The 57,671-nt window shown below is 50.6% G+C and carries 50 protein-coding genes, 4 tRNA genes and 1 riboswitch (2 of these 55 only partly in view); of the genes, 22 read left to right on the top strand and 32 right to left on the bottom strand.

Annotation, left to right across the window (positions count from 1 at the left end; translation table 11 throughout):
* The 12 genes from rplL to Undi14_RS02255 form a co-directional block, all read right to left on the bottom strand.
* Nucleotides 1-59: the start of a 50S ribosomal protein L7/L12 gene (gene rplL / locus Undi14_RS02310; RefSeq protein ID WP_186886085.1), read on the bottom strand. The gene continues 316 nt to the left of window position 1, outside the view; 59 of the gene's 375 nt are visible here — the first part of the coding sequence; it begins with the start codon at nucleotides 57-59; its stop codon lies beyond the left edge, outside the window.
* A gap of 57 nt (nucleotides 60-116) precedes the next feature.
* On the bottom strand, nucleotides 117-614 hold the full coding sequence (gene rplJ / locus Undi14_RS02305; protein WP_186886084.1) for a 50S ribosomal protein L10: 498 nt from the start codon (nucleotides 612-614) through the stop codon (nucleotides 117-119).
* 291 nt (nucleotides 615-905) lie between these two features.
* Nucleotides 906-1,598, bottom strand: coding sequence for a 50S ribosomal protein L1 (gene rplA / locus Undi14_RS02300; protein WP_186886083.1), 693 nt, complete (start codon nucleotides 1,596-1,598; stop codon nucleotides 906-908).
* A complete protein-coding gene (gene rplK / locus Undi14_RS02295; protein ID WP_186886082.1) occupies nucleotides 1,598-2,029 on the bottom strand; it encodes a 50S ribosomal protein L11 in 432 nt (143 codons plus the stop codon). The genes rplA and rplK overlap by 1 nt, the downstream gene beginning before the upstream one ends.
* 121 nt (nucleotides 2,030-2,150) lie before the next feature.
* Nucleotides 2,151-2,744, bottom strand: a complete 594-nt coding sequence (gene nusG, locus Undi14_RS02290; protein WP_186886081.1) for a transcription termination/antitermination protein NusG — start codon at nucleotides 2,742-2,744, stop codon at nucleotides 2,151-2,153.
* The gene (gene secE, locus Undi14_RS02285; RefSeq protein ID WP_186886080.1) at nucleotides 2,744-3,127 is read right to left on the bottom strand and encodes a preprotein translocase subunit SecE; all 384 of its coding nucleotides are present in this window, start codon (nucleotides 3,125-3,127) and stop codon (nucleotides 2,744-2,746) included. Before secE ends, nusG begins: the two co-directional genes overlap by 1 nt.
* A 38-nt stretch (nucleotides 3,128-3,165) precedes the next feature.
* Nucleotides 3,166-3,241 (bottom strand) — tRNA-Trp (locus tag Undi14_RS02280).
* Nucleotides 3,242-3,314: 73 nt separating this feature from the next.
* Nucleotides 3,315-4,505 carry an elongation factor Tu gene (gene tuf / locus Undi14_RS02275; RefSeq protein WP_186896239.1) on the bottom strand — a complete coding sequence of 397 codons (1,191 nt, stop codon included), beginning with the start codon at nucleotides 4,503-4,505 and terminating at the stop codon, nucleotides 3,315-3,317.
* 74 nt (nucleotides 4,506-4,579) lie between these two features.
* Nucleotides 4,580-4,654: transfer RNA gene (locus Undi14_RS02270), tRNA-Thr, on the bottom strand.
* Between the two features lie 32 nt (nucleotides 4,655-4,686).
* Nucleotides 4,687-4,760: transfer RNA gene (locus tag Undi14_RS02265), tRNA-Gly, on the bottom strand.
* A gap of 39 nt (nucleotides 4,761-4,799) precedes the next feature.
* Nucleotides 4,800-4,884 (bottom strand) — tRNA-Tyr (locus Undi14_RS02260).
* Nucleotides 4,885-4,956: 72 nt separating this feature from the next.
* Nucleotides 4,957-5,679: an MgtC/SapB family protein gene (locus Undi14_RS02255; protein ID WP_223826793.1), complete on the bottom strand. Its 723-nt coding sequence runs from the start codon at nucleotides 5,677-5,679 to the stop codon at nucleotides 4,957-4,959.
* 180 nt (nucleotides 5,680-5,859) lie between these two features.
* Nucleotides 5,860-5,987, top strand: a riboswitch (yybP-ykoY riboswitch).
* Nucleotides 5,988-6,079: 92 nt separating this feature from the next.
* On the opposite strand from Undi14_RS02255, the gene Undi14_RS02250 reads away from it, so the two are divergent.
* From Undi14_RS02250 to Undi14_RS02240, 3 genes are read left to right on the top strand one after another with little or no spacing between them, the layout of a single operon-like run.
* Nucleotides 6,080-6,652, top strand: coding sequence for a TMEM165/GDT1 family protein (locus Undi14_RS02250; RefSeq protein WP_186884179.1), 573 nt, complete (start codon nucleotides 6,080-6,082; stop codon nucleotides 6,650-6,652).
* Between the two features lie 10 nt (nucleotides 6,653-6,662).
* On the top strand, nucleotides 6,663-7,034 hold the full coding sequence (locus tag Undi14_RS02245) for an arsenate reductase family protein (RefSeq protein ID WP_200177773.1): 372 nt from the start codon (nucleotides 6,663-6,665) through the stop codon (nucleotides 7,032-7,034).
* Nucleotides 7,027-7,830: a hypothetical protein gene (locus tag Undi14_RS02240; RefSeq protein WP_200177772.1), complete on the top strand. Its 804-nt coding sequence runs from the start codon at nucleotides 7,027-7,029 to the stop codon at nucleotides 7,828-7,830. Before Undi14_RS02245 ends, Undi14_RS02240 begins: the two co-directional genes overlap by 8 nt.
* An 18-nt stretch (nucleotides 7,831-7,848) precedes the next feature.
* Here Undi14_RS02240 and Undi14_RS02235 read toward each other — a convergent pair whose 3' ends face one another.
* From Undi14_RS02235 to Undi14_RS02215, 5 genes are all read right to left on the bottom strand, one after another.
* Nucleotides 7,849-8,493 (bottom strand): LysE family transporter, encoded by a 645-nt coding sequence (locus tag Undi14_RS02235; RefSeq protein ID WP_186883806.1) that lies wholly within the window; start codon nucleotides 8,491-8,493, stop codon nucleotides 7,849-7,851.
* Between the two features lie 102 nt (nucleotides 8,494-8,595).
* The gene (locus tag Undi14_RS02230) at nucleotides 8,596-10,149 is read right to left on the bottom strand and encodes an HDOD domain-containing protein (protein WP_200177771.1); all 1,554 of its coding nucleotides are present in this window, start codon (nucleotides 10,147-10,149) and stop codon (nucleotides 8,596-8,598) included.
* A 100-nt stretch (nucleotides 10,150-10,249) separates the two neighbouring features.
* On the bottom strand, nucleotides 10,250-11,884 hold the full coding sequence (locus tag Undi14_RS02225) for a tetratricopeptide repeat-containing response regulator (protein ID WP_200177770.1): 1,635 nt from the start codon (nucleotides 11,882-11,884) through the stop codon (nucleotides 10,250-10,252).
* Between the two features lie 203 nt (nucleotides 11,885-12,087).
* Nucleotides 12,088-12,285, bottom strand: coding sequence for a DUF2905 domain-containing protein (locus Undi14_RS02220; RefSeq protein WP_186883809.1), 198 nt, complete (start codon nucleotides 12,283-12,285; stop codon nucleotides 12,088-12,090).
* Nucleotides 12,286-12,398: 113 nt separating this feature from the next.
* The gene (locus tag Undi14_RS02215; RefSeq protein WP_200177769.1) at nucleotides 12,399-13,574 is read right to left on the bottom strand and encodes a class I SAM-dependent methyltransferase; all 1,176 of its coding nucleotides are present in this window, start codon (nucleotides 13,572-13,574) and stop codon (nucleotides 12,399-12,401) included.
* Between the two features lie 45 nt (nucleotides 13,575-13,619).
* Between Undi14_RS02215 and Undi14_RS02210 the strand changes: the two genes are divergently transcribed.
* The 3 genes from Undi14_RS02210 (at nucleotide 13,620) to ttcA (ending at nucleotide 15,902) form a co-directional block, all read left to right on the top strand.
* Nucleotides 13,620-14,417 (top strand): SDR family oxidoreductase, encoded by a 798-nt coding sequence (locus Undi14_RS02210; RefSeq protein WP_200177768.1) that lies wholly within the window; start codon nucleotides 13,620-13,622, stop codon nucleotides 14,415-14,417.
* Nucleotides 14,418-14,544: 127 nt separating this feature from the next.
* Nucleotides 14,545-14,943: a dihydroneopterin aldolase gene (locus Undi14_RS02205; protein ID WP_186896232.1), complete on the top strand. Its 399-nt coding sequence runs from the start codon at nucleotides 14,545-14,547 to the stop codon at nucleotides 14,941-14,943.
* Nucleotides 14,944-14,951: 8 nt separating this feature from the next.
* A complete protein-coding gene (gene ttcA, locus Undi14_RS02200) occupies nucleotides 14,952-15,902 on the top strand; it encodes a tRNA 2-thiocytidine(32) synthetase TtcA (RefSeq protein WP_200177767.1) in 951 nt (316 codons plus the stop codon).
* 76 nt (nucleotides 15,903-15,978) lie between these two features.
* Here the strand turns inward: ttcA and Undi14_RS02195 are convergent, their stop codons facing one another.
* A complete protein-coding gene (locus Undi14_RS02195; protein ID WP_200177766.1) occupies nucleotides 15,979-16,857 on the bottom strand; it encodes a pirin family protein in 879 nt (292 codons plus the stop codon).
* 37 nt (nucleotides 16,858-16,894) lie between these two features.
* A complete protein-coding gene (locus tag Undi14_RS02190; RefSeq protein WP_200177765.1) occupies nucleotides 16,895-17,497 on the bottom strand; it encodes an FMN-dependent NADH-azoreductase in 603 nt (200 codons plus the stop codon).
* Nucleotides 17,498-17,675: 178 nt separating this feature from the next.
* Here Undi14_RS02190 and Undi14_RS02185 point away from each other — a divergent pair, with 178 nt between their 5' ends.
* Complete coding sequence (locus tag Undi14_RS02185; protein ID WP_186896228.1) at nucleotides 17,676-18,593, top strand: LysR family transcriptional regulator; 918 nt, start codon at nucleotides 17,676-17,678, stop codon at nucleotides 18,591-18,593.
* 156 nt (nucleotides 18,594-18,749) lie between these two features.
* Here Undi14_RS02185 and Undi14_RS02180 read toward each other — a convergent pair whose 3' ends face one another.
* The 4 genes from Undi14_RS02180 to hmgA form a co-directional block, all read right to left on the bottom strand.
* A complete protein-coding gene (locus tag Undi14_RS02180) occupies nucleotides 18,750-19,286 on the bottom strand; it encodes a flavin reductase family protein (protein WP_200177764.1) in 537 nt (178 codons plus the stop codon).
* Between the two features lie 48 nt (nucleotides 19,287-19,334).
* Nucleotides 19,335-19,751, bottom strand: coding sequence for a GFA family protein (locus tag Undi14_RS02175; RefSeq protein WP_200177763.1), 417 nt, complete (start codon nucleotides 19,749-19,751; stop codon nucleotides 19,335-19,337).
* Between the two features lie 145 nt (nucleotides 19,752-19,896).
* The gene (gene fahA / locus Undi14_RS02170; RefSeq protein ID WP_200178186.1) at nucleotides 19,897-21,228 is read right to left on the bottom strand and encodes a fumarylacetoacetase; all 1,332 of its coding nucleotides are present in this window, start codon (nucleotides 21,226-21,228) and stop codon (nucleotides 19,897-19,899) included.
* Nucleotides 21,229-21,266: 38 nt separating this feature from the next.
* Nucleotides 21,267-22,574 (bottom strand): homogentisate 1,2-dioxygenase, encoded by a 1,308-nt coding sequence (gene hmgA, locus Undi14_RS02165; RefSeq protein ID WP_200177762.1) that lies wholly within the window; start codon nucleotides 22,572-22,574, stop codon nucleotides 21,267-21,269.
* Between the two features lie 116 nt (nucleotides 22,575-22,690).
* On the opposite strand from hmgA, the gene Undi14_RS02160 reads away from it, so the two are divergent.
* Both Undi14_RS02160 and Undi14_RS02155 read left to right on the top strand, forming a co-directional pair.
* Complete coding sequence (locus Undi14_RS02160) at nucleotides 22,691-23,611, top strand: LysR family transcriptional regulator (RefSeq protein ID WP_200177761.1); 921 nt, start codon at nucleotides 22,691-22,693, stop codon at nucleotides 23,609-23,611.
* A gap of 94 nt (nucleotides 23,612-23,705) precedes the next feature.
* Nucleotides 23,706-24,842: an alpha-hydroxy acid oxidase gene (locus tag Undi14_RS02155; RefSeq protein ID WP_200177760.1), complete on the top strand. Its 1,137-nt coding sequence runs from the start codon at nucleotides 23,706-23,708 to the stop codon at nucleotides 24,840-24,842.
* 93 nt (nucleotides 24,843-24,935) lie between these two features.
* On the opposite strand, the gene Undi14_RS02150 is transcribed toward Undi14_RS02155, so the two are convergent.
* Entirely contained in the window at nucleotides 24,936-25,388 is a 453-nt protein-coding gene (locus Undi14_RS02150) for an Hsp20 family protein (RefSeq protein WP_186883822.1), read from the bottom strand.
* 225 nt (nucleotides 25,389-25,613) lie between these two features.
* Here Undi14_RS02150 and Undi14_RS02145 point away from each other — a divergent pair, with 225 nt between their 5' ends.
* Both Undi14_RS02145 and Undi14_RS02140 read left to right on the top strand, forming a co-directional pair.
* The gene (locus Undi14_RS02145) at nucleotides 25,614-26,165 is read left to right on the top strand and encodes a thymidine kinase (RefSeq protein WP_200177759.1); all 552 of its coding nucleotides are present in this window, start codon (nucleotides 25,614-25,616) and stop codon (nucleotides 26,163-26,165) included.
* 368 nt (nucleotides 26,166-26,533) lie between these two features.
* Entirely contained in the window at nucleotides 26,534-29,074 is a 2,541-nt protein-coding gene (locus tag Undi14_RS02140; RefSeq protein ID WP_234030365.1) for an alkaline phosphatase, read from the top strand.
* A 120-nt stretch (nucleotides 29,075-29,194) separates the two neighbouring features.
* On the opposite strand, the gene Undi14_RS02135 is transcribed toward Undi14_RS02140, so the two are convergent.
* Entirely contained in the window at nucleotides 29,195-29,998 is an 804-nt protein-coding gene (locus Undi14_RS02135) for a prohibitin family protein (RefSeq protein WP_200177757.1), read from the bottom strand.
* A 151-nt stretch (nucleotides 29,999-30,149) separates the two neighbouring features.
* Between Undi14_RS02135 and rlmF the strand changes: the two genes are divergently transcribed.
* From rlmF to Undi14_RS02110, 5 genes are all read left to right on the top strand, one after another.
* On the top strand, nucleotides 30,150-31,124 hold the full coding sequence (rlmF, locus tag Undi14_RS02130; RefSeq protein ID WP_200177756.1) for a 23S rRNA (adenine(1618)-N(6))-methyltransferase RlmF: 975 nt from the start codon (nucleotides 30,150-30,152) through the stop codon (nucleotides 31,122-31,124).
* 206 nt (nucleotides 31,125-31,330) lie between these two features.
* Complete coding sequence (locus Undi14_RS02125; protein WP_186883827.1) at nucleotides 31,331-31,570, top strand: hypothetical protein; 240 nt, start codon at nucleotides 31,331-31,333, stop codon at nucleotides 31,568-31,570.
* Between the two features lie 309 nt (nucleotides 31,571-31,879).
* The gene (locus Undi14_RS02120; RefSeq protein ID WP_186883828.1) at nucleotides 31,880-33,136 is read left to right on the top strand and encodes a nitronate monooxygenase; all 1,257 of its coding nucleotides are present in this window, start codon (nucleotides 31,880-31,882) and stop codon (nucleotides 33,134-33,136) included.
* Nucleotides 33,137-33,445: 309 nt separating this feature from the next.
* The gene (locus Undi14_RS02115) at nucleotides 33,446-34,876 is read left to right on the top strand and encodes an ammonium transporter (RefSeq protein ID WP_200177755.1); all 1,431 of its coding nucleotides are present in this window, start codon (nucleotides 33,446-33,448) and stop codon (nucleotides 34,874-34,876) included.
* A gap of 8 nt (nucleotides 34,877-34,884) precedes the next feature.
* On the top strand, nucleotides 34,885-35,289 hold the full coding sequence (locus Undi14_RS02110) for a hypothetical protein (protein WP_186883830.1): 405 nt from the start codon (nucleotides 34,885-34,887) through the stop codon (nucleotides 35,287-35,289).
* Nucleotides 35,290-35,402: 113 nt separating this feature from the next.
* On the opposite strand, the gene Undi14_RS02105 is transcribed toward Undi14_RS02110, so the two are convergent.
* A complete protein-coding gene (locus Undi14_RS02105; protein ID WP_200177753.1) occupies nucleotides 35,403-36,542 on the bottom strand; it encodes a cupin domain-containing protein in 1,140 nt (379 codons plus the stop codon).
* 170 nt (nucleotides 36,543-36,712) lie between these two features.
* Nucleotides 36,713-37,735, bottom strand: coding sequence for a DUF2804 domain-containing protein (locus Undi14_RS02100; protein WP_200177752.1), 1,023 nt, complete (start codon nucleotides 37,733-37,735; stop codon nucleotides 36,713-36,715).
* A 221-nt stretch (nucleotides 37,736-37,956) separates the two neighbouring features.
* On the opposite strand from Undi14_RS02100, the gene Undi14_RS02095 reads away from it, so the two are divergent.
* Nucleotides 37,957-39,360, top strand: a complete 1,404-nt coding sequence (locus Undi14_RS02095; protein WP_234030364.1) for a 3'-5' exonuclease family protein — start codon at nucleotides 37,957-37,959, stop codon at nucleotides 39,358-39,360.
* A gap of 70 nt (nucleotides 39,361-39,430) precedes the next feature.
* On the opposite strand, the gene Undi14_RS02090 is transcribed toward Undi14_RS02095, so the two are convergent.
* From Undi14_RS02090 to Undi14_RS02075, 4 genes are read right to left on the bottom strand one after another with little or no spacing between them, the layout of a single operon-like run.
* Entirely contained in the window at nucleotides 39,431-40,693 is a 1,263-nt protein-coding gene (locus tag Undi14_RS02090) for an ectonucleotide pyrophosphatase/phosphodiesterase (protein WP_370589863.1), read from the bottom strand.
* A 39-nt stretch (nucleotides 40,694-40,732) separates the two neighbouring features.
* Nucleotides 40,733-41,788 (bottom strand): bifunctional nicotinamide-nucleotide adenylyltransferase/Nudix hydroxylase, encoded by a 1,056-nt coding sequence (locus Undi14_RS02085; RefSeq protein ID WP_370589862.1) that lies wholly within the window; start codon nucleotides 41,786-41,788, stop codon nucleotides 40,733-40,735.
* 15 nt (nucleotides 41,789-41,803) lie between these two features.
* Nucleotides 41,804-42,994 (bottom strand): nicotinate phosphoribosyltransferase, encoded by a 1,191-nt coding sequence (pncB, locus tag Undi14_RS02080; RefSeq protein ID WP_200177751.1) that lies wholly within the window; start codon nucleotides 42,992-42,994, stop codon nucleotides 41,804-41,806.
* Nucleotides 42,995-43,049: 55 nt separating this feature from the next.
* Nucleotides 43,050-43,919: a cysteine hydrolase gene (locus Undi14_RS02075; RefSeq protein WP_200177750.1), complete on the bottom strand. Its 870-nt coding sequence runs from the start codon at nucleotides 43,917-43,919 to the stop codon at nucleotides 43,050-43,052.
* Nucleotides 43,920-44,379: 460 nt separating this feature from the next.
* Here Undi14_RS02075 and Undi14_RS02070 point away from each other — a divergent pair, with 460 nt between their 5' ends.
* The 4 genes from Undi14_RS02070 to ybaL all read left to right on the top strand — a co-directional run bounded on the left by Undi14_RS02070 (nucleotide 44,380) and on the right by ybaL (nucleotide 52,129).
* On the top strand, nucleotides 44,380-47,025 hold the full coding sequence (locus Undi14_RS02070) for a hypothetical protein (RefSeq protein ID WP_200177749.1): 2,646 nt from the start codon (nucleotides 44,380-44,382) through the stop codon (nucleotides 47,023-47,025).
* A gap of 255 nt (nucleotides 47,026-47,280) precedes the next feature.
* Entirely contained in the window at nucleotides 47,281-48,879 is a 1,599-nt protein-coding gene (locus Undi14_RS02065; RefSeq protein WP_200177748.1) for an HD domain-containing phosphohydrolase, read from the top strand.
* Nucleotides 48,880-49,039: 160 nt separating this feature from the next.
* Nucleotides 49,040-50,005: a cation diffusion facilitator family transporter gene (locus Undi14_RS02060; protein WP_200178181.1), complete on the top strand. Its 966-nt coding sequence runs from the start codon at nucleotides 49,040-49,042 to the stop codon at nucleotides 50,003-50,005.
* A 405-nt stretch (nucleotides 50,006-50,410) separates the two neighbouring features.
* On the top strand, nucleotides 50,411-52,129 hold the full coding sequence (ybaL, locus tag Undi14_RS02055) for a YbaL family putative K(+) efflux transporter (RefSeq protein ID WP_200177747.1): 1,719 nt from the start codon (nucleotides 50,411-50,413) through the stop codon (nucleotides 52,127-52,129).
* A 120-nt stretch (nucleotides 52,130-52,249) separates the two neighbouring features.
* On the opposite strand, the gene Undi14_RS02050 is transcribed toward ybaL, so the two are convergent.
* Nucleotides 52,250-53,794, bottom strand: coding sequence for a DUF5666 domain-containing protein (locus Undi14_RS02050; RefSeq protein WP_200177746.1), 1,545 nt, complete (start codon nucleotides 53,792-53,794; stop codon nucleotides 52,250-52,252).
* A gap of 322 nt (nucleotides 53,795-54,116) precedes the next feature.
* Here Undi14_RS02050 and Undi14_RS02045 point away from each other — a divergent pair, with 322 nt between their 5' ends.
* Nucleotides 54,117-57,671, top strand: partial view of a glycoside hydrolase family 94 protein gene (locus tag Undi14_RS02045; protein ID WP_234030362.1) — the 5' end (the start) only. The gene runs 5,229 nt beyond the window's last position; the window shows 3,555 of its 8,784 coding nt (coding positions 1-3,555); the start codon lies at nucleotides 54,117-54,119; the stop codon falls past the right edge of the window.

The following is a 57,671-nucleotide window of genomic DNA, read 5'->3' as shown; positions in this document are numbered from 1 at the left end:
AGGTCCATTACGGACATCGCGCCTACGGCTTCCAGGATATCGTCTTTGCTAATTGCCATTTGAAACTCCAATTAATTAATTACATTGATACGGTATTTGACGGAAACGTCACTGCATTACGCAGCTTCTGTTTCTTTCTTTGCTGCCACGGCGGCCAGAGCACGTGCGAAAGCAGATACAGGAGCCTGCATCATACCTACGACTTGCGCCAACAATACTTCGCGGCTTGGGATGCTTGCCAATGCAACAACGCCAGCTTTATCCAGCGATTTGCCTGCATAGTTACCCGCTTTGATAACCAGTTTGTCATTGCTTTTTGCAAAGTCTTGAACGACTTTTGCAGCAGCAACAGCATCTTCCGAGATCGCATAGATCAACGGACCGGTCATTTCAGAAGCGAGGCTGGCAAATGCAGTTCCCTCAACAGCGCGACGTGCGAGTGTATTTTTCAACACGCGCATGTATACGCCTTGAGCACGTGCATTAGCACGTAATTGCGTCAAATGACCGACCTGGATGCCACGATATTCAGCCACGACGATAGTCTGAGCAGTTGCTACTTTTGCAGAGACTTCAGCGACGACGGCTTTTTTGTCATTCAGATTGAGACTCACGGTCAACCTCCATTAATGATATTCAGTCTGCACATCAGGATGATGCACTTCCCTCACATCGTTTCGAACACGGCGTCCGAAGTTAGGAGTTTCACTGGGGGACCAGTAATCACTACAAAACTTGTTCGGGTACACCATCTGCGTTGGGTTCTGCAAATTGCTCCGCAGATGTTTAACTTGAAACAAAGTAACAAGCCCAACGGTCTTTGACACTCTGAATATCCTGATTGCTCAAGATATCCAGCCCAAAGATACGCCTCATGCAATACAGCATGAGGACTTAATTTTTACTTAACCGAGATTAGCGTGATCAACGCGTACGCCCGCACCCATCGTAGATGAGATAGAAATCTTACGCAGGTAAACACCTTTGCTTGTCGCTGGTTTAGCTTTGTTCAGTGCATCGATCAATGCAACCAGATTCGACTTCAGATCACCATCGGCAAAAGACTTACGACCGATAGTAGTGTGAATGATACCTGCTTTGTCTGTACGGTATTGTACTTGACCTGCTTTTGCATTTTTAACTGCAGTAGCAACGTCAGGAGTCACAGTACCAACTTTCGGATTTGGCATCAGGCCACGTGGGCCCAGAACCTGACCTAAAGTACCAACGATACGCATAGTATCTGGAGATGCGATCACAACGTCAAATGGCATATCGCCAGCTTTAACGCGTTCTGCCAAATCTTCCATACCAACGATATCTGCACCGGCTGCTTTAGCTTCTTCAGCTTTTGCGCCTTGAGCGAATACCGCTACACGTACTGTTTTACCTGTACCAGCTGGTAATACAACTGCGCCACGAACAACTTGGTCAGATTTCTTAGGATCAACACCGAGTTGAACAGAAACGTCGATAGATTCGTTGAATTTCGCTGTAGCACATTCTTTGATCAACGCGATAGCATTGTCAAATGGATACACTTTCAGACGATCTACTTTAGTTGCGAGCAACTTTGCTTTTTTAGATAACTTAGCCATTACAGACCCTCCACCGTGATGCCCATAGAGCGAGCGGAACCAGCGATAGTACGCACTGCTGCGTCCATATCAGCTGCTGTCAGATCTGCGCGCTTAGTAGTCGCGATCTCTTCAGCTTGCTTACGTGTGATGCTACCAACTTTATCAGTGTGAGGTTTAGCTGAACCTTTAGTGATACCTGCAGCTTTTTTGATCATGTAAGTTGCTGGTGGAGTCTTCATCACGAAAGTGAAAGACTTATCCGCAAATGCAGTAATCACGACAGGAATCGGCATACCTGGTTCAACACCTTGAGTCTGTGCATTAAATGCCTTACAGAATTCCATGATGTTCAAACCACGTTGACCCAGAGCTGGACCGATTGGTGGGGATGGATTTGCTTTACCAGCTGGCACTTGCAGCTTGATAAAACCAATAATTTTCTTTGCCATGTTGGCTCCTTCATTAATTGAGTGTTAGCGCCTGACAAGGTTATTAACTAAGTCAGGCTCCTCTGCTTACTTCTCAGTTTCAAAAATTGCTTTTTTTCGTACTGATCAACGATTGATACTCTCAGACTTTTTCAACCTGAGCAAATTCCAACTCAACTGGTGTAGCGCGACCAAAAATCGTCACTGTTACACGCACTTTGGATTTCTCGTAATTAACTTCTTCAACATTTCCGTTGAAATCAGTGAACGGGCCTTCCTTAATACGTACAACCTCACCAACCTCATACAATACTTTTGGCCTTGGCTTCTCAACGCCATCCTGCATTTGCTGCAGAATTTTATCTACTTCATGCTGAGGAATCGGCGCAGGCTTATTCGACTTACCACCAATAAAGCCAGTCACTTTGCTGGTATTTTTTACCAGATGCCATGTATCGTCCGTCATATCCATTTCAACGAATACATAGCTTGGAAATAAACGGCGCTCAGTCACTACTTTACGACCATTGCGAACTTCAATCACTTCCTCTGTTGGCACAAGAATGCGACCGAACAGATCTTGCATTTCAGCGCGCTCAATACGCTCCACCAGAGCACGGTGCACACTTTTTTCCATGCCTGAGTAGGCGTGAACGGCATACCATCTTTTAGCGCTTTTAGGCACAGACACCTCAGGCGCTGTACCTTGCTCGTTTTCCTGAATGTTATCGCTCATTATTTTTTCCATCCAAGAATTACGTCATACAACAAAAACTCGAGAAACTTATCCGTCCCCCAGAGAAAGATCGCCATGACCAATACAAAACCAAACACCACTGCCGTAATCTGACCGGCTTCTTTGCGCGTAGGCCAGACAACCTTTTTTGTTTCACGAACAGATTCTTTAGCGAAATCAAAAAAATTACGACCAACTTCGGAGATTGCAAGCAGTCCGACAGCAACAACCAAGCCCGCCAGAAGAGCAACAACCCGAACCCAAGTCGACTGACCAGCGAGAATGTAAAAAGCAGCAATTCCAGAAACGACTGCAGCACCTGCCAGAATGACTTTATATTTGTCATTGGAGGTACTTACTGTTTGTACGGAATGATTAGACATACTTTTGATTTACTTTCGGTGCCCTGCGGCCTTGACGGTGGCAGGGGCGGTAGGAATCGAACCTACAACCTTCGGTTTTGGAGACCGACGCTCTGCCAATTGAGCTACACCCCTACATCTTAGAACCACTTGATAAGTACTGCGACCTTGGCAAGCCGCAATACTTATTTCGAATGAACTTTAAAAATTACTCGATAATTTTAGCAACAACACCCGCACCAACAGTACGACCACCTTCACGGATAGCGAAGCGGAGACCTTCTTCCATCGCGATCGGGTTGATCAGTTTGACTGTGATAGAGACGTTATCACCTGGCATCACCATTTCTTTGTCTGCTGGCAACTCGATCGAACCAGTTACGTCCGTTGTACGGAAGTAGAACTGTGGACGGTAGTTGTTGAAGAATGGCGTATGACGACCGCCTTCATCTTTCGACAAAACGTAGATCTCGCCTGTGAAGTGGCTGTGTGGCTTGATTGAACCTGGTTTTGCCAACACTTGACCACGTTGGATGTCTTCGCGTTTTGTACCGCGCAGCAGAACACCGACGTTGTCACCAGCTTGACCTTGATCCAGCAATTTGCGGAACATTTCAACGCCAGTACATGTTGTTTTAACTGTGTCTTTGATACCGACGATTTCGATCTCTTCACCAACTTTGATGATACCGCGTTCGATACGACCGGTCACCACTGTACCGCGACCAGAGATGGAGAATACGTCTTCTACTGGCAACAGGAAGGCGCCGTCAACAGCACGTTCTGGTGTTGGGATGTAGGTGTCGAGTGCATCAGCCAGTTTCAGGATTGCTTCTTCGCCCAATGGACCTTTGTCGCCTTCGAGCGCCAGTTTTGCGGAACCTTGGATGATAGGCAGATCGTCGCCTGGGAATTCATATTTGGACAGTAATTCACGCACTTCCATTTCAACGAGTTCCAGCAATTCAGCGTCATCAACCATGTCGCATTTGTTCAGGAAAACGATGATGTATGGAACACCAACCTGGCGAGCCAACAGGATGTGCTCACGTGTTTGTGGCATTGGGCCGTCTGCTGCGGAGCAAACCAGGATCGCGCCGTCCATCTGAGCCGCACCAGTGATCATGTTTTTAACATAGTCAGCATGGCCTGGGCAGTCAACGTGAGCGTAGTGGCGTGTTGCTGTTTCGTATTCAACGTGGGCAGTATTAATTGTAATACCGCGTGCTTTTTCTTCTGGTGCTGCGTCGATTTCGTCGTATTTCTTCGCTTCGCCACCGAATTTTGCAGACAATACTGTTGCAATCGCTGCTGTCAATGTTGTTTTACCGTGATCAACGTGACCAATTGTACCTACGTTGACGTGCGGCTTGGTGCGTTCGAACTTACCTTTTGCCATTTTGGACTCCTAACGATTTTATGAGATACTCAGGCACGCGCCCGACGACTTCAGACTTGAAACACCAGCTTACATGGTGCCCTTGACGTGGATTGAACACGTGGCCTCTCCCTTACCAAGGGAGTGCTCTACCACTGAGCTACAAGGGCAGCTTAGTCTGCACAAAGCCATGCAAAATAACTGGAGCGGGTGAAGGGAATCGAACCCTCGTCATAAGCTTGGAAGGCTTCAGCTCTACCATTGAGCTACACCCGCAGGGGCTACCACTTCAGCCGCAATACAAATTCTTTCCTATGGTGGAGGGGGCTGGATTCGAACCAGCGTACTCAGAGAGAACAGATTTACAGTCTGTCGCCTTTAACCACTCGGCCACCCCTCCATAGGGAACTCAGAACTATAGAGATCCGAAGCACTGATGTCAAGAGCTATTTAAAAAAATTGTCGAAAAGAGTCAATTTCGTGCATGCGACAGCTGAAAGGAATCAACGCCATCAAATTTTTCGAAGTCCTGAGATAAAACACTGATTGGCAGCGCAAGCTTTTTATCCATTGCAACGGCAACAAAACGCCACTCCAGAGCACCATTACTCTGTGCAATCGCCAACGTACCACTGGCCATTTCATAACCGCGTCTCAAAGCCATTTCACCCATCGTTTTCTCATCCGGTAAAAATCCCTTTTTAAAACGTATCGTGATCACAATTGCCGCTTGTGAAGGTAACCAGGACTCAAGGCGATGCACCCATACCATGCAGGCGGCCGACAAAAGTGCCAACAGAATTGCCGCGGCATAAAAGCCTACTCCGACTAAAACACCGATCGCAGATGACGCCCACACCGAAGCCGCCGTAGTCAAACCGCTGATAGTGAATCCTTCCTTCATAATCACGCCGGCACCGAGAAAGCCAATACCGGTAACGATTCCCTGAATAATCCTGGTCGGATCAAGCGCCACCGGCGCTATCGCCCGACCGCCGTACCAGAAGTCAGGGTAGCCGGCAATCACGACCAACGCTGCAGAAGCCATACATACCAGCCCGTAGGTCCGCATGCCTGCGGCACGTCCGTGATAAGAGCGCTCGTAGCCGACGACAAAGCCCAGCAACATTGCGCCAGCCAGATTCAAGAATATGATGATGTTGGCGTTCAGCTCGGCGGCCGACCAGAAACTCATGAAATGACTCAGGTAACTTCCCATAACGCCCCATAAATGATGTAAATCGTTTTTTAGTTTATCAACTATCAGTCTGTGGCGGAAAGCAATTTACGCTACCTGCGTAAGATATCCGGGTAAAAATCAGTTCCCGTTTTTTTAAACCTATCATCCGCAAGCGACTATGCAGTATAATCCGCGCTCACATTCATTGGGGAGTAGCCTGCTTCAGCCTTGCTGAAGAAATCGCATCAACATACTTGACTCAACAGTCATGGTGCGGTTGATCCTGTAATCAGCAATGGATCTGCGATGATCTGCGCGGGATTTGGCAAGACCTTTGATAGTTGCACTTCTGTTACCGGAGATCGGGCGGAGTGTTGCTGTCATTGGTTATCAGCGCCCGATCTCAATAAAAATCATGGAAGCTTTCCTCGTCTCTGCTCTGGCCGTCACCGTTGGCGAAATTGGTGACAAAACACAATTGCTCGCCTTATTACTGGCAGCACGCTATAAAAAACCAATCCCTATCATTCTCGGCATATTGATTGCCACCCTAGCCAATCATGCTCTGGCCGGATTACTCGGCCAATGGGTTGCCACTAATATTCCATCCACGTTGTTGCGCTGGGCGCTAGGATTATCTTTTCTGGCAATTGCAGCCTGGACACTGAAACCTGATGAAATGGAAGATGAAGGCCTGAGTGAAGGAAAATACGGCGTCTTCGCGCTGACCTGCATCACTTTCTTTATTGCCGAAATCGGCGATAAAACACAGCTGGCAACGGTCGCACTGGCAGCCAAATACTCGAATCTCTATCTGGTCATCGCCGGCACAACGCTGGGTATGTTAATTGCTGATATTCCTGCAGTCTTTTTAGGAAAAATCGCAGCGCCGAATTTTCCATTCAAAATAGTCCGCTGGATTGCTGCTGGCGTATTCGCTATTCTTGGTGTCTTGGTGCTGATGGGTATCGGCGATCGTTTTTTATAAAGAGAAAGAAATGCTGACGATTTATCATAATCCGCGTTGCTCCAAATCCCGTGAAGCACTGGCGATACTCGAATCTGCCTGCGCTGAACACGCGCAGGAGTTAAAGGTCATCGACTACCAGAAAACACCGCTGTTGGTCGGACAATTAACGACGCTGCTGGAACAACTGGGCGGCGATGTACAACAAATGTTGCGCAATAACGAAGCGGAATATGCCGAGAAAAATTTAGCGAAAGCCGACGAATCCCGCGCGCTTCAGGCCATCGCTGATTACCCTAAGTTATTGCAACGTCCTATCGCTACATTCAATGGAAGAGCGGTCATAGGACGTCCGCCAGAGCAAGTGCTGCATCTATTTAAGAAAGTGTCATCACATGAGTGAATTTAAACTTGCCGCTGGTAGTATCGTCAAATTCGGCTGCACAACAACCCAGCTTTATCCGATTTTAAGAAATGGTATCGCGATGAGTAGTGTGCGCCAGGGTTTGCAAGATGCCGCTGGCGCATCAATACCAGGAATCATGATAGGCGAGTTGATGGCCTACTTCGCTGCGTGTGCAGATTTCTGCAATAACACCGGCGCGGTCCATCACGCACATCAGGACATCATGGCAGCTTTCGTGCAGGCGCTGCAGGATCATCGCGGCGAAAAACCGCAAATGCCGGAGCTGGAAAGCATTGCCAGTGAAACCGGCTTACCGGTCGTGCTGGAAATCGTGCTCGGGGAAGACTGTGTCGTTCAGGCAGACACGCATTTCGTCAGTGAAGGTGAGGCCGAGAAAAGCTGGAAACTCTGGCGCAGTGGTTCTTTGCAAAGAGAAGGCGGGATTCCGGCGAGTTGGATCAAACAATTCTATTTCCCGCGCCTGCTCGATTACCGCGACATCAGCGTTGCCAGAAATCCACGCAGTCTGGAACAAACCACCGATACAGCGTTGATGGTCGGTGGCCTGATGCAATCGTGGCACAAAGACACGCCTGCAGATTTACTGAATGCCTTCAATAAGCAATACGGTCGCATCAATTTTTCTCAGCGCAGTCAATTTGACGAAACATCGCTGGAGCGCTTCTTCAATCTGAATGCCATGCTGGACCCGGCAACCCGCTTGTTAAATCAAATGACCATCTGGCAAGACATTGATTCTCTCGCCAAGAAACAAGGTATTGAGCTGAACTAAAGCAAATCAGTTGGATGTTCAGTTGGACGGGCTGCGTTTGACGAAAAACAGCGCAGCCCCAATCGCCATCAGTATCCCGCCAAAGAAGCGATTCTGGCTTTTTAACCAGCGTGGGTCACTAAAATATCTCTGCATGGTCGAGGCGGCATACGCATAGCTATGCATCACGATCAGATCGACGCCGCACATAGTCGCCCCGAGTATGCAAAGCTGCGGCAACAACGGCGCATCGTGCGAAATAAATTGTGGCAACACCGCCACCATAAAAATAATGCCTTTGGGATTCGTCGTATTTGTAAAAAATCCGATCAGGAAACGTCTGCGTGCAGTGGGCAACTGTGTCAGCGTGACGTTTTTTTCTTCTTCCTTCACCACTTCTACCCGTGCACGCCATTGATTAAATCCAAGATAAATCAAATACAGCGCACCAACGATTTTAACAATATTAAACGCGAATTCTGACGCTAACAGAATCGAACCCACCCCTGCCCCGGCAATCGCCAGAATCAACAACAAGCCAGCCTGCAAGCCCAGTATCGTTGTACTGGCTTTTTTGACGCCGTAATTCAGCCCATGCGACATTGATAACACTGCACCAGAACCGGGGGAAATAGCGATTACACAAGCGGCAATCAGAAAGGCAAACCAGGTAGAAAAAGTCATAATAATCAATAGCGACAAGCGCTGAAATTAAACTGCAAAAAAAACACAAAAACTATTGTAGCCGCTACGCCGCAATCAACTGGCAATGGTTTGAATAAAAAATCAGCCTCGCATCATCGCGGCGAGTAACTGACTTTTCAAGGTCTTGATCAAAGCGGTTTCATCCGGCGGCACGCCTTCATCCGCGGTGGTCGCGCGATCCGCATAAAACAAGCCCAGGGGCTTCTTTTGTATGACCAGCGGCAAAATAATAAAACTACGGGCGTCCGGTAATAATTCCTGATGCCAGGCTGGCAATAAACTGCGGATTTTTGGCACCATCGCATCCGAAATCATCACGTCGGCATTATTGCTTAAGGCCAGCGCAAATAAATCAGACTCGGATTTGCCGCCGAAGAAAAAGCTCTTTTGCCGTTCGGCATAATGTTCACCAACCGCCAGGCGCGCGACATAACGCCCGCTGCTGATATCGCGCAGGCAGACTGTGGCAAAACGAAATCCCATGCTGGTGTACAAGGTTTCGAGCACCAGCAAGATCAGATCATTCAGCTTGTAGTCATCGGAGGTCAGCATCTGCGTCACATCCTGCACGCCGGTCAGCAACAGATCACGCGCGTTGTGCGGTTTTCCGCTGGGGTAACGAATCGCTTCCTGCGCGGGAGTGACTTCGGCGGTCTTCAGCAAAAATTCACTGGGAACGCCCAGCGTTTTCAATAATTCCGGCGCTTCTGCATTCGCCTCTGGCAAGGCAATATCCATGCTCTTTGCCATCTGGCGGGTCTCAGCTTCGACTTTGAGCAACAAATCGTCCAGCATCGCCTGATCCAGCTCCAGCACTTTACCGAAGCGCTTCAGCAATTTTTCATAACGGGCTGATTTATCGCCGACACCTGAAATCAGAATACCGGCCAGCGCATCGCTGAAGCTTGCCACTTGTTTCAGCCATTCATTACGTTGCATGCTCTTGCGCAGCTCACCAGAAGGCAATGGCGCCATCGCCTGAATAATTGCGTCCGGGATTTTCCAGCCTTGCAACGCCAGCTCGCCAAAACGCTCGAAGCTACAGCCGAGCAACAAGACCGATGCCGCATCCTCACTGGTTTCTCCGGTGGAGGCAACATTCTGAATACGAGAAAATAATCCATGGTCAAACGAGGCAATCAGAACCTTGCCGACATTCTTGAACAAGGAAGCAACCGCCGCTTCTTCGCCATCCTGAAAACGCCCACGCTGTGCAATTTCGCGACCGATAATACTGGCGCACAAAGAATGAATCAGCTCTTTACGTACACTAATCGCCTGCGCCTGATCTTTGAAAAAATCGACCAGCAGCATCGCCAGCGCGCTGGTTTTAACGGTATTGAATCCGAGCAGAAATATCGAGCGTGAAATGGTCGTCACCGCAGCGCCAGCCGCAGTCCGGTATTGCACCGTATTTGCCAACCGCAAGATTTTTTGCGTCAGGCCGACATCCGACAAGACAAAATGCGCGAGACGTGACACCGAATCTTCGCCGGACGAAGTAATTTCAACGACTTTAGCGATCGCGACACCCAGTGTCGGTAAATCGTTTTCGTCTCGGATTTTTTTTAATAAGCGTTCGCGATGCGACTCGAGGGGAATCTGAGAAAAACCTGCTGTTGGATAAGTTGCCATAGTTCCTGCGTGTGCAGCCAATGAATTCGACAAGATACTGTGCGACTCCTGCCTGCCGTTCGATCAATCGCCGATACGGCTGGCAGATATGGCAATCGATCTAATTTTTTGTAAAACGACTGATACTCAAACCATACTTTTTCTGCAGCTCATCATATAAACCCCGAATCGCCTTCAGACGCGGATTCATAGGATCAAGATGACGCGCAGATTCGATCAGCGCCTTCGCCTGCTCGCCGATAGTATTGTCCCAGCCAAGATTTTCCAGACATTTCAATGCCGCCAACGCGGCATTCATCACCACTTGTGAATTGTCCGGCGATTTACGGGCAGCGGCCGTCATCAGCTCAACCGAGCCGCGGAAATCGCCCTGCTTCGCTTTTTGCACACCCAGCGCCACCAGATCCATAACTTCCTTCTTGCTGCGCTGTGCCAGCTCTTTCGCCAGATGCCCTTTGCCGGCGCTTTCAAACACGCCCATCGCCTTGTTCATGACCTGCTGGTTACTCGCCGCATTTTTCATCACGTCGAGAATAATTTCGGAAGCCGCGTCTTCATTGTCGTTATCAAGGCAACTCTTCGCCAGACCGATCTTGGCACCGGTCGATAAACCGATGTCTTCGCGCGAGGCTTCGACGGCGGCACCGAGTTCTTCGGTCAACCTCGCGTCACCGGTTTTGGCATGCACCATCGCATTTGAAATCGCGCGGCAGGCCGCTGTCTTTTTCAGACCGACCATACTTCTGTCCATGTCGCGAATCACCGATTTAGCCTGATCGGTATCGCCTTTTTTGACCAGCGCATCGACCAGATTCATGTGATCTTCAGGATCACGGAATTCAGAAAATTTTGCCTTGCTGACGACTTTTTTAAACACATTTTCTGCGGTTTCGATGTCACCGGTTTCCATCGCAATCCGCCCCAGATTACGTAAGCGGCGTACACCGTGCGGCGAAACGGCGACCGCCGTATCCAGCACTTCTTTCGCTTCGGGGAGCTGGCCAACCATTTCATGTGTTTTGGCAAGCCAGTCATACGCATCCATGTACTTGTTGTTTTCCGCGACCAGATTTTTCAGGATGCTTTCCGCTTCCTGATATTTTCCCTGCATGTACAGCGTTTTCGCCAGACCCAGGCGAGCCCAGGCGACGGCTTTCATTTCAAACAGTTGGGTGTACAGCGCTTCAGCTTCTGCGGCTTCGCCCAGCACCACATGCAGTTCGGCGCGCAGGCGCATGAAATCAATCACGTAGCGCGGAAATTCACGTTCGCCGTGATAGGTGGCGGTAATCGCCTCGCTCACTTGCCCCTGTTCCATCAGGTTATAGACATCGACAAAGGCTTTGCGTTTTTCCAGCGCGCGAACCACACGTTCCAGCAGCATGTCGGCAGTAAATGGCTTGAGCAGGTAATCAGACGGGGCAAGTTCAGCAGCGCTGACAACTTTGGCGTAAGAACGCTCGGCGGTCACCATGATAAAGATGGTCGATAAAGGCGCAAGCTTGTGATGGCGCATGTCTTCCAGCAATTGCTGGCCGTCCTGACCGACGCCGAGATCGTATTCACACAGAATCAGATCGAATACTTTTGCCTGTATGGTCCGCACTGCGGTACCGGCAGTCAGCGAGTGCTCGATTTTTGTAATGCCACACAGATTGAGCATATTGTGCAAACTGACCCGCATTCCCTGATGCGGTTCAATGAGCAATGCCCTGATTTCGCTGAGTTCGCTCATTTCTACCTTTAGCGTAATTTTTTGTTTGTAATCGCTAGTAAGACATATCAGATAGCAATGCTGATGTAAGTTCAGCAACCTCCTGATTGCTGCCACGCCTGACGATTCATTATATTAAAGTGACGGCGAAATAGCGTAAAAACTTTAATCGACCAACGCTGCAAAATCGGTTCAAAACAGGCATTTTTTCTGCGCTATTGCGTTCACTTGAAGACGCGCGCCAGCAATAACACGACCAGCGAAATCAGTATCGTCGAGGCAAACGGAAAAGAAAAATCACGGCCAAATAAGCGAAAACGAAGGTCGCCGGGCAAGCGCCCTATGCCCAGTTTTTCCAGCCAGGGCAGCAGGCTGGAAAACACCACGACGGCCAGAAATATCGTCAATACCCAACGAAACATCAGATACTCCCCCCTGTTTTCATAAAAAATGCCTTCATGTCCTTATAAACACTGGGCCTCAAAATATACTCCCCCCCAGTATATTGGACGCCTATTTTTACGTCAGCACGCGATCAAAGACGGTGACTGCGGTCGTGCCGTAGTAAATTGTCAGGAAGATCAATCCCGCTGCCGATCACCAGGACTTTAAATAACTCGCCCATTTCCGCCGGAGAGATCAGTTTTTGCAGTGCATTGGCCTGCGGCAGATAAACCATCACCTCTTCCGGCGAGGTACGGCTGAGCAGGTCTGCAATGCCCGATTCGAGTAAAAAACCGGCCTGGCTGGTGTAGCTCAATACAGACAAATTGTCTTCCAGTGCTGCGCGTGCCATGGCAGTAAAGTCAACATGGGCGGTGATGTCTTGCAAGCCTGGCAAATAAAACGGATCGGGATGCGCATGATGGCGGTAGTGGCACATCAGGCTACCCTGCGAGCGTTGAGGGTGGTAATACTCGTGCGCCGGAAAACCGTAATCGATCAGGATCGCCGCGCCGCCTTTGCCCGTGGCGGCACAGCCAGCATTCAGCATCTGCGCCAGACTGTGCATGAAACCGCTTGCCACCGCATGCACTTCCGTCAGGTAGCCAACCGGCAGTTCGTCGGCATCAGGAATCTGCATGCATTTGTACGCGTCGCAAGCGCGTTCGCGGTATTGCAGAGGCGCTGCGTCACCGTCGTCCGCCAGCGCCACGCCGATCTCGCACCAGCCAGCGGCAGTCTTGCGCACCAGATCCACCGGCATCGCATCGAGCACTTCGTTGCCCAGCACGATGCCGGAAAAAGACGCGGGCATTTCTTGCAACCAGACCACCTGCGGAAAGTCTTTCAGCAAATCTTCCTGACGCGCGCGCAATTCGCCGGACAATTCCACGATAAAATAGCGCTCTATCGCTATTCCAGAAAATTGACATTCCGTTAAAAAATCTCTGGCGAGCTTACCTGTACCGGCACCGAATTCCATGACTTGCGCGGTGGTTTGGGCGAATAATTTGCCCGCCAGCGTGGCCAGCGTCGCACCGAATAAAGCAGACATTTCCGGGGCTGTTGTAAAATCGCCGTCTTTGCCTAATTTTGTGGCACCGCCGCTGTAATAACCCAGATCCGGCGCATACAAGGCCAGTTCCATGTAGCGCGAAAAAGGGATCCAGCCCTGATGTTGCCTGATGTCGTCAATGATGAGCTGTTGCAGTGCTTGTGAAGCTGCGAGCGCCTCCGGCGCAGGAATAGGAAGAGATAATTTTTGCATACCGGCATTGTAGTAAAAACCCCGTAGTCACGTTAAAGAATTTCCATGACCCAGACCAAGCTCAGCAACACCGAGGCGCGTGTTGCCCTCGTTACCGGCGGCGCGAAACGCATAGGGCGGCATATCGCCCTGACGATGGCGCAACAAGGCTGGGATATTGTCGTGCATTTCGGCACCTCGGCCACCGATGCCGCCAGCGTGGTGCAGGAAATTCAGTCGCTGGGCCGACGCGCAATCGCTTTGCAATGCGACCTGGCTGATGAAACCGCGACGCACGCTTTGTTACCGCAAGCCATATCCGCGATGGGCGCAGTGCATTGCGTGGTGAATAATGCGTCGCTGTTTGCCGAAGACAGCGCCAGCAGCTTTACCTATGCGGCACTCGACCGCCACATGCACGCCAATCTGGGCGCACCGCTGATCCTCGCGCAGGCGTTGCATGCCGCCACCGCTGCGGGCCAGCAAGCCTGCGTGATTAATTTGCTCGATCAGAAATTATTTAATCTGAATCCCGATTTTTTATCGTATACCTTGTCCAAAGCTGCACTACAATGCGCGACCACGACGCTGGCACAGGCGCTGGCGCCACGAGTGCGGGTGGTCGGTATCGCGCCCGGAATCACGATGGTATCCGGCCATCAGAGCGAGGCCGATTTTCAGCAGGCGCATCAGGTCACGCCGCTGGGTCGTTCCAGCACGCCGGAAGATATTGCGCGCACAGTCTGCTTTGTTGCCGACAGCCCGGCCATGACAGGCACGACCTTATTGGTCGATGGCGGGCAGCATTTAATTCCTTTGCAGCGCGATGTGATGTTTGTTGCCACTGCAAATCAATACTCATGAATCACAGCAAATGAATTACTGCGGATGAATCACAGAAAATGATACGCAGGCCTGACGACGCGCTTGCCGCAGGCTACCCGAATCAGAAAACGTTTTTACTTTATCAGGCTCTTTTATCAGGCTCTTTATGCTATCCATTTTGCACCACCCACAACTCGCCGACTGCCGCCGCTTGTTTTTGCGGAATTACGAAGTGTCGATCAATATCGGCGTTCACGAGTTTGAGAAAAAAGGCGAACAGCGCGTCATGATCAATGTCGATCTGTATATTCCGCTGGCACTGTCGACACCGAAAGACGATCAGCTTGATGAAGTGGTCGATTACGATTTCATGCGCGGCACGATCGCCGCTCGCGTTGCGCAGGGGCACGTGCATTTGCAGGAAACGCTGTGCGACGACGTTGCCCGCATCATGCTGGCACATCCGCGGGTGCGCGCAGTGCGTGTTTCCACCATGAAGCCGGATGTGTATCCCGATTGTGAAGGCGTCGGCGTTGAAGTATTTCAGATTAAAACAGAAATTTAAGTCAGACCATGCAAGCAATCAATGAATCTTTAGCAGCACAGGCTGATGCGCCTGCAGCCGTTGCCAAATCGCAGGAAAAAATCACCTACGAAAACAATAAGCTGCATAAACGTCTGTGCCGTCAGGTCGGGCAGGCCATTGGCGATTTCAATATGATAGAAGACGGTGACAAAGTCATGGTCTGTCTGTCGGGCGGCAAAGACAGTTATGCTTTGCTCGATATTCTGATGACGCTACGCGAACGCGCACCGATCCATTTCGATATCGTCGCGGTGAATCTCGATCAGAAACAACCCAACTTTCCCGCCGATGTGCTGCCTGCTTATCTGGAAAAAATCGGCATTCCATATCACATCGAAAATCAGGATACCTACAGCATCGTCAAGCGCCTGATCCCGGAAGGCAAAACCACCTGCTCGCTGTGTTCGCGCCTGCGCCGTGGCATTCTGTACCGGGTTGCCGATGAATTGGGTGCGAATAAAATTGCACTCGGCCATCACCGTGACGACATACTCGAAACCTTTTTCCTGAATATGTTTTTCGGCGGAAAAATCAAAGGCATGCCAGCAAAATTGCAATCCGATGATGGCAAGCACATCGTCATCCGCCCGATGGCGTATGTCAAAGAAGCCGATACCGAGCGTTATGCGCAGGTCAAAAACTTCCCTATCATTCCTTGCGATCTGTGCGGCTCGCAGGAAAACCTGCAACGCAAACAAATCAAAAATCTGATGCGTGAATGGGATAAAAAATATCCTGGTCGCGTCGATAATATTTTCTCGTCTTTATCCACCGTTGTGCCTTCCCATCTGATGGATAAAAACCTGTTCAACTTCACCGATCTGCAAATCAGTGGCGAAGCAAATCCGGATGGCGATATCGCATTTGACGAAGAGCCATGCGCCACGCCAGCCAGCGGCGTGATTCAACTGCATCTGGGCCAGGATCAGGACGATTAAGGCTTTTCCCCTGACAAAAAAAGCGGGCATGAAATACATTCATGCCCGCTTTTTTATTTTCTATGCTGCGTCCGTTTCAGGCAAATTTACCTTCACGGAAATCGCTGATCGCTTTGAAGATTTCTTGCTGACTGTTCATCACAAACGGCCCGTACTGGACTATCGTTTCACCCAGCGGCTCACCGGCAATTAACAAAGCGCGGGTAGTCGTGGCGGCGCTGATGATGACACCATCGGTATCCGCTGCTTTTTTCAAAATCGCCATTCTTTGCTGCGGCACTGCTTTGCCAGCGACTTCCAGCTCGCCTTCGTACACATATAAAAACGCATTGGCGGTCGCACTCAGATGCTGGCGGAATTGTGTACCGGCAGGCAAATGAATATCGAGATACAAAGGCTGCGTTACTTCACGCTGCATCGCACCGGCAACGCCATGACTATGCCCGGCGATCACACGCGCTTTCACGCCATCGGCAGTAAGAAGCTCAGGTATTTCCTCGCTCTGAATATCGCGATACCACGGCTCTATCATTTTGTCTTTGGCAGGCAGATTCAGCCACAACTGGAAGCCAGCCATGCGGCCTTCTTCCTGCTCCGGCAATTCGGAGTGAATCACGCCGCGCCCTGCGGTCATCCATTGCACGCCGCCGTTTTGCAGCAAACCTTCGTGCCCGGCACTATCGCGATGACGCATGCGACCGGTCAGCATGTAAGTGATGGTTTCAAAGCCGCGATGCGGATGGTCGGGAAAACCACCGATGTAATCGTCCGCCTCGTCGCTGCCAAACGCATCCAGCATCAGGTAAGGATCAAGACGATACTGGAACGGCTGAGTCAGCACCCGCGTCAGTTTGACGCCAGCGCCATCGGAGGTCGCCTGACCGGCGACCAGTTGTTCCACCACCCGCGACTGGCTGACGTTTTCTGTCTGCAGATCTGTATGTACGGTGCTCATCCTGATTCTCCTTGTAACTGATTGCGCCAGATGGCAATCAGGATTTCAGTGCATCTTCAATTTGTTGTGTCGCTGAAGCGATCGCTGCCGCTTCGGCGTCCGGCCCCATCGCCAGACCTTCGGCATAGATGAATTCCACATCGGTCATGCCGAGGAAGCCGAAGAAAGCTTTCAGGTAAGGCATTTGTGTGTCATTCCCTGTGTTGCGATATAAGCCACCGCGGGTCAGCACAACATACACTTTTTTACCAGTCAGCAAACCTTCAGGGCCATTCGCGGTATAACGGAAAGTGACCTGAGCACGGGAAATCGCGTCGATCCAGTTTTTCAGCTGGGAAGAAATACCGAAGTTATACATCGGTGCGCCGAGCACGACCACGTCTGCTGCCTGAATTTCTGCGATCAGCGCATCATCTTGTGCCACACGCGCCTGCTGCGTCGCATTGCGCTGATCGGCTGGTGTGAACAAGGCTTGCAAGGCCGCTTCGTCGAGTGCCGGATGTGGCGTGTGTCCCAGATCACGCACCGTCAGCGCTGCGCCCGGATTTGCTGTCAGCAAACGCTCGACCAGCACTTTAGACAAACGGTTGGAATGGGAACCTTCGGAACGGACGCTGGAATTGATTTGTAAGAGTTTCATTTTCTTGCCTTCGATAAAGTGGTTAAGGATCAGATGACCATGAACGTACTTTATATGTTCCAATCATATTCCAGAAGACCATAAATTGGATATCATTATCCCAAATATGGAACAATGACTTGTTTATCAGTCAGTTTCCCCAAACTCCCACAAAAAATCAGGCGAAAAGAGAACGACGATGCAACTGGAAGCGAATGATCTTTTACTGTTTGCCCGCATTGTGGCTGAAGGCAGTTTCAGCAAGGCGGCGGCCCGTTTAGCGGTACCGAAATCGACGTTGTCGCGCCGCATCACGGCACTCGAATCGCAACTCGGTGAACGGCTGCTGCTGCGCACGACCCGCAAACTCAGCGTCACCGAATTCGGGCAGCATGTCTTGCAGCACGCGCAGCATGTACAGGAAGAAGTGGATGCCACTCTGGCGCTGACCCAGCATCGCCAGGCCGAACCATCGGGACGCCTGCGGGTCTCAATGCCCGCCGATTTTGCGAATCAGGAAATGAGCCAGTTCTTATCTGCGCTGATCGCCGCACATCCGGCGATTGCGTTTGAAATTGATTTATCACCACGTCGTGTTGATCTGATCGGTGAGAATTTCGATGTCGCGATCCGCACCGGCGATCTGCCGGACGATGCCTCGCTCGCAGCGCGCCGGCTGGCGGTGTTCACGGTGGGTTTGTACGCGTCGCCCGCCTACATCGCGCGGCACGGCTTACCCAGTGAGCCGGAAGCGCTGATGGAGCATGATGCTTTGCTGCTGTTGGCGCGCAATGGCGAAGCAACGCCGTGGAAACTGAGTCGCAATGAAGAAAAATGGGAAGGCATTCCACCCGGACGCGCCAGCGCCAATTCGCCGGAACTCCTGACGCGCCTCGCGCGCAACGGCGATGGCATCATCATGCTGCCGGATAATTTTGCCGAATGTTATGTGAAATCGGGCGAACTGATACGCATCCTCGGCGACTGGCAATCGCCGGATATCAAACTGTGGGCAGTGTTCCCCGGCCGCCGTCTGATGCCGGCGCGCACCAGAGTATTTCTCGATGCCTTGCAGCAGCAATTTGAATCGACCTGCGCGTCGAAACAATCAGCCTGAAAAGCCAGAAAAAACCTCAGAAATTGAGGTTTTCATGGGAGTATATGGCGATTTCGCCTTTATCTCCTTATAAACAAAGGGCTTTAAAATATACTCCCCCCAGTATATTTTCAGCTTCCGGGGCCGGAAATAGCTGAAAAATGGCGGCTGCAGCCATTAACGCATGGTTGATTTCAACTGAATGATGTCGCCAGCGACCATGAATTTGCCGTAACCCAGATGATGCAAGGTGCGCGGCGCCGCCACAGCCGGATCACGCCACGCCTTGACGACTTCCAGCACAAACTGACCGTATTTTTTGACCCTGCTGATGTCCACCACCCGGCATTCCAGACTCGCATAACATTCAGCGATCAGCGGCGCACCCACCATTTTTGCGGCGACCGGCGTCAGCCCGCATTGCAGAAATTTATCGACCGTCGCACCGCTGACATTACCGCATTGCACGACTTGCTCCGCAATCTCTGCCGTCGGAATATTAATCACACATTCCCGCGTCGCCATCAGCAAATCGAAAGAGTAATTACGGTTGCTGACAACACAGCTCAGCAGCGGCGGCTCGAATTCCAGCATCGCATGCCACGACATCGTCATCACATTCATGCGCCCGCCATCCGCCGTCGTCAGCAACACCACCGGCCCCGGTTCCAGCAAGCCATAGACTTTGCCTAAGGGATAAGATTTTTTTGGCATGTGGATGGGTTCCGGTGAGTACAACTCATTTCATTCGCATACAAGGAATCATTTTTCCGTTGCAGCCCGTTGTCGATCTGCCGGATGATTGACGCCGTCATTGGTCGCCACATCACGAAGATCAAATGGATTCACGCCTTCCAGGCAAGCGACGTTATAACCGTATTGCTCAGGATTTGAGCGGCGTTGATGGTGCGTGTAAATCCCACAGTTTGCGCAAAAATAGTGTTTAGCGGTGAAGGTATTGAATTGATATAACTTCAGAAATTCCATCCCTTTGACTATCCTGATTCCAGATAAGGGAACAGAAGCAACGATAGCGCCACGTCGCCGGCACATAGAACAATCACAGCGACGTGCATCGACTATGCCATTGGGTAGATCCAGCTCTAATTCCACGGCACCGCAATGGCAAGTCGCTTTATGTTTTTCCTGAATGATGGTGTTACCGACAATTTTCAGCATAGCTCCTATTTCCTGAAGGAAGAATGAATCACAAGGTTAAACAAACAAGACTCAATTCGCGCTGAATATCATACGGCATAAAAAAAAGGAAGCCGCGAGCTTCCTTTTTTTACCGCGTCATCATGCGCATTTCAAACGCCAGACCTCAGCTTCTGGCAGGCAACAAAGTACCGGCGACTTCGCCGAAACCTATGCGCGGCAGGCCTTGTTTTTGCGTCCAGCCGCGCAGGATGACGGTATCGCCATCCTCCAGAAACAGCCTTTGTTCACCATTGCTCAGTGCAATCGGCTTTTTGCCGCCTTCGGTCAGTTCCAGTAAGGAACCGGCTTCTTCCGGCGCCGGGCCGGATTGGGTGCCGGAACCGAGCAGATCGCCGGGATTGAGGTTGCAACCATTGACCGTGTGATGCGTGACGAGTTGCGCGACCGTCCAATAAGAATCACGGAAATTCGATGTGGACAAGCGTTGTGGCGCGATGCTGTCAGCCCGCATTTTTTCGGTTTGCAGCAAGACTTCGAGCTGAATATCAAACGCTCCGCTGTCGCGTAGATCCGGCGCATCCAGATATGGCAATGGTTGCGGGTCAGCCGCATCGCGCTGCCACGCCTGACGATACGGCGCCAGCGCTTCCAGCGTGACGATCCAGGGTGAAATTGTCGAGGCAAAATTCTTTGCGAGGAAAGGGCCGAGCGGCTGGTATTCCCAGGCCTGCACATCGCGTGCCGACCAGTCGTTCAGCAGGCACAAGCCAAACACATGTGATTCGGCCTGATCCATGCTAATCACATCGCCCAGTGCATTGCCCTGACCGATGAAAATGCCGATTTCGAGTTCGTAATCCATGCGCTTGGCCGGGCCGAATACCGGTGTCTCTGCTGTCGGCGGTTTGGTTTGTGCCACCGGGCGGCGAAATTGCTGGCCGGACACACCTATCGACGAAGCGCGGCCGTGATAGCCGATCGGCACCCATTTGTAATTCGGCAGCAGCGGATTATCGGGACGGAATAATTTGCCGACCGCCGTCGCATGGTGCAGCGAGGTGTAGAAATCGGTGTAATCGCCGATCTGCGCAGGTAAGGCATATTCAGCCGCGCTCTGCGGCAGCAGGCAGTTTTGCAATGCGGCCAGATGTTTCGCATCGGCCCGCAATACGCGCGATAAAGCCAGACGCAATGCCGACCAGACTGGCGCGCCGAGTGCCATCAGCGCATTCAGATGTTGTGCATTGACCGCTGCCGTAAAGTGCCCGCCCTGCAATTCGGTATAGCCTGCAAATGCGTGTATCGCATGGGCTGCAGCCAGATCAAGAATCTGATCGCCGATCGCCACACCGATGCGGAAAGCCTGATGGCTGCCGTGGCGACGAAATACGCCGAAAGGCAGATTTTGTATAGGGAAATCGCTGTCAGGCTGATTCGCCGATACAACCCAACTGCGCAGCTCGGGATTGTGGGTTTCGTTCAATTGTATCGTCATGGTGATGCTGTCTTTCACACTTGTTTTCACGCTTATTTTCACACTTGCTGAGGATTGAAATTTTTTCTGATGCCTTGCCAGCATTGATAATAATCGGCCTGCAATTGCGGCGACGTCATGGCGGCGCGGGTCGGTTTGATGATGTTACGCGTCTCTATCATGAACGCCATCGTGTCTGCGACTTTGTGCGGTGTGCTGGTGTCAATATTGCTGGCTTTTTCAAATGTCGCCGCATCCGGCCCGTGACCACTCATGCAATTGTGCAGACTTGCCCCTCCAGGTCTGAAACCGGTCGATTTCGCATCGTATTGTCCATGAATCAGCCCCATAAATTCACTCGCGATATTGCGATGGAACCAGGGCGGGCGGAAAGTGTTTTCCGCCGCCAGCCAGCGTGGCGGGAATATCACGAAATCAATGGTATCGACACCCGGCGTATCGCTGGGCGATTGCAATACCAGAAAAATTGACGGATCAGGATGATCGTAACTGATAGAGCCTATGGTGTTGAAATGACGCAAATCGTATTTGTATGGCGCGAAATTGCCATGCCAGGCGACCACATCGAGTGGTGAATGGCCGATTTTTGCCGACCACAGATTGCCACTGAATTTGGCCAGCAATTCAAAATCGCCTTCCTTATCTTCATACCAGGCGATGGGCGTCTGAAAGTCACGCGGATTGGCAAGACCATTCGAGCCGATCACGCCAAGATCAGGCAAGCGGAACATGCTGCCAAAATTTTCACAAATATAGCCACGCGCTTCGCCATCCGGCAATTGCACCTGAAAACGGATGCCGCGCGGAATCACCGCGATCTCTTGCGGCTCAATATTCATGCGGCCCAGCTCAGTAAGTATATGCAGGCGTCCTTGCTGCGGAATGATCAGCAATTCGGCATCGGCGTTGTAATAGAAACGCGTGCTCATGTCGCGGTTTGCCGCATACAAATGAATCGCGCAACCGCTTTGTGCATCGGCAGAACCATTGCCCGCCATCGTCAGCCAGCCATCGATAAAATCGGTCGGCGTCTGCGGCATAGGTTGCGGGTCCCAGCGTAGTTGATTCGGTGTCGATGGCATCTGACTGAAATCATTCGTCATATTGCCATTGCTGACTTGCTGAAACGGCTGATGCATTGCCGCCGGACGTATGCGGTACAACCATGAACGCCGGTTCGCATGGCGTGGTGCAGTAAACGCCGTACCGGACACCTGTTCGGCATACAAACCATATGCACATTGTTGCGGAGAATTCTGGTGTTCCGGCAACGCACCAGCCAATGTTTCACTGGCAAATTCGTTTACAAAACCGGTCTGATAACGAAGGATATCTTGCATGTTCATAGCGCCATCCTGTCAGGAAATAGGAGAATTTCTGGAACTCTACTGCAGCCAGGTGTTTTTTACGATATAAATACATAAATACAGATCATTCATCAAATCAATAATCAGAGACACGCATGATAGAAGCCAAAGATATCGACCTGAATCTGCTGGTGGTGTTTCAGCATATTTTTGAAAGCAGACAAATTTCGCTGGTGGCGCGTCAGCTTGGTCTGTCGCAACCGGCAGTCAGCAATGCGCTGGCGCGACTGCGGCGCAGCTTTGATGATGAACTGTTTGTACGCACCGCTAACGGCATGCAACCAACCCCACGCGCCGAACAACTGGCGGATTCCGTTGCACTCGCACTCAGTCATATCACGCAGGCCTTGAACAGCGAAGACAGCTTTGATGCGGCAAGCTCGAAACGCCACTTCACCATCGCCATGACGGATGTCGGGGAAGTCTATTTCATGCCTTTGCTGGTGGAGGAATTGCTGCGGCAAGCACCGCAGATAAAAATATCGACGGTACGCGCTGGCAGCATCGATCTGAAAACAGAAATGGAATCTGGCCGTGTCGATCTGGCGATTGGTGCGTTTGATGATTTATCCGATGCCTGGTATCAACGTCGTTTATTCCGGCAAAATTATGTCTGCATGTTGCGGCAGACACATCCGTTGGCGGGCAAGCCGCTGGAACTGAAGGAATTTGTTGCCGCACGCCATCTGATAGTCGCTTCGCAAGAGGAACCGTATATCAGTATCAATCAACGTCTGGAAAAAGCGGGCATCCATCCCCACGCCCACTTTAAAGTGCCGCATTTCGTTGCTGTTCCGTATATCGTCAGCAGTAATGATTTACTGGTCACCGTGCCGCGTAAGCTGGCGGAGCGGGCGGCAGCGCCTTTTGGTTTGACGTATGTCAAGCCACCGCTGCGTTTGCCAGCGCTGCAAACGAATTTGTTCTGGCACCGCCGCTATCACCAGGATGCCGGTAATCAATGGCTACGGCAGTTTATTTGCGAACGTTTTGTCGAAACAGAAACGCTCAGTTGAAAATACTTCACCGCAAAACTGAAACGTTTTCCCCCATCAAATCACCGTTATCCCCTACACTTTTGCCTATTCATTAGTCCACCGGAGAATCAGCATGCCCGTTATTACCTGTGTAGAAGATTTACGCTTACTCGCCAAAAAGCGTGTACCGAAAGCATTCTATGACTACGCGGACAGCGGTTCGTACACGGAAAGCACGTATAAAGCAAATAGCAGCGATCTGGCCGCAATCAAGTTGCGCCAACGTGTCGCTATTAATGTGGATCAGCGCAATACCCGCACCACGATGATAGGTCAGGATGTCACGATGCCGGTCGCCATTGCACCGACCGGCCTGACCGGTATGCAGTGGGCGAACGGCGAAATGTTGGGCGCGATTGCCGCAGAAAAATTCGGCATTCCGTTCACGCTGTCCACCATGAGTATCTGCTCGATTGAAGATGTTGCCAGCGTGACTACCAAGCCGTTCTGGTTTCAGCTGTATGTGATGCGCGACCGTGGCTTCGTCAAAGAAATGATACAGCGCGCCAAAGCCTGCAAATGCTCAGCACTGGTATTGACGCTGGATCTGCAAATTCTCGGGCAACGTCACAAGGATTTAAAAAACGGCATGTCGGTACCGCCGAAACTGACGCTCGCGAATATTCTTGATCTGGCGACTAAACCATCATGGGCGCTGCGCGCACTGGCTGGACGTAAAACCTTCGGCAATCTGGTCGGCCACGTCAAAGGTGGCGACGGCATACTGACCCTGAGCCAATGGACTGCCAGCCAGTTCGATCCTACGCTGAACTGGGACGATGTGGCCTGGATCAAAAAAGAATGGGGCGGCAAGCTGATCCTGAAAGGCATACTGGATGTCGAAGATGCCAAACTCGCCGTCGTCGCCGGTGCCGATGCGATTGTGGTCAGCAATCATGGAGGTCGCCAGCTTGACGGCGCGATGTCGTCGATTGAAGCCTTACCGGCGATTGTGGATGCCGTCGGTCATCAGACCGAAGTCTGGTTCGATGGCGGTGTCCGCACTGGTCAGGATATTCTGAAAGCGACAGCACTCGGCGCTAAAGGCAGCATGATAGGCCGCGCGTTTCTGTATGGTCTGGGGGCGATGGGTGAAAAAGGCGTCACCACGATGCTGGAAATTTTACAAAAAGAACTGGACGTCAGCATGGCACTGACTGGCACAAAAGATATCCGCGAAGTGAATCTGAGCAATATCATCCGCAAATAAAAATAATCAAGCGACATAAAAAAAGCATGGAAAAATTCCATGCTTTTTTTGTTTGCGTATCAGAACAAACGTGGTGCTTGGGTGCTTGGGTGCTTATGCTGCTTGTGACTGCACCAGTTGCAGGTTGTCGCCATCAATCAGGATGCGTCGTGGTTTATAGGCTTCCGGCACTTCACGCACCAGCTCTATGCTCAGCAAACCATTGTCCAGACGCGCGCTGACCACTTTCACGTGATCGGCAAGGCGGAAACGGTGTTCAAAATCGCGTGAGGCGATGCCGCGATGCAGATAGTTTTTCTGTGTTTCGTCTTTTTGCTTGCGACCGACGATTTTCAATGTATCGCGTTCGCTTTCAATATCCAGTTCGCTGCGATCAAATCCGGCAACGGCCATCGTGATCGCATATTTATCTTCCGCAATCAGTTCGATGTTGTATGGCGGGTAGCTTGGTGTTGCATCATTACGCTGCGCGTCATCAAACAATTGTGCAAGACGGTCAAAGCCAATTGCAGAACGATACAACGGAGCAAAGTCAAAATTACGCATGGTGATATCCTTTTAAATTGAAGCGATATAAATAATTTCCGCAGACCTCAGGTGAGCATCTGCTGAGTCAAAGATAGGGTGTGCCAAAAGCTTTTCAAGAGAAAAATTTGCATTCATTTTTTTCGTGACCGGGGGTGTGATGATTCTCTACAATAGCGGTTTCGACGCTCTTGAAATCACCCCAGACCGTCACTATTTACCTCGACCTCATTTTTAAGGAACACCGTGGCAAAGCTTTATTTCAGATATTCCGCCATGAATGCAGGAAAATCGACCGCCCTTTTGCAAGTCGCGCACAATTACGAAGAACAGGGTCAGCAAGTCTGTCTGTACACGGCCGCGATCGACCATCGCTACGGGCAGGGCAAAGTTACTTCGCGCCTCGGCCCGCAACGTGAAGCCGCCGTGTTTGATGCCGGTTTCGATTTTTTTAAAGAAGCGCCGCAAGTCAGTTGCGTCTTGGTCGATGAGGCACAGTTTTTATCTGCCGATCAGGTAAAGCAATTGCATCAGCTCGCGCATGTGCGCGGTGTGCCTGTTATTTGTTACGGCTTGCGCAGCGATTTTCTGGGTGAACCATTTACCGGCTCCACGTATTTACTGGCGCTCTCTGACACGATAGAAGAACTCAAAAACATCTGCAGCTGCGGTAAGAAAGCGACAATGAATATCCGCGTGGACGAACAAGGCAAGCGCACCCGCAGCGGCGAACAAATTGATATCGGCGGTAACGAACGTTATCACCATGTCTGCGGCCGCTGTTTTTACAGTAACTGAGTTCACAGTAACGAAACTGACTGTCTAGCAATCTGCTTCAGCGCAAAATTCTAAGAGATGGCAGCGGTTCTACAAACGCAACAAATACCGCCGACCATCTCTTTTTTCTTTTCCCGGAGCATCGGAAGCACAGATATTTCGGCTGACGAATAGAGTAAACACCCTAGTATCAATGTCATCACGATGACATATCCACCCCCTAGTCTTTCTGGTTTTTAGCTTGTTGTTGCGTACTGCTTTTTGCGTACGCCAGCAATATGGTCTGATGCAGAATCGTCTGTCGCATCAACGCATGACATCCGGCTCCTGTATGCCCATGCGATACGTCAACAGCAGTCTGCTCAACCGCCAACTCCAGGGAGATGAAATTGGATAGACGACAGTTTTTGAAATACAGCGGCTTTTTATCAGTATCAGTAGCCACTGGCAGTCTGAGTGCCTGCGGCGGTAGCAGCAGCGTCGCCAGCGACCAATCTGAATTACCGCTGGCCACGGGCGCAAGCTGGAAATTCCCGCAAAGTGTCGCTTCCGGTGACCCTCGTCCTGACAGCGTTATCCTGTGGACACGTGTGACTCCGGCATCGCTGGGAGTCGCAGCGGTAGCGCCAACTGGCAACGATGTCGCAATACGCCTGATCGTAACCGCAACAGATAACACGGCTCTGCTCGGCAGCAATGCCGCACTGACTGGCACGACCGTCGTCGATACACGTTTGTCTGTACTCGCCAGCTTCGATAACACAGTTCGCAATAAAGTGACTGGCTTGCAGGCTGGTCAGACTTATTTCTATCAGTTCGTCGCCGGTGATGTGCGCTCGAATGTCGGACGTTTCAAAACAGCGCCAGCAAGCAACGCAGATGTCGCACAATTACAGTTCGCCTATCTGACTTGCCAGGACTGGAGTGTCAATCACTGGGGTGCGATGGACTACATCGCTAAAAATGAAAATCTCGATTTCATCATTCACCTCGGCGACTATATTTACGAAACCGTTGGTGCAGCATTCCAGACAGGTAATGCTGAAGCGCGCCACACCGCATTGCAATTGCCTGATGGCACTGCATTGCTGAATGCCGACGGCACTACCGGTAAAGCTAAATATGCGACCACGCTTGCCGATTACCGTTACCTCTACAAAATGTATCGCAGCGACCCGCGTCAGCAAGCAATACACGAACGTTTCGCGTATATCGCGATCTGGGACGATCATGAATTTTCTGATGACGCCTGGAAAGACGCCGTCACCTATGAAAACAACAGCCTCGATTCAAGCGGCAATAATATTCACCAGACCAGCCGCCGCCGCACAGCGAATCAGGCATGGTTTGAATTTATGCCTGCGGACGTCAGCCTGGATGCAGCAAATACCGGCTTCCAGAATATCCAGATTTATCGTGACTTCCAGTTCGGTAAGCTGATGCAACTGGTCATGACCGATGAACGCTTGTATCGTTCAGATCACGTCGTGCCGGAAAGCCTGTTCAACCCTGCAACAGGTAAAGCGCTGAACAGCAGCATGGGAACGCGTTATGTGGTGCCGCAAGATGTATTCAATCTGGTGGAAGCACAAAAAATCACTGCAGCCACTGCCATGACCGGCGATCCATTGTCGGATGTCAGTATGCTGGGTAAAACCCAGCGCGACTGGTGGAAAAATAAAATGCAGACATCGACCAATACCTGGAAAATCTGGGGTAACGAAGTCTGCCTGATGCGCATGGGTCTTAATGGTACGGATGCGATTGCGACATTACTTGCGCTCAATTCCATCTCCACACTGGCAACAAATATCACCACCGCACTGAGTAATCCTGCACTCGGCGGCAATGTGCTGGTCGCAGCAACGCTGGTGGCAGCAATGACTGCCGGTGCCTCGCAAGCTATTGCCAGTGCTGGCGCAGCAGCCATCGCCACGGCTGCTGCGACTGGCGGCAATCTTGCCACTGCCGCAACAAGCGCTGGCTTAACCGCAGCACAGGCAGGTATCGCCGTAGCAACGTTCAACGCCGCGAAAGCTGCCGCAGCAGCGGGAACAGCGACGCAGATAGGTGCCGCTGCGCAAACCATCGCCTTTGGTTACATCAAACCGGATGTACAGACCAACAAGCAAAATTCCAGCTTCGTGATCGCCTCAGGTCAGCAAGCGGCGCTGTCATCATTCTTCACTAAGTTCTTGCTGAACTGCGATCAGTGGGATGGTTATAACAGCGAACGTAAAGCACTGATGCAACATTTGCTGACGAATAAAATCAGTAACGTCGTCTCGGTGACCGGTGATATACACGGCTTCTTTGCCGGTACCGTCAACGATGATTTCGATGCGGCTGGTGGTGGCACACCTGCGATGGTGGATCTGGTCAGCGCCGGTATCAGTTCCGACTCGTTTTTCACTTATATGAAAGATGGTGCAGGTTCTACCGGTCTGGCAACGATCATCTTTTACCCGCTGAGTATTCCTGTGCCGAATATCGGCACGATCACCATCAACGTCAATATGCTCGATTACACCATGGGCAAAGCAGCACCGACGGTCGATGGTCTGCTGGAACAAATCCGCGTACAACTGACAGGCGCGCTGACAGCCAAAGGCGTACCTGAAGGCGCAACGCTGACGGGCACAGTACAAGCCATTCTGGCGGGGTTGAAAACGAATAGCGACTTCAATACCAGCCTGCTGGGTCTGGCACAGCAACTGGCAGCGCTCGGAAATAATCAGTGGATGAAGTACATCAATTCCGATGCACAGGGATATACGGTGGTGACATTGACGCCGGGCAAACTGGTCGCTCAGTTCAAGCAAGTGAATAAGCTGGTCAATAACGGTACGATGACAGCGCCAACAGATGTGATCGCCCGCATTACCACTGCCACCGTCAACAGCGGCACCAGTGCGGTCAGCATCTCGTAACAACTCGCAATAATATTTACCAGAAAATCAGGTGCCGGTTCTGCGGCACCTGTATTCACGACAGTATGATGCATGAACGCCGTTGTCTGACACGTTTGCCAGACAACGGCTTTTTTTTGCTTACTTATTGTTGCCGTTACTGTTGATATTCAAAAACGGAATCGCGCCGCCAGTTGTCGTCGGCAGACGACCATCCCATTTCTCTATCGCTTTCGCCTGATTTTCGGTCTCACGCAGACGTAGCAACTCCGGTGTCACTTGCTGGCGTTGTAAAGCCAGCGCTTCCGCTTCAGCACGCGCACGCGACACTTTTTGTTTCGCTTCGACTTCGATACGTTGCAAATCACGTTCTGCTTTCATCTTTAACTGATCTGCGGTCGTTTTCGCTTCAATCGCTTCATTGAATGTGCGGCTGAAATTGAAGTTGACGATGGAAAATTCATCCACCACCAGACCGTGTCTGGCCATGCGTTCTTTGAGTGCCACGATAATTTCATCGCGGACTTGCGAGCGCCGGGAAATCAGCTCTTCAGCAGTGAATCGTGCAGTCACTGCCTTCACTGCCTCCTGCACACTAGGAATAATGATGCGCTCGCCTGGCTCATTGCCGAGATCACGGAACACAGAGACGACGGCATCTGGCCTGACGTGGTAATTGATCGCAATTTTTGTATGTACGGTTTGCAGATCTTTCGAGGCGGCGTCACCATCGCCCTCACCTTTTTGTATCGCGACTGACACTTTATGCAAGCGCTGCGCAATCGGCCAGATAAAATGAATACCTTCGCTGTACACCTCATCAGACGGCTTACCAAACGTCGTTAACACGCCGCGATGTCCGGCTTGTATCGTGGCAAAGGGATTCAAAACCAGTAACAGCAGAAGCACAATAATGATGGATGCAATAGCAGGAATATTTTTCATGATGTCTTTATCTCGTTATTGAAAAAACATGCGAAGTATAGATTCAAGAATTGCAAATGACCGTGGTAATTTTTTCAAAAAAATACCACTGTCGTAATTTCGCCGCAGTTTATGCAACAATGCCTTCTCTACCAGACCGGTTCATCAACGCATGCCACGCCCGCATCCCAGCTCCGCTATACAAAAGCCCAGCAAACTCCATCCGCGCAATCACCATCAAGGGCGCTATGATTTCGCCAGACTAGTGGCGGTGGACAGTGCATTGGCGGTGTTTGTGATGCGCAATGAGTACGGTGAATCCAGTATCGATTTTGCTGACCCGGCAGCGGTGAAAGCGCTGAACCGTGCTTTACTGAAAAGTGAATACGGGATACTTGAGTGGGATATTCCGGAACAGCAGCTTTGTCCGCCGGTTCCGGGACGGGCTGATTACCTGCACCATCTGGCGGACTTACTGACATCGACAAATAAAGGTATTCGCCCGAAAAAAAATTTGCTGAGCGTGCTCGATATCGGCACGGGAGCCAATGGCATTTACCCCTTGATCGGCACCAGTGAATACGGCTGGCAATTTACCGCGACTGATATTAATGCAAAATCGCTGGCCAATGTACAACGTATACTCGACGCGAACCCCGCGCTTGCTGACAAGATTAGTCTCCGTCTACAACCTTCGGCGAACGCCATTTTTAACAGCATCGTCGGCGATGATGACTGGTTTGATCTCAGTATGTGTAATCCGCCCTTTCACACTTCGATTGCGGAAGCGCAGGCTGGCTCGCAACGTAAATGGAATAAGCTCGGTAAAGACAAGCTGGCAGGTGCAGCTGAACCCATGCTGAATTTCGGTGGTCGCGATGCTGAACTGTGGTGCCCTGGCGGTGAGCTTGCTTTTATCGAACGCATGATCACTGAAAGCGCCAGCATACCGGGACGATGCTTCTGGTTCAGCACGCTGGTATCAAAATCAGATAATTTGCCCGCACTCAAAGCAGCACTGAAACGCGTCAAAGCGCTGGAAATCAAAGAAATTGCCATGAGCCAGGGCAATAAACAAAGCCGTTTTCTCGCATGGACTTTTTTGACACCATCTCAACAAGCAGCCTGGAAAAAATTGCGCTGGTGAACGCCAGGCGAGAGTCTGCAACGCGGTACTCATTACCATCAGCACGGCAACAGAGACTGACGGAGGCGATCAGAAATAAAGCTCAGGAAGACATTGTTTTTTTCTGAGAGAGCCTTATGTAAAGCAGATATCAAGCGCATCGTACGAATGATGAGCAATTTAAAAGAAGACGTCATTCAATTCCGACACTTGTTTACGGCAACACTATGCTTGCCAGCGTTGCCTGTGCTCAGCAAAAAGTGCCAGCTAATGCGACAATTACGCACCCGAGCTGTCCTTGTCATGTCCCTGAAACAGTCATCAGGCAAATTGAGACGTCAATAAAACCACTTCACGCCAGTACGAATTTGAGGGATATCAACAAGCTGCAAAAAAATAGCGCTGATTGCAATTATTTTCCGGGAGCAGAAAAGAGAAAAATGATGTTTTTACCAATATCTGTGTAAAAGAAAAAATAGCTTAATTAGGATTATTTCCCTCCCTTTGTCGTCTAGCTGTCTGCAAAATCATAAAAATGATGCTAATGACAATTTTTTTACACTTAAATTTGCTGTTTTTTTAGGCATAAATGTGAATACTTGCGAGACGAAATTATTCACAGCGCATAGCTAGCCTGGCTTACAATCTGGGGCGCTGTTATTTTATAAAATAACTTTGTGAAAATATTTGACAAACTTATGTTGAATAACGGCCTCACTCAGTAACGAGATTTCGCCATCGGGTGCGACTTACAGCTCAATGTGTCAAGGATTGCAATGAAACGAGTAGATGATTTCCGCCTGAAGTTAGGCAAAGATGAACTGGTTCCCATCATGATAGGCGGGATGGGTGTCGATATTTCCACTGCGGAACTGGCATTGGTTGCAGCCCGTCTGGGTGGTATCGGCCATATTTCTGACGCACTGGTTCATGATGTGTCGGATCGCCGCTTTGGTACCAGCTACATCAAGGAAAAAACCAAATTCTACAAATACAACATCAACAATTCCGACAAGACGGACATCAAATTCAATCTTGAGGATCTGGCCGCAGCGACACGTCTGCACATTGGTCGCACCATGGAAGCCAAGCAAGGCTCGGGCATGATCTTTGTGAACTGCATGGAAAAACTGACCATGAACGGCCCGCGTGAAACGCTGAAAGTGCGTCTGGAAGCAGCACTGGATGGCGGCATTGATGGCATCACGCTGAGCGCTGGTCTGCATCTGAGTTCCTTCGGTCTGATGGCGGATCACCCGCGTTTCCGTGAAGCCAAGCTTGGCATCATCGTCTCGTCAGTCCGCGCGCTGCAATTATTTCTGCGTAAGAATGCAAAATTAAACCGTCTGCCTGACTACGTGATCGTCGAAGGCCCGTTGGCGGGTGGTCATCTGGGTTTCGGTGATGACTGGGCCACATTCGATTTACAGACGATTGTGACCGAGGTGTCTGAGTATCTGAAAGCAGAACAACTGGATATTCCTATCATTGCGGCGGGCGGCATTTTCACTGGCAGCGATGCGGTTTCTTTCCTCGAAAACGGTGCCTCCGGCGTACAGGTGGCAACCCGTTTCACAGTGACGAAAGAATGCGGTTTGCCGGATAGTGTCAAACAGGAATACTTCAAAGCCAGCGAAGATGATATTGAAGTCAATCATATTTCGCCGACCGGCTACCCTATGCGCATGCTGAAAAATACGCCAGCGATTGGCGATGGCATTCGTCCAGGTTGTGAGTCCTACGGCTATCTGCTGGATGCGAACGGAAATTGTGCTTACATCACTTCGTACAACCGCGAAGTGGCGCTACACCCTGATGCAAAAAAAATCTCGGTTATGGACAAGACCTGCCTGTGCACCCACATGCGTAACTTCAATTGCTGGACTTGCGGTCAGACCACGTATCGCCTCAAAGACACCACGCGCAAATTGCCGGATGGTACTTACCAGATCCTCAGTGCCGAACATGTGTTCCGTGATTACCAGTTCAGTACCGATAACAAGATCACCTTACCTGACGCACAGCCTGAATAAGTAAGCCTGATTCAACGCTAAACGCCAGTGCTCTCCTGACGTCATAGTCAGAAGAGCACTGGCGTTTTTTATAAGTACTATCCAGCCAATATGAAGATGCGCCGTTTTATTCCCAACTTGTCTTGATTTGGTGCAAAAACACGCCAACAAAAATCCGTATCGACTAGCTAAGCCCAATCACCGCCCCTTCTCACACCGATCCAAGTCTATCCTCCTGCGCAGCCGCAACAATAGCTATATGGCATGAATTATGCTGCACTGCACACACGGTAATGGCAATTCACGATGATTTTAGACTAAGGATCTCTGATGAAAATACGTTCTCTGTCAACACCTTTCATACTGTTCGGGTTGCTGTTTTGTCTGGGCTCAGCACCAGCCTCCGGACAGACCGACGATCCGGCCCCTGCATCTGGCAGCAGCACTGAAATCACCATCCCCTCAGTACCATTGGTAAAGCCAACGACGGCAGTAACAGCATCCTTACCACCGGCACCGATGACAATGCCGACGCTCGTCAATGCAACGACCATCAGCGCAGGGGATACCGCCTGGATGCTGACGTCAACGGCGCTGGTACTGCTGATGACCATTCCAGGTCTGGCTTTGTTTTATGCCGGCATGGTCCGCAAAAAAAATGCGCTGGCAACCGTCGCTCATAGCGTCACCACCACCTGTATCGTCACGATTATCTGGGTCGTTCTCGGTTACAGCCTGGTATTCACGCCAGCCACGCCGTATCTGGGTAGCCTTGACCGGCTGCTGTTGCACGGCATGGTATTTCTGAAAGATGCTGGTCAGCTGACAGTGCACCATATCGCCACGACGATACCGGAAAGTGTGTTCATGATGTTTCAGATGACCTTTGCGATCATCACGCCAGCCCTGATTACCGGTGCCTTTGCTGAAAGAATGAAATTTTCTGCTTTTCTGTTGTTCATCACGCTCTGGTCACTGATCGTCTATGTTCCTGTAGCTCACTGGGTGTGGGAACCGACGGGCTGGCTGGCAGCGCGTGGCGTGCTCGATTTTGCCGGTGGTACGGTTGTCCATATTAATGCCGGTGTATCAGGACTGGTCGCAGCGCTGATCATCGGCCCGCGCAGTGGTTTCGGTAAAGAACCGATGCCACCTCATAATCTGGTACTGACAGTCATCGGCGCAGCGTTGTTATGGGTAGGCTGGTTCGGCTTTAATGCCGGCTCTGCTGGCGCAGCAGATGGACGTGCAGGTTACGCGATGCTGGTGACGCAATTGGCAGCCGCAGTGTCTGCCATGGCCTGGATGTGCGTAGAGTGGCTGCGCCGTGGTAAGCCATCTGTCCTTGGCATTGTTTCCGGCGCTGTTGCTGGCCTGGTCGCGATTACTCCTGCCTCAGGTTTTGTCGATGTGACCGGGGCATTCGTGATCGGCGCGGTGGCCGGTGTTGCTTGCTATTGGGGTGCAACGTCGCTCAAAGCAATGGGTCGCTACGATGACTCTCTGGATGTGTTCGGCGTGCATGCGATAGGCGGCATTGTTGGTGCGCTGCTCACGGGCGTGTTTGCACTCAAAAGTATTGGCGGTGTCGAAGGCAGTCTGAGCAATCAGGCATTTGGGGTAGCAGTCACGATCATTTATTCGGGTGCCATGACAACGGTGATTCTTGGTATTGTGCGTCTGCTCACTGGCTTGCGTGTGACACCGGAACAGGAAAGAGAAGGTCTCGATCTGGAACTACATGGGGAGCATGTATTATGAGCGCAGTTATGTCTGACAACCTCGCATTCTCTCTGATGGCGCGTATGCATGTCATTTTGCGGCGCCAGAATGAGAGGGTGATCGATATCGAATACATGCGCATCGACCCTGTTTATTGCCGCTATATTCTCGATCTGGCTTTGGAATTACCAAACACCGACCTGCATGACATCTGCCTCAAGCTGGAAGAAATTTATTTTGGCGAACATGGTCTGTTTGTCGCTACCGAACCGACACCGCTGATCAAGAAACTCGAAGGTTTAAAAATACGCCCCAAAACGCCAGTGGCAGCAACACCTGCCGTATCGGCAAATCTGGTCGCCGCCGCAGTCACATCTGCTGACCCGACAAAATTACCGGCACTCGACCAGAACTCCATCGTCGATCAGACCTACATCGGCAGACTACGCTGATTGTCTCAGTATTGATGCCGCTTACAGGCCCGAATATGGCTGATGTCCGCATCAATACTGAGATTTAATTTTGAAAATCAAGCTATTTCCTGATTTGTGGATCAACGCGCCATTCAGAAATACCAATAACCGTCATTCACCCATTGCGTCAGCGCTTTGACGAAAGCAGCGTGCTGCAAACCTTGTTCCAATGCCGCCAGACTGAGATTGTCTTCATCGCACAGCGCCAGCACAGTCGCACTGCAGTCTGCACCGAATTCATACCGTTCGCCGTTGACATAGCAAATACCCTGACTAATGCTGTCGTCAAGATAGAAGCAACGCAAGCCACCGGTGCGAATCAGATCGGTTTGCTGCAAATTCTTGCGTAACTCGGTTTCATTGATAGGAAAATCCAGCGCCTGTAAATCGAGTTCACATTTGGTTTTTGATAAATGGCAGCCGACAAAATTCATCATGATTTCGTCATCATTCAGTATCGTCTGCATTTGCTGTTTGATCAGCGCAAAATCACCGGCATTAATATGCCCCTGATGCTGATGCATACGACGTTGCGGATCACTGATCAGGGTGCCACCGAGTTCATTATCTATCAGGTAGTCCGCCAATCCACTCAGCATATCGCTGGCTGATTTGCTGCGAAAGCCCACTGAAAAACTCATGGAACTCTCAAGTGATACGCCATCATGCGGAAAGCCGGGTGGGATATAAAGAATGTCACCCGCAGTCAGCACAGCGTCGATAATGGGCTCGAAAGGATCGGTATGCAATAAGGCGGCGTGAGCAGCGAATTGACGATGGTTACCCCGATCACCAACGCGCCAGCGACGGCTGCCTGAGCCCTGACAGATAAACACGTCATACAAATCGATGTGCGGCCCGACACCGCCGCTCGGCGCGGCAAAGCTGATCATCACATCATCGAGCCGCCATTTCGGAATGAAAGAAAATGCCCGTACCAGACTGGCGACTTCCGGCGACCAGTGATCAACGGCCTGTACCACCAGCGTCCAATCGCGTTCACCAAGATGTTCGTAGCTTTCAAACGGGCCATTTTCGGCTTGCCATTTTCCTGATTGTTTATAAATCAGACGAGAATCTATCTGCGATTCACATGCCAGCCCCGCCAGCTCATTCGGTGAAATCAGATCACTGAATGCCGGAAAGCCCTGACGTATCAGTACCGGTTTTTGCTGCCAGTAATTAGCTAAAAAATCGTCGAGAGTAAATTCACTGAGCGTGAGGGTTAACATGGCAAAAATGAAGATAAGTAAGTAAAACTGTCTTGTAGCATGAAGAATGTCAGCGTCATACCGGACAGATCAAACTTTTGGCAGAAAACCCGTTTACCTCAGCATCAACCCGCGTGAATGGCACAAATCAGGGCAGACGCCAGCTCTGTATTGACTGTAATCAAGACAACTTACCAACGCGCAAAATGATCCTCCGTCACCCCGGCCAGCTTGCTGACAGGCCGTGGGCTGGCATCTGCATGCGCCTTTACCCAGCCGCTGAAGCTGCCCACCGGTTGTTGATAACGACTCGCAGCGATCAACAAATTCTTGTTTTCACTGCGCACGCCTTCCGGTTGGAAATACAAATCCAGTAAGCCATCACTGGTGTGGATATGCCACGGTACCAGTACGTTCGCCGGGTCGTATTCAAAGTGCGCGCTGCTCAGAGAAATCAGTTGTCCGTCCAGCCACAAAGCATTTTCCTGATCGCCGAAATAACCGGATTGCAGATTAAATCCCATATCCAGACTATGTGCCGACGCCCACAGCCAGCGCGTTTCCCGCGCCAGAAAACCATTGCTGTGATCGACACTGCCGCATCCATCGCTAAGGCTAAAACAACGTTGCCCGACTTTCACGTCTCCGCTCAAGCGCATCCCGCCAGATTTCACAGTTGCATGCACGCTGCCACCATTGACGTTGCCGACGGCCAGCAATTCCGGCGCTGCATCGGCCAAGTGTAATTCAGCATCAATCTGGCAATCGCGAAACGACACCTGAATACGGTAAGTATTGTTGGCAGGCTGATGATGAAAATGTAGCCGCTGTCCGGGAAAGCGAAACCAGCTTTCAGCGCCGGTGGCAGGGTGGGCATTCAGATGCGCCGTCAGCCCGGGTATGCCATCCTGCGAAAATTCTGCCAGCAGCTTTTTTTGCTGACGGTCAAACACGTAGGCAAATGCAGTATTGGACCAGCCAACATCCACAATCGCGATGCCGCAAAATATCTGATCCGTCGCCAGTGCAGCATACTGCCAGTGCTTGTGATGAAAGCGCTGCCATACGACACCGCGCCGGAAAGGAGCCGCAAGCGCAGACCAGTCAATCACCGAGACGGCACCGGCAAATTTTCCGGTGCGAACCTGACCAAACGCATCGACCAGCGCATCTGGCGCCGTCGGCAAATCAGCTGACTGAGAAGTAGTTGGCATGATGTTTTTATGAAAAGATATTCCACCCATTGTCCGATAATCCAGCGCTGCGGAACATCAAAATCAGACGATCTGTTGCATAAGGTTCAATTAAGCCAACACTTACCTGCGTGAGAAGTGACGAGGATGCGAAAGACGCGTGCAACAAAGATGAGGACACATCAGAAAGCGCTGATCCCCTATACAATGACGGGCTATATACGCACCAACTGAGTCAGATTTTGAGCCTACTTGCAAGCCCTCTTGCCTTCGTCGACCTGGAAACCACAGGCACCATCGCAACCCGCGACCGCATCACTGAAATAGCTATCGTGACTTTTGATGGCGAACGTACAGAACGCTGGTCACAACTATTAAACCCCGAAGCAGCTATCCCGCCCTTTGTTGAGCAACTGACTGGCATCAGCAATGCAATGGTCGCTGATCAGCCTGTGTTTGCTGATATTGCAAAGGAAGTCCTGCAACGCCTGCAAGGACATATCTTTGTTGCGCATAATGCACGCTTTGATTATGGATTTTTGAAAAATGAATTCAAGCGCCTCGGCCTCACTTTCAGAGCAACGGTGCTGTGCACGCTGAAGCTGTCGCGTCAGTTGTTCCCTCAGTTTGCCAAACACAATCTGGACTGTCTGATCGAGCGCCATCAGATCAGCGTAGGCGATCGGCACCGCGCCTTGACCGATGCCGATGCGATTTACCAGTTCTGGTGCGATCTGCAGGCGACTTTGCCCGCGGAAACCTTACAGGTAGCGGTACAAGAACAAACAGCGCGCCCCAGTCTGCCGCCGCATCTGGACGCGGATATTGTGGAGCAACTGCCAAAAGGCTATGGCGTCTATCTGTTTTTTGCAGAAAACAGATTACCGATTTACGTCGGCAAAAGTAATACGCTGCGCCAACGGGTGTTATCGCATTTTTCTTCTGATCATGCGATTGCCAAAGAAATGAGCATCTCACAACAGGTGCGCGATATCGAGTGGATAGAGTGCGAGGGTGAAATTGATGCACTGATTACCGAAGCCAGACTGATCAAAGAAATGCAGCCGACGCTGAATCGTCTATTACGCCGTAACACAGAATTCTGCTCGTGGCGTCTGAAGGATATGGGCAGTGGCTTGTTGCAACCACAACTCGTGTATGCCCGCGATCTGGATCTCGGCAGACAAGAGCAGTTATACGGTCTGTTTAAAAGCGGCGCTAGCGCACGCGAGTTTTTATTGCAGGCAGTGAAGCAATTTCAACTATGTGCTGCCACGCTGGGGTTGGAAAAAGGTGGTGCGGGTAAGCCTTGTTTTGCGCGCCAACTGAAGCAATGCAAGGGAGCATGCGTCGGCGCGGAATCACCGTTGCAGCATAACCTGCGGCTGGCAGAGGCACTCGGTGCAATGAAATTAAAGGCATGGCCATTCTCTGGCCCCGCTGTACTCAAAGAAGGCAATGTCCATCACGTGATTGAGGCATGGTGCTATCTGGGCAAGGCGAAGAGTGAAGCGGATATTCAGGATTTGCTGACACGCGGCAAACCGCGTTTTGATCGTGATACTTACAGAATTTTGCTCAAGTATCTGAGCAGGATGAAAGCCATCAGCGTCGCAGGCATCAAAGTTCAGACAGAAGTTAGCTAAAAAGGCGGGGAAAGCGGGAAACGGAGCACAGCCAGGCTGGCTGTGCTCCGGAAAGCTGTTGGCGGAAATATTAATTCAGCGCTGCAGCCGTTGGTTTTTCACTGCCATCCGAAGGCAAGGCGGGAACGCCTATCAGCTTCATCAGCAAAGGATACACGTCAACGTTGTCAAACGCGGGGATCACCGTATTCTTTTTGAATGCTGGCCCATTGGCAATAAAGGTCGCAGCCATTTCCGGTGCTGTATTGTCGTAACCATGGGCACCGCCGTTAGTACGGTTTTTGATATTTTCCTCACCAAAAATCAGCCAACCTACGTCCGCCAGACAAACGACGGATGGCACGCGGACATTGCTGCCGAAGTGGTAGCGCGGGGGAATATCGGCTTTCTTCCAGCATTCCATGTGCTCATGTTTTTTCAATAACTGCTGATTCACAACGGCATCTTGCCCGGGAGCTACTTCGATACCAGCGTAGGTTCCCGCAGTCACCACCTTAAAACTGTCTGGCGGCAGGATTTTATTCAGATACACAACCCGTTCCGCGCTGGTGGCTGCCATCCCGTGATCCGACACCACCACAATGTTGGCGTTGACCTGACGCGAGCGTAGGCCGGCAATCAGACGGCCAATCGCCGCATCAACGCTGGCAACAGCATCTGTTGTGTGCTGATCGTCCGGCCCGAATTCATGACCCGCATGATCCACGTCATCAAAATACAAAGTCAGAAAGCCTGCTCTTTTCTCCACAGGCTGATCGATCCAGCCCAGCAAGGTATCAACGCGTTTTTCTGGCGGCAATTTACCATCGAATACGCGCCACTCTGTCGGACGTACACCATGAATATCCGCTTCTGAACCTGGCCAGAACATAGTGGCTGCACGCACACCATTTTTTTCTGCGGTCACCCAGACCGGCTCGGCCTGATCCCACCAGCGACGGTCGATGACGGCATCACGGTTACCCAGACTGAAACGGACACCGGGAATCGCAGGATCTATCATCGTATTTCCCACAATACCGTGATGATCAGGCCGTAAACCGGTCACCAGCGTGTAGTGGTTAGGGAAGGTGATTGAAGGGAATGAGGGCAGCATCTTTTCTGCACGCACACCATCAGCAATCAGGGCATTCAGATTCGGCGTCACGCCACGTTGCAGGTAGTCTGGCTTGAAGCCATCGATCGATACCAGAATGACTGGTGGCCGTGCAGACTGCACAGTCGCAGCAGAAACCATCGTTTGCTTGACTGGTTGCGCGCAGCCTGCAACACCAATGACCAATGCTGCACAAACCGCTTGGATAAAGCGTTTTTGAGAAAAAATCTTAATCACATTTCACCTTAAAAAAAGAGGCAAGCTGCCCCGCATCAATTAATTTCCTGCCGCGATCAGTTGCAAAAACTGATCGAGAATATGGAAATGATCGTCAAAAAACTGCTCATCCATCGCACACAATTCGGTTACGGGAAACCATGCCGCCCGCACTGCATCATCGGCAGCAACAATCTCAGGCAGCGTTGCCAATGGCAGATCAAAGAAGTGGGCATGCGTAATCGTGCGTCCACGCTGACTGCGAGCCGGGTGATCAAATACGCGAACATCAACCAGCGCCTCTTCGAGTTCTGACTTGCGCACAGCAAGATTCGTCTCTTCGATTAATTCTCGGATTGCGCCTTGCAGTAAAAGTTCCTGCTGATCAAGGAAACCACCCGGTAAGGCCCACAAACCTTTGCCCGGGTATCCTCCGCGTTGCACCAACAAAACATGCCCAGCCACTTTCACCACAGCATCCACGGTACAAAATACCGGCGAATAAGGTGCTGCTTTCCAGGCGTCTTTGTATTTCTGCAGTTGCAGATGCTCTTGCACTAGTCCGGCATAATCAGGCAGTAAAACCCACTCACTGATAAAACGCAGCACAGACAATGGCAGAAACGCTGCGACCATATCCAATGTTGCCTGCATATCGTTTGCTGCAAAAAGCTGTTGCCGTATCTGTGTTGCATCTGTTGCGACAACTCGCTCTGCCTCTATCCATTGCCATTGCGGGAAGTTCTGCAAATAATAGCTGGATGCATCTTTTACATAGCCGATCAGCGCGATATGCAAAGCCTCATCACCCTGCCCGCCAATGGCTTGCGTGACCTTGTTCTGCACGGTATTTGCCCAGCGCAGATCATCGTAATAATCGCGCACAGGAATAAAACTGACACGCGCCTGATCGGCCTCAGACAAACTTGCACTGATCATTGCCGCCCGCTCTTGCCAGGTGAACGGATTCCTGACACTTCTGGCGCAAAACGCAGAACCTAGCACAACGATCACCGTGTCCGCGTTCGACAGCGCAAGAGCCAATAAACTGGCATGCCCTTGATGAAACGGCTGAAAACGTCCAATCAGGACTGCAACATCGAAATTATTCATCATGGGATAGTGGCATAGTCAGATGGCAGGATGATGAAATACCTGACGCAGGTACGCCAGAAAGGTTTCATCTGTGCAGAGCGTTTTGCCGGCGGAATCCGATAACTTAGCGACGGGCTGACCATTGCATGACATGAGCTTCATGACGATATTCAACGGTGGGATTCCAGTGTCATTAGTCAGGTTGGTACCGATGCCAAATGCCGGCATTGTACGATCCGCAAAGTGACGGTAAATTCTGAAAGCAGTGTCAAAATCGAGTGCGTCGGAAAACACAAGACGCTTGGTTTTACCATCTATTCTGAGTTTCGCATAATGCGCCAGCGCCTTTTCGCCCCAGACGATAGGGTCGCCGGAATCGTGCCGCAAACCATCAAACAACTTGGCAAAATACAGATCAAAGTCAGCGAGGAAAGCATCCATACCAACGACATCGGTTAAAGCAATGCCGAGATCACCGCGATATTCCTGCACCCAGTCTTCCAGCGCCGCCTTCTGAAAATCGCGCAAACGCACGCCAAAAGACTGATAGGACTGCAAGTATTCATGCGCCATCGTTCCCATCGGTACGAGGTGATGTTTCTTAGCAAGATAGACGTTCGATGTACCTTTGAAAAATTCCGGTACTTCGCGCGCCAGCGTAGTGATGACTTCGTCATGCCAGGCTCCGGAAAAACGGCGACGCACGCCAAAATCAGAAAACTCAAAAGGATGAAATTTTTTTGGTTCCTGCGCAAATGCCTGCAATTGTGAAAGCTTTGCAGCCAGTCGCCGGCGCGCTTCCGGTAAGGTGGCATCGGTCTGCAAACGGCGGAAATACAATTCATTGACGATATGCAGCACAAATATCTCGAACGCCGAAACATGTACCTGCGGACCTGTAGCAACAATCTCCAGTTGCTCGCCGTTGGTACTGACTTTGATGAACTTGCGCTGGAAATGAAATAGCGCCAGAAAATCGGTGAAGTCACTTTTGATGAAGCGTAAGGAACGCAAATAATCGAGTTCATCTTCAGTAAACTTTAATGAACACAAATGATCGAGCTCGCGTTCAACATCGTCTTTTAATTCGGCCAGAGGATAGGCCGGTGTATTCCTGCACACAAACGCATATTCCGTCTGCGTATTCGGATGGCTGTGCAGCAAGGCCTGCCACATCGTGAATTTATATAAATCGGTTTCCAGCAAGCTTTGTACAACTGGCTTCATTTGAAATTCTTTACGGTAATTGATAGACACCAGCATGATGGCTGGCGTATGAAATTCAGCGCGCCTGATTCGCTACTAAGTCGGGCAACACATCGGCTGCGGTGGCGATCTGCACACCGCGTTGCTGCATATCGTGAAGGAAACTGGCATATTGCGCCTCAAACCCTGCTACCGGGCTGATGCAGTCACTCAGCAATACCAGCTTTGACAACTGCGCCGGATCAAAGTGTTCAACGATGTGTTCTGTTGTCGCTTTGACGCAGTGGCTACCAGCCTCGCCCGCAACGTAGATCTGATCGGCTCCGGCCAAGCTGTCGATAAAGCTGCGGTTCAGCTGCGTTGCAGGGTCTTGCGGGTCCGGTACTTCTGCCATCACTGCAGAATAATGTTCAGTCCAGGGATTGCTGCCTTTGATCAGTTTCATCGCGACGCTGCTGCCTGCCTCCTCCCAGCGACCGTAAGCCGCCCGCACATCCGCATGAACATTATGTCCCCAGCTACCAATTTCGCAATGCACCGGCCACACCATCAGTTGATACCGTCCATTCGTTTCCAGACTATCCAGATACGCGAGTGTGCGGGCGAGCGATTGCGACTGACGTGGCAGATAGCGCCCTTCCCTGACATCCCGCGCGGAAATCACGGTGAACGGTGCGATAGCCTTTCCGCTGGCATCCATCCAGAAAGGCGGATGGGCGATGTCATACCGGTGATGAGAATCCAGCGTAATACTAATGTCGGACAACCCAGCGCCAGCACGTTCTATGAGTTCTGCGATACGTAGCATGTCGGCATGCGCCCCCGCCACAGGTAAAGCGGGAGTAACGATTTGTCGGCTGACAGGGTCGGTCATCAGATAATCGGCGGGAACATCACAAAAATCATTTTGCGGGTCAATGAGGAGGAGATGCAGATTACGTTTCATAAACTTTCCTGTGCTGAAGGCATGATTTTATGCTATGACGCAAGATCGTTCATGAAATGCCGGAGTTGAGTGCCAGATCGCCGTTGAATTTGTATGCTCTTTCGTTTCGACTATCAGGCAGGGAATGCCATATTTGTGTATAAAAAAACACAATAATGTTCTAGGCTTCTGAAAAATCTGTAGCGATTATCAATATGCAACTTTTCTACTCTTAACAATGTAGAATATGTAAAAATTCCTTCATCTGAGTCAAGGTCATGCAAAGATTCATACTTCTGTAAGATTCTTACCTTGCATCAACTGAATTCGGGATTGAATAAAGACAGATGTTGAACAATACTTCCTCTGTTTCTGCCCGTAACACCTCTTTTGTAAAAACTAAGCTTCGAACGTGGATCAGAGTGTGCAATCACATTATCTGCCGGAACTTAGCTTATTCTTAAATCAAACCAGACAAATTATGCTCAGTCATTTACTTAAGTCTTTCGTCTGCAGCGTGCTGATCGCCACGCTGGCTGCTTGTGGCGGCAGTACGCCGGACACAAGTTCAACCAACAGCAACAACGCCGCCGGAAATTCCGTGCAAGCGATGGCTGCAAACTATGTTCAACCGAGAACCGGATGGTTCTGGAATCCGGCGGAAGGTGGCCGGGGTTTTGCGATTGAACGTCAGGGCAGCCAGTTGTTCGTTGCCGGTTTCATGTATGAAACAACGGGTGAATCAACCTGGTATGTCAGCACCATGAATCAACAGCCTGATGGCAGTTACCGTGGCGATTTCCTGCGCTATACCGGCGGTCAGTCCTTGCTGGGCACCTATAAACAAGCGCAACCAACGACCTACGCAACGGCAACCGCATCTTTCGACAGCAGCACAACCGGCCAGTTAAGCGTCACTAGCTCAGGCAGCAATGCGACAACGGTGATCGCGCTTCAGGCTTTTCCGATTTCAACACCAACCGCGTTCCAGCCTTCTACTGACCAGTTCCAAAGTGGCTGGTGGTGGAATCCTGATGAAAGCGGACGTGGTTTCTTTATCGAAGCACAAGGAGCGCAAGCATTCATCGGCAGCTTCATGTATCAGGACAATGGTTTGCCGACATGGTATGTCAGCAGCGCGAAGTTGTTGGCACCGAATCTGATCAGTGGCAACCTGGAATCCTACTCTAACGGTCAATCCATGTTTGGAGGCTATAAAGGGGCTTCCCTCTCATCAACCAATCCGGGCGTGGTCAGCTTCGAGATGACCAGCAATACCACCGGCGTTATGACGCTCACGAACGGCAATAAAATCAATGTGCAGCGTTTCGTCTTTAATACAGAGCCTGTCGTAGCGGAAAATGCAAAAAATCTGCTGATTTCTGAAGTCTCTTCTGACTATTACAGTAACGGGTCCACATGGTTCGAAGTCTATAACCCGAATGCAACTACCAGCATCAATCTGGCCGACTATACATTGCGTAGCACTTATCTGGATCAGGGGTCGATTTATTCAACGCCAACGACTTTCCCAATGCCGTCAGTTACTATTCCACCAAAATCGTATCTGGTAGTCTCAAGCAGAACCGTGGATAACCCTGTCGATAGCAAACAGATTGTCTATGTTGGCAACAGCGCACAAAAACCTTTCTGGACATCTTCTGGCTTCCTGGAGCTGATCAAAGGTGGTCAGACCGCTGATGTCGTTCGTTTTGGTAACAACAATGCTAGTCCGACAACTGCCAGCGCGTGGACCGGAGCCAATGCACCGGCGCTTCCTTTTGATAAGAACCAGTATGGCTACTCTATCGTCCGCCTTGCTGCATCAGGAATGACGGATACCAATACAGGCTCGGACTGGTCTTCAGTGAATTTTGCTACGCCAGCAGGCCCGAATGATGTCGGTGTCGGCGTGGTTGACTCTGATGGCGACGGCATCCCTGACAGCGCAAAAATCAATGGTAAAACTTTTGCCGGGCTGGATCTCTATGCCATGGGTGCCCGCCCTGGTCAACGTGATGTGTTCATGCAAATTGACAGTATGAACAGCAATGATCCCGGCATCATTTTGCGTCCGGAAGCCGCACAAAAATTGGTCGATACTTTTGCCAATAAAGTCTACAGTGCCGGCAAGAAAAAAATCGCATTACATATTGATGCAGGTAATTTATTCTCGCCGACAATCAATCCGGGAGCGTTCAACCTTGGTGGCGGTAAATCCGTCCCTTACACACCGTGTCTGGTAATGGAATATGACAAGGTCACGACGTCCGGCTGTACCAATCTGTACGATGTAAAGCGGATTAACCTCGATGTACGCCGTAAGCTGATTTTCCATTACGTCATTATGGGGCAGTCTCAGCAAGTGGATGGCAGTTGTGGTTCCAGCGGCCTCGGTGAGGTCAATGGCAATGATTTTATTATCACATTAGGGAATTGCGGCTTCAAAACTACTGCCGGCACACAAGTCACCTATCTGATTAATGCCCAAGCTGCAACGCTGATGCATGAGTTTGGTCATAACCTGGGCCTTTCACATGGCGGTAATGAAAGCAATAATTACAAGCCCAACTATTACAGCATCATGAACTACATGTATAGTTTCCCAGGCTTAAGCGCAAATCCAAGTAGTACTCAGGCAGCCAACCGTTTTTATCTGACCAACAAAACCTACGCCAAGGCTACTGGTCTCAACATCTGCAACATCGATAATTCGCCTTGCGGCAACAGCTTTATCATGGATTATTCGAACGGTAGCAGTATCGATCTGGATGAAAATAACCTGAACGAATCTCTGAATATCGGCCGTGGCGCAGTTGCTGGCGCTTACGCGGATTGGGACAACAGCAATAGCCAGACGAGCGGCACATTTGCGTTCAACATCCACAATCCGGATACGACGACAAGCCTGAGGGTGCTCAAGGATTACAACGACTGGGATAATTTGGTGTTGCCATTAGCGCGTACTTTCCAGGGTGTGAATTCTGGTGCCGTATTGCCAACGATGCAGCCGGTCAAAGAAATTGTCCGTAAAGATACGATGAGTGACAGGCCACGAAATCTGGTCTACGAAGATCCGAATCTATTGCCGAAGCACTTAGATTCAATACGACGAACTCAACACTAACCAGAACAGCCCGCAATCGAAAGACTGCGGGCTTTTTTCATAGTCATTCCATCATTTCTGAGCACTCAGGGTGTCCACTGTAGCCCCTGTCTCAGCAAACATCCGCTTACCCTGGAATCATAGTTAACAATAATTGTCATCCCGAGGATTTAGTTAATTACTGCCATATCCATTACAATGCGGACACTCCTGTGTGACTCGTTATATCCATCTCCTTTCGGGATCAGATAACGGATATCGGTCACAAAGCTATGCATGTTACTCAATAAAATTAGTGATTATTCAAATATGGACATCTCTTTGGCCGATGTAAAAAATGCGGCAAGTAATGAAGACTTACATACGATGGCCTGGAATCACTCAATGTTTCCCCTGTTTGCAATAGATATGGCTTCTGGTCAGTTGCTTGACGTGAACCGCGCAAGTGAATTGCTGACTGGCTATGATCGGGCAGAATTGATAGGCATGTCATATCAATTATTGTTTCCAGAAAACGAGCGCAGCTCCCTGCACACGACTCTGCTCACCGTATCGACACCTGCCGTTCTCAAAGATCTGTATATACAGACAAAAGCGATGCAACTGATCCCGGTGGAAGTCTCACTGGCAACGATGTTTGAAAATCAGGGTAGTTACCAGCTGATAGGCAGTTTCAGAAATCTGCAAACCATCGCAGACACTGAATATGAACTGGCGGCGAAGAAATGGGAATTATCAGCGTATGCCAGTGCCGCACTGGCACTGTCACAGGCAAGTTCAGCAGAAGAGTTAATGCAGTTGGTATGTGACGCCTTAACGCACGAACATCGCTACGTTCTTGCCTGGGTTGGTATCGCCGAAAACACCGCAGACAAACGTGTACGTATTGCCGCCGGATCCGGTTGCAGCAAAAACTATCTGACGGATTTGTCCGTCAGTTGGGCAGAAGACAGTCCCTGGGGGCAAGGCCCGACCGGGCTGGCGATACGCAGCGGCCTCACCCAGATGATGAAAGACGCTGAAACCAATCCCGGTTTTACACCATGGAGTAAAAAAGCAAAGCAGGAAAATATTCGTGCCAGCGTTGCCGTTCCATTCAAATATCAACACGATCAACATGGCGCCTTAACGGTTTACTCGTCAGAGCCTGAGACTTTCGGCAAAACTATGCTGGAATTATTCGAGCATCTGGCGGGAGAAATTGCGCACGGGCTGAATAAATTTGCTCAGAATGCCGTTATCGACAGCGAACGGCAGCAGCGTGAAGCAGCACAGTTGAACTTATCCAATGCCCTGGGTGCGGCAATCCGTGCGATGGCAAAAACAATGGAAAATCGTGACCCGTATACTTCAGGTCATCAGGACAGAGTATCTGTGATTGCCTGTGGCATTGCGCAACGGCTGGGCTGGAGTAGCGATCGCTTGCAAGCACTGCAAATGGCAGCAGTCGTGCATGACATAGGAAAAATTGCGATTCCGATTGAAATTCTGACCAAACCGAAGCGCCTGAGTGATGCTGAGTTTCTATTGATGAGTGAACATCCGTACACCGGCTACACCATACTGAAAGATATACCGTTCCCGTGGCCTGTTGCAGAAATTGTTTATCAGCATCACGAAAAAATAGATGGTTCCGGCTATCCGCGTGGATTGCAGGGAAATGAAATTTTGCCGGAAGCACGCGTACTGGCGATCGCGGATATCGTCGAAGCAATGGCCTCGTATCGACCTTATCGACCGGCTTTAGGTATAGAAAAAGCACTGCATGAAATTGAACTGCTTGCAGGTAAACAGTTAGATGCTGAATATGTTGCCGTTTGTGCCCGGATGTTCAGAGAGGAAAATTTTGCATTACCTTTGCCGGATCATCTCTGATCGGAAGCCAGATACAGCGAGATATCCACGCGGCTGACTTTTTACCCGGAAGACAGATCGTTTATTCTATTAAATATAATTTTTTCACAGAACATCATTTCATTGAGAGTTTCATCCGCGCGACGCTGATCAGCTCAGGAAATGTCGAATCAAATTTATGATGATGCACAACGATATGCACAACGATACGCATGACGACACAGAAGATGACTATAAAACTGCGGCAGAACGCAACGCCGCGGCTGCACGCAGCACCTGGACCAGCGTTGTCGTCAATCTTGCGCTGACCGCGCTGCAAATCAGCGTCGGTATATTCGGAAAATCACAGGCACTGATCGCCGACGGCATCCACTCTCTATCCGACTTAGTGGCAGACTTTGTCGTTCTGTTTGCCAGCCATCACAGTAAAAAAGATGCGGATGAAGATCATCCTTATGGACATCAGCGTTTTGAAACAGCAGCCTCGCTGATACTTGGCATGTTATTGTTAGCCGTTGGTATCGGCATGTTATGGTCAGCATTCAGAAAGCTGGAATCACCGGAAAGCGTGCCTCAGGTGCACAGCATTGCTTTGTGGGTCGCTGGCAGCGCGTTGATTTCCAAAGAGCTGTTATTCCGTTACATGCTGACCATTGCACAAAAAGTAAAATCCAGCATGCTCGTTGCCAATGCCTGGCATGCCCGCTCAGATGCAGCCTCTTCGCTGGTGGTCGCCTTGGGTATTATCGGCAATCTGGCTGGTTACCCGATTCTTGACCCGATTGCAGCGCTGATCGTCGGCTTTATGGTGGCGAAGATGGGCTGGGAGTTCAGCTGGGAAGCGCTGCATGACCTGATGGATCGCGCTGCCGATGATCAGGAAGTACAGGCAATACGTCAGACACTGCTGGAAACCCCGGGCGTGATTGATGTGCATGATGTGCATACCCGCAAGATGGGCGACATGATCGTCGTCGATGCACACATAGAAGTCGATGCAACGATAACGGTAGAGGCCGGACACGACATCGCTGTTGAAGCCCGACAACGCGTGATGTTACGCCACCGCGTACTGAACCTGATGACGCACATCGATCCCTGGAAACGCCCGGACCGGGATCATACAGAACAGGTCAGCAAGCCCTGATAAAATTGAATTATTGGCCTGAGCGTTTGCAGATGGGCGAACTGCAAACGCTCAGGCCACTATCTTTCCTCACTTCCAACCGCATTTCAACTCACGCAGTTTGTATGCGGCGACCGCGAACGCAGTCACTGCAATCGCGTCATCTTTCTGAACAAACACAGATTGCTTGTCTGAGCTTGCTATAGCAAAGTATTATAGAAAAAATTCATACGCAGGCACCACCATTGAGCTTGATCGAATGGTCACCACACGCTCTGCGATACACTACCTTTCCACGCACATGCTGCGTGTCATCTTGCCATCCACGGCAGAGACCCGGAAAGTTTCTCCGCTAGTGCCCGCACTGGTATCACCTCAGTAACATTGTCAGTCATGCTCACCGGGCTGTCTGAAGAAAGGAATTGAATGGATCACGGCGTATCTCTGATCACCACTGTCGCGGCCGCTTTTGGCGTCGCACTCATTCTTGGCTTCATCGCTGAACGGATTAAAGTACCCGCCTTAGTTGGTTATCTTGTAGCGGGCATCATTATCGGACCGGCTTCGCCAGGCTTTGTGGCCGACGTCAACATTGCTTCGCAGCTTTCTGAAATCGGCATCATGTTGCTGATGTTCGGCGTGGGCCTGCATTTTTCTCCTGCCGACCTGCTTGCGGTCAAACGTCTCGCCGTGCCGGGAGCTATCGTGCAGATGGGATGTGCCGCTTTACTCGGTATCGGACTTGCCTCGTGGTGGGGTTGGTCGTTTGGTGCGGCGCTGGTATTCGGCTTGTCCTTATCCTGCGCCAGCACGGTAGTGTTGCTGAAGTCATTAGAAGCACGCAATCTGCTCGATACCATGAATGGCAAAATTGCCGTAGGCTGGCTGGTGGTACAGGATCTGGTGACGGTCATGGTATTGGTGTTGCTGCCTGCATTGGCTGGCATACTCGGCAGTCATACCGCAGTGGCCAACAGCGGTTCTTTGTGGTCAACAATAGGTCAGACACTGCTGCAAGTCACTGCATTTATTGTACTGATGCTGGTCGTTGGACGACGCCTGCTGCCGTGGATGCTGTGGCAGGTTGCGCGCACTGGTTCGCGTGAATTGTTCACCTTATCCGTGATCGCAACAGCGATTGGTATTGCCTATGGTGCGGCCGAATTATTCAAAGTGTCATTCGCGCTCGGTGCATTTTTTGCGGGTTCAGTCATGCGTGAATCGGAATTCAGTCATCGTGCCGCAGAAGAATCGCTGCCTTTACGAGACGCATTCTCGGTACTGTTTTTCGTCTCGGTCGGTATGCTGTTTGATCCGTCGGTGCTGGTTGACCGGCCGCTGCATGTATTGGGCGTGGTTGCGATTATCCTGCTGGGTAACTCCATCCCGGCGGCCACGCTGGTACTGGCCTTTAAATATCCGCTGAATACGGCGCTGACGATTGCCGCCAGCCTCGCTCAGATCGGTGAATTCTCATTTATTCTGGCCGGACTCGGAAAATCCATCGGTTTGTTACCAGCCGAAGGTGTCAATCTGATTCTGGCGGGCGCACTGATTTCTATCGCACTGAATTCCTTCATCTTTACCGCGATATCACCGTTCCGCCGCTGGATACTGGATCGTTCGGCATTGGCACGTCGCCTGGAAGTTAATCTCGACCCTTACGCCGAACTGCCTATGAGTACCGAGCGCAAATATCTGGAGGGACAAGTGGTGCTGGTCGGCTACGGTCGTGTCGGCAGACGTATTGCGAAAGCACTGGATGAACGCGGTATTCCTTACGTTGTGGCAGAACAAAACCGTGAAGTGGTAGAAGATTTACGTAAAAATGGCCGAGCCGCCGTGTCAGGTAATGCAGGCGATCCGGCTGTGCTGATTCAGGCACATATCGCCAACGCCGCGATGCTGGTGGTGGCGACACCGGATACGATCAACGTCCGCCAGATGGCTGAAACGGCACGCACGCTCAACCCGACTATCGAAATCATTCTGCGTACCCATAACGAAGAAGAATCCGTCCTGTTGCATAACGAGGGTATCGGTTCCGTATTCTTTGGTGAAGAAGAATTAGCCAAGGGCATGACCAGCCACGTTCTGGATCGCTTCGCACCAGGCACGACCATTACCTCGGCACATTCTCATTAAGAAAAAAACAGATCGCCCACTTTACAATCGGGCGATCTGTTTCAGCACTAAAGCGGTTTCAATACGGATACAGCTACAGCGTTTTTTGATCGCGTCTGAGCGCGCGTTTGAGCTCGCTTTTCAGCGCTTTTTCTTGGCTTCAATCTTGATGACCTGGAAAATTCCTTTCGCATCAAGATATCCCTTCGCTTCGACATACATCCCATTCACATACTGGCCGCCATCTTCCCAACGGGCTGCTGACAAATTTGCATTTAATACAGAGCTGCCGGTCAACGAGCACGTTGCAGGGTAGCTGGTGCAGTTCAAAGTGGCATAGATTTCAAAGTTACGATTGCCACTCGACAAATCACTGCTATTGCCGGTTCCGGTTGAAATACCTGTCGTCGCCCCTTTCAGCTCCACCTTCGTCGCCACCAGTATGCCATTCACGAGATTGCCTTTTATCTCGACATAACTATTGTTCGCGAGAGTGCTGACGCCATACTCAAAGCGTGCTTTACTCGCATCGACCTGCACACCTTGTACGGTAAAGCTGGAGAGAGACACATAATTTCCCACAATTCCATACAGTTCCTGCTTATAGCTACCGGTATAAATAACCTGGCCATTGACGCCCAATACGTCCACGCTGCGGCCATTACCTTCGAGTTCAATCTGGCTGGCAACGATAGTGCCGACCGACGACAGGCTACCTTTCACCTCAACTACTGCACCAATCGCAGGCGCTGGCAAATTACCGATATCGACTTTGGTGCCTGATACAACAATGCTGGTTCCGCTGACCGAATCAACAATGCCTTTTATTTTGACGATGCTGCCGGTGGTGAATGTGGAACTGCCGGAAGTCAACTCACCTGCTCCCAATACCAGCACTTTCGTTGCAATGAGTTTGCCGTTGACTGGTGCCGCAGCAGAAATAATCCTGACATCAGAGCCAACCCGGATCAACGCACCTTTGGGAACAACTTTGTCGGCGCTATAAGAAACGTTGATGCCATTGACCAGCGTAAAACTGTCATTGTTCGCAGTCGTCGATGCAACTATCCCGCGCAACGCAACACCGCTGATCGCACCAGACGTCTCTGCATACGACTCGATCCGTGTAGCAACAAAACTGCCATCGGCCTGAGGCAGCCCATACACCTCAATCTGATTACCGACGAGTAACCCGGCAAGTGTCGTTGTATTGCCATCGAACACCGTATTGTTCGTCACCTTCACCAACTGATCGTTAACACGCAAAGTGCCAAGTTGCAGATCAATTCCGGTAATTTTTCCACGCAATCCACCAACAATACGGATATCTGAAGCGCTGCCAGCAGCACTTTTTTCATCTACATTTCCCGCCACCGCGACCGTGGTGCCAAGCCCGATCACCGATTGATATTTCGCCGAGCCATAAGGATCATCGCCATCATGCACAAACGCGCCGACAGTTTCAAAGCGAACGCCATTCACAATGATAGAACCAAGACCCGCCACCGGACCGGTATAGGTACTTACTGCAAGCGGTGGATTGACTACTGACTGAGGCGGGGATGACACCGATGTGCTGCTACCGCCACCACCGCAAGCGCTCAGCACAAGCAATGCGCCAGCACTGGTAGTCATCAATTGAATTCGGGATTGCCATTGGCGAGTAAAACCTGAAGATCTGATCATGTTGGATTCTCCTTTTGTCTTATGTTTGTGAATATGACTGGCACAGCAGATCGGAAGAGAATTGATCAGACTGTCGGCAAAAGTATGTGCAGTAAAACTTAAGGCAAAATTAAGTTGTACCAATACAGTCACAGTCCGCTTGAAAGATGTGTGCGTTAGCGCACCGAAAAATAAGGCCATGCGGAATAGCATTCCAGCCACAGACCCTGCGACGCCATCATTTCTGATGCGAGTGCCGGAAAATATCGCTTGAAAACCGGCACGCAGCCAATGCTCCCCTGCTTTTCAATTCACGGTCTGTAGCTCAGAAAGAATGTGAAATTTGAAAACGATCAAAGAAATACTGCACAGCGGGTTTCATCTCCTGCGAATGATCTCGTTTGGTCAATTCCTGCGGCTACGCTCGCAGATATCGCCTCTTATCAGTGAGCCACTATTGCGGGCGGAATTATTCAGTGCAACGCAGATGGAGCAACATGGCCGCAACCTGGCTGGCAGGCATCAGCTCAGCAGCGTATTTGGTCAGGATCAGTTGCTGTCCCGTCTTGCAGAAAACGAAGTCATCATCATCAATACATGTCACACGCTGACAGAAGCCATCAAATCCGGTCATCAGGCGACACCTGCCGCTGTCTGGTTACTGGATAACACCTATCTGATCGAAGAGCAGATACAGACAGCAAAACGGCATTTGCCGAAAAATTACAGTAAAGAATTGCCGCGTTTGCTGCATGGTGATACCGCTGGCAGACCCCGGGTTTACGATATTGCGCTGGAGACGATTTCGCATGGTGACGGCAGGGTTGACCCTGAAAATTTACGTCGTTTTATCAGCGCCTACCAATCCGTGTCTACCCTGAAGCTGGGTGAGCTATGGGCCGTCCCCATCATGCTGCGGTTGGCGTTGATAGAAAACCTGCGGCGTATCGCCACACGTCTGAGCATCACTCAGAATAATCGCAAGTTGGCAATATTGTGGGCCGACGAAATGGTAGAGACTGCCGATCTCGAACCCAGTAATCTGATATTGCTGGTCGCGGATATGTCACGCTCACACCCACCGCTGGACAGCGCCTTTGTCGCTGAATTTGTGCGCCGTCTGCGCGGCCAGGCACCGACCCTGACACTCCCTCTCAACTGGTTATCGCAACGCCTGGCAGAAAACGGCCAGACCATAGAAAATCTGGTGCAACAAGAATCACAAAAGCAAGCCTCGGATCAGATATCCATCAGCAACAGTATCGGTAGCCTGCGATTTTTAACATCGATGAACTGGCGTACCTTTGTTGAGGACATGAGTGCGGTCGAGAAAATACTACGCCTGGATCCGGCGCTGATTTACCCGGAAATGAATTTCACCACGCGTGACAAATACCGCCACACCATAGAGAGAATCGCCAAAAGCAGCCGCCTCACTGAAACAGAAGTCGCGGAAATGGCAATTCATCTGGCGACACAATCAACTGCAGAAACAGGGCATGACGCCAGGCGTACGCATGTCGGTTACTACCTTTTAGCAGAAGGACTCGCTACGCTGGAAGACGCAACTGAAACACAGTTTTCTTTGAAACAAAAAGCCAAACGTATACTCGCGAAATCCAGATTCAGACATTACACCGAGGGTATTTTTCTCCTTACATTGGGAGTGACCGGTATATTGATCAGTCCTGCAGTGGCAGATCAGGCTCCCCCCTATTTTCTCGCCTTGTTCCTGATCTGCGCTTTATTGATGAGCAGCCAGTTTGCCGTCGTCTTGCTTAACTGGCTGGTGACCAATATCGCCGCGCCGCATCACTTGCCTCGTATGGATTTTTTACACGGAATTCCAAAAGAATTCAGCACCCTGGTCGTAGTACCGACCATTCTGATCGACGACACTGACGTTGAATCGCTGACAGAGGCGATAGAAATACGATTTCTGGCAAATCGCAATGAACATATACGTTTTTGCCTGCTCACCGATTTTGCCGATGCCGCAACGGAAATACTTTATTCCGATAGCGAATTACTGCACGCTATGAAAGAAAAAATTGTCGCACTGAATCATAAATATCCACGCGATGCAGGCGATTATTTTATTTTGCTGCATCGTCCTCGCTTATGGAATCCGCAAGAACAGGTCTGGATGTCGTATGAACGCAAGCGCGGAAAACTGAGCAGCCTCAATCATTTCTTGCGAGGCGGAGAACAAAACACATTCTCTGTTGTGGTCGGTGACACCAGCGGCTTTGATCAGATCCGCTATGTGATCACTCTGGATACAGATACTGTGTTGCCGCGGGATGCTGCATCATTAATGATATCAACCATGGCGCATCCGCTGAATCGTCCTTTTTATGACGAAGTTAAAAAACGCGTCACCATGGGATATGGCATTTTACAGCCACGCATTGCTGTCAACATTCCCTCATCAGATGCATCCCGATACGAATTATTAGTCGGTGGCGATACTGGCATCGATCCTTATACCCGAACCGTATCGGATGTCTATCAGGATATTTTTGGTGAAGGTTCTTTCGTTGGGAAAGGTATTTACGATGTCGATATGTTTGAAACGGCACTCCATCAATGTCTTCCGGAAAACCGCATACTGAGCCATGATCTGATTGAGGGATGTTATATCCGCTCAGGCCTGCTGAGTGATGTGCAACTCTACGAGCAATATCCATCCTCCTATCTGACCGATATGCGCAGGCATCACCGCTGGGTACGGGGCGACTGGCAGATAGCCGCATGGATATTCCCCAAAGTACCGCATCTGAATGAAGATAGAAACAAACAAGGTTCGGTGCTGCCCAATTCTCTTTCAGCATTATCACGCTGGAAACTGCTTGATAATTTACGGCGCAGTATCGTCCCGTCAGCAACGTTACTTTTTCTTTTAGCAGGCTGGAGTTTTCTCCCGACACCCTGGTTTTGGAGCAATACGGTATTCGCTCTGATTCTTCTGCCACCGCTGCTTTCTCTCTGCCTGACTTTGTTGCGTAAGCCGAAAGATGTGCTTTTTATACAGCACATCAAGGCCAGTCTGGCCGATGTCCGCCGCCATCTGGCGCAAGGATTGCTGACGTTCTGTTTTCTGCCTTATGAGGCAATGGTCAACATGGATGCCATTCTTCGTACCTTGTGGCGTATCAACTTCTCACACCGTCGCCTGCTTGAATGGAGTCCCTCGATCATCGGCAAAAAAAATCAGGACAACACCCTGTTCAGCCATCTGCGTCTGATGTGGATAGGGCCAGTACTGGCAACCATACTGCTGGCAAGCTTCAGCTATACACACAAAAATGCCTTGCCTGCCGCATTACCGCTAATTCTGTGTTGGTTTTTTTCGCCGTTTCTGGCGTACTGGATCAGTCAGCCAACGATCAGGCAAGCCAAACAACTGTTACCGGCACAAAATACTTATCTGAGACTACTGTCACGTAAAACCTGGTCATTTTTTGACCGCTACGTCACCGCGGAAGATAACTGGCTGCCGCCTGATAATGTACAACTGCAACCAGTCGCAGTCACAGCGCACAGAACGTCACCAACAAACATCGGGCTGTCGTTGCTCGCCAATCTGATCGCCTATGATTTCGGCTATCTGACTGGCGGCGATATGCTGACCCGCACCAGAAATACCTTTGCCAGCCTGGAGAAAATGCAACGCCATCTGGGGCATTTTTATAACTGGTATGACACCCGTACATTGGAACCTATGCTGCCAATGTATGTATCGACTGTCGATAGCGGCAATTTCTCAGGGCATCTGCTGACGCTCAGGCCTGGCCTGCTTGAAATGACAGACTGCGCAATAGTTCATCCCCGTCTGTTTCAAGGTCTGCTCGATACCTATCTGCTGATCCAGCTCAGCGCTAAGGAAAAAACGACA

This window comes from Undibacterium sp. 14-3-2, from assembly GCF_016595265.1.
GTDB classification, from domain to species: domain Bacteria; phylum Pseudomonadota; class Gammaproteobacteria; order Burkholderiales; family Burkholderiaceae_D; genus Undibacterium; species Undibacterium aquatile.
The sequence above is the reverse complement of the archived record's forward strand: the minus strand, read 5'-3'. Positions and strand labels throughout refer to the sequence as shown.

Excerpts from the sequence above, each read along its gene's own strand:
- Undi14_RS02105 (WP_200177753.1), bottom strand. The coding sequence starts at position 36,542 with ATGTTAACCCTCACGCTCAGTGAATTTACTCTCGACGATTTTTTAGCT.
- Undi14_RS02175 (WP_200177763.1), bottom strand. The coding sequence starts at position 19,751 with ATGCTGAAAATTGTCGGTAACACCATCATTCAGGAAAAACATAAAGCG.
- rplK (WP_186886082.1), bottom strand. The coding sequence starts at position 2,029 with ATGGCAAAGAAAATTATTGGTTTTATCAAGCTGCAAGTGCCAGCTGGT.
- Undi14_RS02085 (WP_370589862.1), bottom strand. The coding sequence starts at position 41,788 with ATGATGAATAATTTCGATGTTGCAGTCCTGATTGGACGTTTTCAGCCG.
- fahA (WP_200178186.1), bottom strand. The coding sequence starts at position 21,228 with ATGACGATACAATTGAACGAAACCCACAATCCCGAGCTGCGCAGTTGG.
- Undi14_RS02230 (WP_200177771.1), bottom strand. The coding sequence starts at position 10,149 with ATGGCAACTTATCCAACAGCAGGTTTTTCTCAGATTCCCCTCGAGTCG.
- Undi14_RS02060 (WP_200178181.1), top strand. The coding sequence starts at position 49,040 with ATGATGCACAACGATATGCACAACGATACGCATGACGACACAGAAGAT.
- Undi14_RS02115 (WP_200177755.1), top strand. The coding sequence starts at position 33,446 with ATGAAAATACGTTCTCTGTCAACACCTTTCATACTGTTCGGGTTGCTG.
- Undi14_RS02210 (WP_200177768.1), top strand. The coding sequence starts at position 13,620 with ATGACCCAGACCAAGCTCAGCAACACCGAGGCGCGTGTTGCCCTCGTT.
- pncB (WP_200177751.1), bottom strand. The coding sequence starts at position 42,994 with ATGAAGCCAGTTGTACAAAGCTTGCTGGAAACCGATTTATATAAATTC.
- Undi14_RS02255 (WP_223826793.1), bottom strand. The coding sequence starts at position 5,679 with ATGAGTTTCTGGTCGGCCGCCGAGCTGAACGCCAACATCATCATATTC.
- Undi14_RS02160 (WP_200177761.1), top strand. The coding sequence starts at position 22,691 with ATGATAGAAGCCAAAGATATCGACCTGAATCTGCTGGTGGTGTTTCAG.
- rplA (WP_186886083.1), bottom strand. The coding sequence starts at position 1,598 with ATGGCTAAGTTATCTAAAAAAGCAAAGTTGCTCGCAACTAAAGTAGAT.
- Undi14_RS02185 (WP_186896228.1), top strand. The coding sequence starts at position 17,676 with ATGCAACTGGAAGCGAATGATCTTTTACTGTTTGCCCGCATTGTGGCT.
- Undi14_RS02100 (WP_200177752.1), bottom strand. The coding sequence starts at position 37,735 with ATGCCAACTACTTCTCAGTCAGCTGATTTGCCGACGGCGCCAGATGCG.
- Undi14_RS02225 (WP_200177770.1), bottom strand. The coding sequence starts at position 11,884 with ATGAGCGAACTCAGCGAAATCAGGGCATTGCTCATTGAACCGCATCAG.
- Undi14_RS02245 (WP_200177773.1), top strand. The coding sequence starts at position 6,663 with ATGCTGACGATTTATCATAATCCGCGTTGCTCCAAATCCCGTGAAGCA.
- Undi14_RS02235 (WP_186883806.1), bottom strand. The coding sequence starts at position 8,493 with ATGACTTTTTCTACCTGGTTTGCCTTTCTGATTGCCGCTTGTGTAATC.
- Undi14_RS02250 (WP_186884179.1), top strand. The coding sequence starts at position 6,080 with ATGGAAGCTTTCCTCGTCTCTGCTCTGGCCGTCACCGTTGGCGAAATT.
- tuf (WP_186896239.1), bottom strand. The coding sequence starts at position 4,505 with ATGGCAAAAGGTAAGTTCGAACGCACCAAGCCGCACGTCAACGTAGGT.
- ybaL (WP_200177747.1), top strand. The coding sequence starts at position 50,411 with ATGGATCACGGCGTATCTCTGATCACCACTGTCGCGGCCGCTTTTGGC.
- Undi14_RS02190 (WP_200177765.1), bottom strand. The coding sequence starts at position 17,497 with ATGAAACTCTTACAAATCAATTCCAGCGTCCGTTCCGAAGGTTCCCAT.
- Undi14_RS02110 (WP_186883830.1), top strand. The coding sequence starts at position 34,885 with ATGTCTGACAACCTCGCATTCTCTCTGATGGCGCGTATGCATGTCATT.
- nusG (WP_186886081.1), bottom strand. The coding sequence starts at position 2,744 with ATGAGCGATAACATTCAGGAAAACGAGCAAGGTACAGCGCCTGAGGTG.
- Undi14_RS02240 (WP_200177772.1), top strand. The coding sequence starts at position 7,027 with ATGAGTGAATTTAAACTTGCCGCTGGTAGTATCGTCAAATTCGGCTGC.
- hmgA (WP_200177762.1), bottom strand. The coding sequence starts at position 22,574 with ATGAACATGCAAGATATCCTTCGTTATCAGACCGGTTTTGTAAACGAA.
- rlmF (WP_200177756.1), top strand. The coding sequence starts at position 30,150 with ATGCCACGCCCGCATCCCAGCTCCGCTATACAAAAGCCCAGCAAACTC.
- ttcA (WP_200177767.1), top strand. The coding sequence starts at position 14,952 with ATGCAAGCAATCAATGAATCTTTAGCAGCACAGGCTGATGCGCCTGCA.
- Undi14_RS02215 (WP_200177769.1), bottom strand. The coding sequence starts at position 13,574 with ATGCAAAAATTATCTCTTCCTATTCCTGCGCCGGAGGCGCTCGCAGCT.
- Undi14_RS02070 (WP_200177749.1), top strand. The coding sequence starts at position 44,380 with ATGCTCAGTCATTTACTTAAGTCTTTCGTCTGCAGCGTGCTGATCGCC.
- Undi14_RS02150 (WP_186883822.1), bottom strand. The coding sequence starts at position 25,388 with ATGCGTAATTTTGACTTTGCTCCGTTGTATCGTTCTGCAATTGGCTTT.
- secE (WP_186886080.1), bottom strand. The coding sequence starts at position 3,127 with ATGTCTAATCATTCCGTACAAACAGTAAGTACCTCCAATGACAAATAT.
- Undi14_RS02135 (WP_200177757.1), bottom strand. The coding sequence starts at position 29,998 with ATGAAAAATATTCCTGCTATTGCATCCATCATTATTGTGCTTCTGCTG.
- Undi14_RS02205 (WP_186896232.1), top strand. The coding sequence starts at position 14,545 with ATGCTATCCATTTTGCACCACCCACAACTCGCCGACTGCCGCCGCTTG.
- Undi14_RS02065 (WP_200177748.1), top strand. The coding sequence starts at position 47,281 with ATGTTACTCAATAAAATTAGTGATTATTCAAATATGGACATCTCTTTG.
- Undi14_RS02050 (WP_200177746.1), bottom strand. The coding sequence starts at position 53,794 with ATGATCAGATCTTCAGGTTTTACTCGCCAATGGCAATCCCGAATTCAA.
- Undi14_RS02155 (WP_200177760.1), top strand. The coding sequence starts at position 23,706 with ATGCCCGTTATTACCTGTGTAGAAGATTTACGCTTACTCGCCAAAAAG.
- Undi14_RS02075 (WP_200177750.1), bottom strand. The coding sequence starts at position 43,919 with ATGAAACGTAATCTGCATCTCCTCCTCATTGACCCGCAAAATGATTTT.
- Undi14_RS02125 (WP_186883827.1), top strand. The coding sequence starts at position 31,331 with ATGCTTGCCAGCGTTGCCTGTGCTCAGCAAAAAGTGCCAGCTAATGCG.
- Undi14_RS02180 (WP_200177764.1), bottom strand. The coding sequence starts at position 19,286 with ATGCCAAAAAAATCTTATCCCTTAGGCAAAGTCTATGGCTTGCTGGAA.
- Undi14_RS02120 (WP_186883828.1), top strand. The coding sequence starts at position 31,880 with ATGAAACGAGTAGATGATTTCCGCCTGAAGTTAGGCAAAGATGAACTG.
- Undi14_RS02195 (WP_200177766.1), bottom strand. The coding sequence starts at position 16,857 with ATGAGCACCGTACATACAGATCTGCAGACAGAAAACGTCAGCCAGTCG.
- Undi14_RS02220 (WP_186883809.1), bottom strand. The coding sequence starts at position 12,285 with ATGTTTCGTTGGGTATTGACGATATTTCTGGCCGTCGTGGTGTTTTCC.